The 57,388-nt window shown below is 69.5% G+C and carries 52 protein-coding genes and 1 tRNA gene (2 of these 53 cut by a window edge); 25 read left to right on the top strand and 28 right to left on the bottom strand.

The window, feature by feature from the left end:
* The 7 genes from AB0F52_RS04625 to AB0F52_RS04595 form a co-directional block, all read right to left on the bottom strand.
* Positions 1 to 832: the 5' portion of a HoxN/HupN/NixA family nickel/cobalt transporter gene (locus AB0F52_RS04625; protein ID WP_360164625.1), read on the bottom strand. The gene continues 206 nt to the left of window position 1, outside the view; 832 of the gene's 1,038 nt are visible here — the first part of the coding sequence; it begins with the start codon at positions 830 to 832; its stop codon lies off the left edge, out of view.
* A gap of 106 nt (positions 833 to 938) precedes the next feature.
* Positions 939 to 1,868, bottom strand: a complete 930-nt coding sequence (locus AB0F52_RS04620; RefSeq protein ID WP_360164491.1) for an N-acetylmuramic acid 6-phosphate etherase — start codon at positions 1,866 to 1,868, stop codon at positions 939 to 941.
* A 23-nt stretch (positions 1,869 to 1,891) separates the two neighbouring features.
* On the bottom strand, positions 1,892 to 2,866 hold the full coding sequence (locus tag AB0F52_RS04615; RefSeq protein WP_360164489.1) for a MurR/RpiR family transcriptional regulator: 975 nt from the start codon (positions 2,864 to 2,866) through the stop codon (positions 1,892 to 1,894).
* A 238-nt stretch (positions 2,867 to 3,104) separates the two neighbouring features.
* Positions 3,105 to 4,835, bottom strand: coding sequence for a serine hydrolase domain-containing protein (locus tag AB0F52_RS04610; RefSeq protein ID WP_360164623.1), 1,731 nt, complete (start codon positions 4,833 to 4,835; stop codon positions 3,105 to 3,107).
* Between the two features lie 47 nt (positions 4,836 to 4,882).
* Complete coding sequence (locus AB0F52_RS04605; protein WP_360164487.1) at positions 4,883 to 6,160, bottom strand: DUF1343 domain-containing protein; 1,278 nt, start codon at positions 6,158 to 6,160, stop codon at positions 4,883 to 4,885.
* Positions 6,157 to 7,914 carry a glycoside hydrolase family 3 protein gene (locus AB0F52_RS04600; protein WP_360164621.1) on the bottom strand — a complete coding sequence of 586 codons (1,758 nt, stop codon included), beginning with the start codon at positions 7,912 to 7,914 and terminating at the stop codon, positions 6,157 to 6,159. The genes AB0F52_RS04605 and AB0F52_RS04600 overlap by 4 nt, the downstream gene beginning before the upstream one ends.
* 760 nt (positions 7,915 to 8,674) lie before the next feature.
* Positions 8,675 to 9,505 carry an HAD family hydrolase gene (locus tag AB0F52_RS04595; protein ID WP_360164485.1) on the bottom strand — a complete coding sequence of 277 codons (831 nt, stop codon included), beginning with the start codon at positions 9,503 to 9,505 and terminating at the stop codon, positions 8,675 to 8,677.
* Positions 9,506 to 10,143: 638 nt separating this feature from the next.
* On the opposite strand from AB0F52_RS04595, the gene ssd reads away from it, so the two are divergent.
* From ssd to AB0F52_RS04555, 8 genes are all read left to right on the top strand, one after another.
* Entirely contained in the window at positions 10,144 to 11,211 is a 1,068-nt protein-coding gene (gene ssd / locus AB0F52_RS04590; RefSeq protein WP_360164483.1) for a septum site-determining protein Ssd, read from the top strand.
* A gap of 642 nt (positions 11,212 to 11,853) precedes the next feature.
* Positions 11,854 to 13,005 (top strand): TadA family conjugal transfer-associated ATPase, encoded by a 1,152-nt coding sequence (locus AB0F52_RS04585; protein WP_360164481.1) that lies wholly within the window; start codon positions 11,854 to 11,856, stop codon positions 13,003 to 13,005.
* A gap of 46 nt (positions 13,006 to 13,051) precedes the next feature.
* Positions 13,052 to 13,810 carry a type II secretion system protein gene (locus AB0F52_RS04580; RefSeq protein ID WP_360164479.1) on the top strand — a complete coding sequence of 253 codons (759 nt, stop codon included), beginning with the start codon at positions 13,052 to 13,054 and terminating at the stop codon, positions 13,808 to 13,810.
* A complete protein-coding gene (locus tag AB0F52_RS04575; protein WP_360164477.1) occupies positions 13,807 to 14,523 on the top strand; it encodes a type II secretion system F family protein in 717 nt (238 codons plus the stop codon). Before AB0F52_RS04580 ends, AB0F52_RS04575 begins: the two co-directional genes overlap by 4 nt.
* Positions 14,524 to 14,552: 29 nt before the next feature.
* Complete coding sequence (locus AB0F52_RS04570; protein WP_360164475.1) at positions 14,553 to 14,729, top strand: DUF4244 domain-containing protein; 177 nt, start codon at positions 14,553 to 14,555, stop codon at positions 14,727 to 14,729.
* A gap of 20 nt (positions 14,730 to 14,749) precedes the next feature.
* A complete protein-coding gene (locus AB0F52_RS04565) occupies positions 14,750 to 15,085 on the top strand; it encodes a TadE family type IV pilus minor pilin (protein WP_360164473.1) in 336 nt (111 codons plus the stop codon).
* On the top strand, positions 15,072 to 15,509 hold the full coding sequence (locus AB0F52_RS04560; RefSeq protein WP_360164471.1) for an Rv3654c family TadE-like protein: 438 nt from the start codon (positions 15,072 to 15,074) through the stop codon (positions 15,507 to 15,509). Before AB0F52_RS04565 ends, AB0F52_RS04560 begins: the two co-directional genes overlap by 14 nt.
* Before the next feature lie 681 nt (positions 15,510 to 16,190).
* Positions 16,191 to 16,808 (top strand): bifunctional DNA primase/polymerase, encoded by a 618-nt coding sequence (locus AB0F52_RS04555; RefSeq protein WP_103337797.1) that lies wholly within the window; start codon positions 16,191 to 16,193, stop codon positions 16,806 to 16,808.
* Between the two features lie 93 nt (positions 16,809 to 16,901).
* Here the strand turns inward: AB0F52_RS04555 and AB0F52_RS04550 are convergent, their stop codons facing one another.
* Complete coding sequence (locus AB0F52_RS04550; RefSeq protein WP_360164619.1) at positions 16,902 to 19,403, bottom strand: DEAD/DEAH box helicase; 2,502 nt, start codon at positions 19,401 to 19,403, stop codon at positions 16,902 to 16,904.
* 350 nt (positions 19,404 to 19,753) lie between these two features.
* Here AB0F52_RS04550 and AB0F52_RS04545 point away from each other — a divergent pair, with 350 nt between their 5' ends.
* The 3 genes from AB0F52_RS04545 (at position 19,754) to AB0F52_RS04535 (ending at position 23,497) form a co-directional block, all read left to right on the top strand.
* A complete protein-coding gene (locus AB0F52_RS04545; protein WP_360164469.1) occupies positions 19,754 to 22,048 on the top strand; it encodes a sodium-translocating pyrophosphatase in 2,295 nt (764 codons plus the stop codon).
* Positions 22,049 to 22,204: 156 nt separating this feature from the next.
* Entirely contained in the window at positions 22,205 to 22,795 is a 591-nt protein-coding gene (locus AB0F52_RS04540; RefSeq protein WP_360164467.1) for a hypothetical protein, read from the top strand.
* Between the two features lie 51 nt (positions 22,796 to 22,846).
* Positions 22,847 to 23,497, top strand: a complete 651-nt coding sequence (locus AB0F52_RS04535) for a hypothetical protein (RefSeq protein ID WP_360164465.1) — start codon at positions 22,847 to 22,849, stop codon at positions 23,495 to 23,497.
* Between the two features lie 18 nt (positions 23,498 to 23,515).
* Here the strand turns inward: AB0F52_RS04535 and AB0F52_RS04530 are convergent, their stop codons facing one another.
* Complete coding sequence (locus AB0F52_RS04530; RefSeq protein WP_360164463.1) at positions 23,516 to 24,322, bottom strand: serine protease; 807 nt, start codon at positions 24,320 to 24,322, stop codon at positions 23,516 to 23,518.
* Between the two features lie 296 nt (positions 24,323 to 24,618).
* Between AB0F52_RS04530 and topA the strand changes: the two genes are divergently transcribed.
* From topA to AB0F52_RS04490, 8 genes are all read left to right on the top strand, one after another.
* Positions 24,619 to 27,495: a type I DNA topoisomerase gene (topA, locus tag AB0F52_RS04525; protein ID WP_360164461.1), complete on the top strand. Its 2,877-nt coding sequence runs from the start codon at positions 24,619 to 24,621 to the stop codon at positions 27,493 to 27,495.
* Positions 27,496 to 27,655: 160 nt separating this feature from the next.
* Positions 27,656 to 28,234 (top strand): hypothetical protein, encoded by a 579-nt coding sequence (locus tag AB0F52_RS04520; RefSeq protein ID WP_360164459.1) that lies wholly within the window; start codon positions 27,656 to 27,658, stop codon positions 28,232 to 28,234.
* A gap of 86 nt (positions 28,235 to 28,320) precedes the next feature.
* The gene (locus AB0F52_RS04515; RefSeq protein WP_360164457.1) at positions 28,321 to 29,112 is read left to right on the top strand and encodes an ESX secretion-associated protein EspG; all 792 of its coding nucleotides are present in this window, start codon (positions 28,321 to 28,323) and stop codon (positions 29,110 to 29,112) included.
* Positions 29,105 to 29,293, top strand: coding sequence for a hypothetical protein (locus AB0F52_RS04510; RefSeq protein WP_360164455.1), 189 nt, complete (start codon positions 29,105 to 29,107; stop codon positions 29,291 to 29,293). Before AB0F52_RS04515 ends, AB0F52_RS04510 begins: the two co-directional genes overlap by 8 nt.
* Positions 29,286 to 30,077: a hypothetical protein gene (locus AB0F52_RS04505; RefSeq protein ID WP_360164453.1), complete on the top strand. Its 792-nt coding sequence runs from the start codon at positions 29,286 to 29,288 to the stop codon at positions 30,075 to 30,077. The genes AB0F52_RS04510 and AB0F52_RS04505 overlap by 8 nt, the downstream gene beginning before the upstream one ends.
* 222 nt (positions 30,078 to 30,299) lie before the next feature.
* Positions 30,300 to 31,010 (top strand): hypothetical protein, encoded by a 711-nt coding sequence (locus AB0F52_RS04500; protein ID WP_360164617.1) that lies wholly within the window; start codon positions 30,300 to 30,302, stop codon positions 31,008 to 31,010.
* A gap of 147 nt (positions 31,011 to 31,157) precedes the next feature.
* On the top strand, positions 31,158 to 33,272 hold the full coding sequence (locus AB0F52_RS04495; protein ID WP_360164451.1) for a dTMP kinase: 2,115 nt from the start codon (positions 31,158 to 31,160) through the stop codon (positions 33,270 to 33,272).
* Positions 33,269 to 34,474: a DNA polymerase III subunit delta' gene (locus AB0F52_RS04490; protein ID WP_360164449.1), complete on the top strand. Its 1,206-nt coding sequence runs from the start codon at positions 33,269 to 33,271 to the stop codon at positions 34,472 to 34,474. Before AB0F52_RS04495 ends, AB0F52_RS04490 begins: the two co-directional genes overlap by 4 nt.
* Before the next feature lie 61 nt (positions 34,475 to 34,535).
* Here the strand turns inward: AB0F52_RS04490 and AB0F52_RS04485 are convergent, their stop codons facing one another.
* A complete protein-coding gene (locus tag AB0F52_RS04485; RefSeq protein WP_360164447.1) occupies positions 34,536 to 36,203 on the bottom strand; it encodes a hypothetical protein in 1,668 nt (555 codons plus the stop codon).
* A 134-nt stretch (positions 36,204 to 36,337) separates the two neighbouring features.
* Between AB0F52_RS04485 and AB0F52_RS04480 the strand changes: the two genes are divergently transcribed.
* Positions 36,338 to 36,411: transfer RNA gene (locus AB0F52_RS04480), tRNA-Thr, on the top strand.
* 399 nt (positions 36,412 to 36,810) lie between these two features.
* Here AB0F52_RS04480 and AB0F52_RS04475 read toward each other — a convergent pair.
* The 10 genes from AB0F52_RS04475 to AB0F52_RS04430 form a co-directional block, all read right to left on the bottom strand.
* Entirely contained in the window at positions 36,811 to 40,059 is a 3,249-nt protein-coding gene (locus tag AB0F52_RS04475; RefSeq protein WP_360164615.1) for a tetratricopeptide repeat protein, read from the bottom strand.
* A gap of 16 nt (positions 40,060 to 40,075) precedes the next feature.
* A complete protein-coding gene (locus AB0F52_RS04470; RefSeq protein ID WP_360164445.1) occupies positions 40,076 to 40,402 on the bottom strand; it encodes a trypco2 family protein in 327 nt (108 codons plus the stop codon).
* Between the two features lie 267 nt (positions 40,403 to 40,669).
* Positions 40,670 to 41,875, bottom strand: a complete 1,206-nt coding sequence (locus AB0F52_RS04465; protein ID WP_360164443.1) for a site-specific integrase — start codon at positions 41,873 to 41,875, stop codon at positions 40,670 to 40,672.
* The gene (locus tag AB0F52_RS04460; protein ID WP_360164441.1) at positions 41,859 to 42,089 is read right to left on the bottom strand and encodes a helix-turn-helix domain-containing protein; all 231 of its coding nucleotides are present in this window, start codon (positions 42,087 to 42,089) and stop codon (positions 41,859 to 41,861) included. Before AB0F52_RS04460 ends, AB0F52_RS04465 begins: the two co-directional genes overlap by 17 nt.
* On the bottom strand, positions 42,086 to 43,645 hold the full coding sequence (locus AB0F52_RS04455) for a DUF3631 domain-containing protein (RefSeq protein ID WP_360164439.1): 1,560 nt from the start codon (positions 43,643 to 43,645) through the stop codon (positions 42,086 to 42,088). The genes AB0F52_RS04460 and AB0F52_RS04455 overlap by 4 nt, the downstream gene beginning before the upstream one ends.
* Entirely contained in the window at positions 43,645 to 44,175 is a 531-nt protein-coding gene (locus AB0F52_RS04450) for a hypothetical protein (protein WP_360164437.1), read from the bottom strand. The genes AB0F52_RS04455 and AB0F52_RS04450 overlap by 1 nt, the downstream gene beginning before the upstream one ends.
* Positions 44,176 to 44,201: 26 nt before the next feature.
* A complete protein-coding gene (locus AB0F52_RS04445; RefSeq protein WP_360164435.1) occupies positions 44,202 to 44,453 on the bottom strand; it encodes a hypothetical protein in 252 nt (83 codons plus the stop codon).
* Positions 44,454 to 44,624: 171 nt separating this feature from the next.
* Positions 44,625 to 46,796 (bottom strand): cell division protein FtsK, encoded by a 2,172-nt coding sequence (locus AB0F52_RS04440; protein WP_360164433.1) that lies wholly within the window; start codon positions 46,794 to 46,796, stop codon positions 44,625 to 44,627.
* Positions 46,796 to 47,584 carry an ABC transporter permease gene (locus AB0F52_RS04435; protein ID WP_360164431.1) on the bottom strand — a complete coding sequence of 263 codons (789 nt, stop codon included), beginning with the start codon at positions 47,582 to 47,584 and terminating at the stop codon, positions 46,796 to 46,798. The genes AB0F52_RS04440 and AB0F52_RS04435 overlap by 1 nt, the downstream gene beginning before the upstream one ends.
* Positions 47,585 to 47,675: 91 nt before the next feature.
* A complete protein-coding gene (locus AB0F52_RS04430) occupies positions 47,676 to 47,909 on the bottom strand; it encodes a hypothetical protein (RefSeq protein WP_360164429.1) in 234 nt (77 codons plus the stop codon).
* A gap of 142 nt (positions 47,910 to 48,051) precedes the next feature.
* On the opposite strand from AB0F52_RS04430, the gene AB0F52_RS04425 reads away from it, so the two are divergent.
* Positions 48,052 to 48,405, top strand: a complete 354-nt coding sequence (locus tag AB0F52_RS04425; protein WP_360164427.1) for a winged helix-turn-helix domain-containing protein — start codon at positions 48,052 to 48,054, stop codon at positions 48,403 to 48,405.
* Here the strand turns inward: AB0F52_RS04425 and AB0F52_RS04420 are convergent.
* Complete coding sequence (locus AB0F52_RS04420) at positions 48,402 to 48,602, bottom strand: hypothetical protein (protein WP_360164425.1); 201 nt, start codon at positions 48,600 to 48,602, stop codon at positions 48,402 to 48,404. The two genes, AB0F52_RS04425 and AB0F52_RS04420, sit on opposite strands and share 4 nt — an antisense overlap.
* A gap of 322 nt (positions 48,603 to 48,924) precedes the next feature.
* On the opposite strand from AB0F52_RS04420, the gene AB0F52_RS04415 reads away from it, so the two are divergent.
* A complete protein-coding gene (locus AB0F52_RS04415) occupies positions 48,925 to 50,202 on the top strand; it encodes a hypothetical protein (RefSeq protein WP_360164423.1) in 1,278 nt (425 codons plus the stop codon).
* Here the strand turns inward: AB0F52_RS04415 and AB0F52_RS04410 are convergent.
* The 4 genes from AB0F52_RS04410 to AB0F52_RS04395 all read right to left on the bottom strand — a co-directional run bounded on the left by AB0F52_RS04410 (position 50,161) and on the right by AB0F52_RS04395 (position 52,802).
* Positions 50,161 to 51,057 (bottom strand): aminoglycoside phosphotransferase family protein, encoded by an 897-nt coding sequence (locus AB0F52_RS04410; RefSeq protein WP_360164421.1) that lies wholly within the window; start codon positions 51,055 to 51,057, stop codon positions 50,161 to 50,163. The two genes, AB0F52_RS04415 and AB0F52_RS04410, sit on opposite strands and share 42 nt — an antisense overlap.
* A gap of 126 nt (positions 51,058 to 51,183) precedes the next feature.
* On the bottom strand, positions 51,184 to 51,981 hold the full coding sequence (locus AB0F52_RS04405; protein WP_360164419.1) for a Scr1 family TA system antitoxin-like transcriptional regulator: 798 nt from the start codon (positions 51,979 to 51,981) through the stop codon (positions 51,184 to 51,186).
* Positions 51,978 to 52,244 carry a hypothetical protein gene (locus tag AB0F52_RS04400; protein ID WP_360164417.1) on the bottom strand — a complete coding sequence of 89 codons (267 nt, stop codon included), beginning with the start codon at positions 52,242 to 52,244 and terminating at the stop codon, positions 51,978 to 51,980. Before AB0F52_RS04400 ends, AB0F52_RS04405 begins: the two co-directional genes overlap by 4 nt.
* A 279-nt stretch (positions 52,245 to 52,523) precedes the next feature.
* Complete coding sequence (locus AB0F52_RS04395) at positions 52,524 to 52,802, bottom strand: hypothetical protein (RefSeq protein ID WP_360164415.1); 279 nt, start codon at positions 52,800 to 52,802, stop codon at positions 52,524 to 52,526.
* 67 nt (positions 52,803 to 52,869) lie between these two features.
* On the opposite strand from AB0F52_RS04395, the gene AB0F52_RS04390 reads away from it, so the two are divergent.
* Both AB0F52_RS04390 and AB0F52_RS04385 read left to right on the top strand, forming a co-directional pair.
* Positions 52,870 to 53,358, top strand: coding sequence for an NUDIX hydrolase (locus AB0F52_RS04390; RefSeq protein ID WP_360164413.1), 489 nt, complete (start codon positions 52,870 to 52,872; stop codon positions 53,356 to 53,358).
* A gap of 33 nt (positions 53,359 to 53,391) precedes the next feature.
* Complete coding sequence (locus AB0F52_RS04385) at positions 53,392 to 54,606, top strand: helix-turn-helix domain-containing protein (protein WP_360164411.1); 1,215 nt, start codon at positions 53,392 to 53,394, stop codon at positions 54,604 to 54,606.
* A 51-nt stretch (positions 54,607 to 54,657) separates the two neighbouring features.
* On the opposite strand, the gene AB0F52_RS04380 is transcribed toward AB0F52_RS04385, so the two are convergent.
* The 3 genes from AB0F52_RS04380 to AB0F52_RS04370 all read right to left on the bottom strand — a co-directional run bounded on the left by AB0F52_RS04380 (position 54,658) and on the right by AB0F52_RS04370 (position 56,601).
* Entirely contained in the window at positions 54,658 to 55,134 is a 477-nt protein-coding gene (locus AB0F52_RS04380) for a hypothetical protein (RefSeq protein ID WP_360164409.1), read from the bottom strand.
* A 4-nt stretch (positions 55,135 to 55,138) separates the two neighbouring features.
* The gene (locus AB0F52_RS04375) at positions 55,139 to 55,426 is read right to left on the bottom strand and encodes a hypothetical protein (RefSeq protein WP_360164407.1); all 288 of its coding nucleotides are present in this window, start codon (positions 55,424 to 55,426) and stop codon (positions 55,139 to 55,141) included.
* A gap of 326 nt (positions 55,427 to 55,752) precedes the next feature.
* On the bottom strand, positions 55,753 to 56,601 hold the full coding sequence (locus AB0F52_RS04370; RefSeq protein ID WP_360164405.1) for a hypothetical protein: 849 nt from the start codon (positions 56,599 to 56,601) through the stop codon (positions 55,753 to 55,755).
* A gap of 638 nt (positions 56,602 to 57,239) precedes the next feature.
* On the opposite strand from AB0F52_RS04370, the gene AB0F52_RS04365 reads away from it, so the two are divergent.
* On the top strand, positions 57,240 to 57,388 hold the 5' portion of the coding sequence (locus AB0F52_RS04365) for a hypothetical protein (protein ID WP_360164403.1). Its footprint extends 64 nt past the window's final position; the window shows 149 of its 213 coding nt (coding positions 1–149); its start codon is at positions 57,240 to 57,242; its stop codon lies beyond the right edge, outside the window.

The following is a 57,388-nucleotide window of genomic DNA, read 5'->3' as shown; positions in this document are numbered from 1 at the left end:
CCACCGCGACCGACAGCGCGGTGACCGTGATGTTGTAGAAGATCTTGCGCACCGGCTTCGCGAACGCCCAGCCGTAGGCGAAGTTCATGAAGCAGCCGTCCACGGTGTCGAACAGGGTCATCCCGGCGGCGAACAGGATCGGCAGCACCAGGATCGCGTACCACGGCAGCGCGAACGTCGCGGCGCCCGCGGCCAGCACGAGCAGCCCGATTTCGGTCGCGGTGTCGAACCCCAGCCCGAACAGCAGCCCGACCGGGTAGATGTGCCACGGCTTGCGCACGGCCTTCGTCGCGCCGCGCAGCAGCCGGTTCAACAGGCCGCGGTTGTCCAGCTGGTGTTCCAAAGCGGCCTCGTCGAACTCGCCCCGGCGCATCTGCCGGAAGACCCGCAGGATCCCGACGAGCACCACGAGGTTCAGGATCGCGATCACGTAGAGGAACACTCCGGACACCGACGTCCCGATCACGCCCGTGGCCTGGTGCAACGCCGACGAGCCGTCCTCGACCTGCCCGGCCAGCGCGCGGACGCCGAGGGACAGCAGCAGGCACAGCGCGAAGACGATCGTCGAGTGCCCGAGCGAGAACCAGAACCCGACCGACAGCGGCCGGCGGCCGTCGGCCATCAGCTTGCGCGTGGTGTTGTCGATCGCGGCGATGTGGTCGGCGTCGAACGCGTGCCGCATGCCGAGCGTGAACGCCGTGACACCCAGCCCGATCCCGAACACGCCGGACGCGCCCAGCGCGTAGTGGTGCGGCGCGACGAACGCCGTGAGCACGCCCCAGCCCACGACGTTCAGCAGCAGGATGAACCCCGCCATCCCGCCGATCGACATCCACTCGCGACGCGAAAGCCCGCGCCGCGAGTCCTCCGTCTCGACCGCCATCGCGCACCCGCCTTCCCTCTCATCTGAGAGGTTAGACAGGTGAACAGATGAGAAGCTAGCTCGCTCGCACCCGAAGTGTGTCCAGCGCCTTCCGCACGTGCCCGCCCGACGCGTGCAAAGCCTTCGCGGCGCTCTTGACGTCCTCGCCGGACAGCAAGTGCACCAGCGCCACCTTGAGGTCGCCCCCGGCCTCGGTGAGCGCGTCCGAGCAGTCCGCCATCGTCATCCCGGTGGCTTCCTGCAGGATCCGGATGGTCCGGCCGCGCAGCTTCGCGTTCGTGGCCCGCATGCTGACCATCAGGTTGGAGTAGGTCCGGCCCAGCTTGATCATCGTCGCGGTGGAGAACGACGTGAGGATCATCTTCTGCGCCGTGCCCGCCTTCATCCGGGTCGAACCGGCGATCGCCTCCGGCCCGGTGTCGACGGCGATGAGCACGTCCACCCCGGCCGGCTTCGCGGCCTTGGCGTTGCCCGAGACCAGCCCGGTCCGGGCGCCCTGGCGCGACGCCGCGGCCAGCGCACCCAGCACGTACGGCGTCCTGCCCGACGCCGTCAGCCCCAGCACGAAGTCGCCCGGCTGCACCATCGCGGCCATCTCGGCAGCCCCGGCCGCCGAATCGTCCTCCGCGTTTTCGACGGCCTGGCGCAGCGCGCGCTCGCCGCCGGCGTGGTGCGCGATGAACCAGTCACCCGGCACGTTGAACGTCGGCACCAGCTCAGCCGCGTCCAAGGTGGCCAGCCGCCCGGACGTGCCCGCGCCGACGTAGTGCACCCGGCCCCCGGCCCGCAGGGCGTCCACCGCGTAGTCCACCGCGCGCGCCACCTGGGGCAGCACCGCGGCGACGGCACCGGGGACCGTGCGGTCCTCGGCGTTGATCGCGCCCAGGATCCCCGCGGTGGACATCAGGTCGATGTCCTTGGTGCGGGGATTGCGGGTCTCGGTCGGCGAATCGACGTGCACCGCCTGCACGGGGACGGTCATCATGCGCCTCACATTTTCTCCGGGCATTACTTGCCGGTTTCCCGCGGACGGCGACGACCGTCCGGCCTGACCCCCAAGCGGTGTGATCCGACCGCGTCCCTCGTCGCGTCCAGCGCGTTGACCGAGGCGTCCATGTGCCGCTGCGCGACCCCGATGAACAGGCAGTCGATGACGGTGAGCTGGGCGATCCGGCTCGCCGTCGCTCCGGAACGGAACGTGGTTTCCCGCGCCGCGGTCGTCAAAACGTGGTCGGAGACCTCGGTGATGGGGGAACGCGGGAAGTTCGTCACGGCGATGGTGCTGGCGCCGTGCTCGCGCGCCACGCGCAGCGCCTCGACGGTGTCGGTGGTCGCGCCGGTGTGCGAGACGCCGATCGCGACGTCACCGGGGCTCAGCACCGCGGCCGAGGTGAGCATGATGTGCGTGTCCGACCACGCGAAGCACACGCGGCCGATGCGGTGCAGCTTCTGCTGCAGGTCCGCGGCGACGAACGCGCTGGCGCCCACGCCGTAGACGTCCACGCGGCCGGCGTTCGCGACGACCTCGATCACCTGCTCGAGGGTGGCGACCTCGAGCTGGTCGGCCGTCTCTTCGACCGCTCGCGCGTCGGCGAAGCTGACCTTGCTGATCACGGCGGCCAGGTCGTCCTCCGGCCCGATCTCGCCGCCGAGGTTGCGCGTCGTGCGCGCCTCGGTGCGTGCGGTGTCCGCGGCCAGCGCGATGCGCAGCTGCGGGTATCCACCGACGCCCACCGCCTTGCAGAACCGGGTCACCGTGGTCTCGCTCGTGTTGGCGGCCAGGGCCACCTCGGTGATGCTGCGCCGCGCGACGTGCGCGGGGTCTTCGAGCACCACCTTGGCCACGCGCTGCTCGGCGCGGGCCAGGCCAGGGAGCAGGGACCGGATCCGCACCAGCGGGCTGGAGTCGGCGTCCCGGCCGGCCGTCTGGACCGATACGGGCTCGGACGGTGCCGGGCCGATTACGGATTCGGTATCATTCATCGTCGGAAAGTTACTAACCGTTGGCATCTGTGACAAGGCTACCCACACCCTTCGGTCGGTTCGCAACCCGTCCGTGTCTGCGGATCTGGATTTGCGATTAATCACTGACCAGAAAGTCGCCAACCAGGTCGCCCTTGTTAACGAGGTCAAGCTAACGACTTGGCAACTTAGTGTCGCGGTGCAAGCGGCAAGAAGACGGTAAACTCGGCCTCTCGGTCGACGTTCGGCGATCGGCCGGTCACCGAGAGGTCAACTGCCAACCCTCTGCAACGAATATCGCGGGGTCTTGTTCACCGTCGAGGAGTGATCGGCCGCTCTCGGTGACTTTCACACCGTCCACCGAAACTCCTCGTCCCGTGTAACTCGGGTCGGTGCTGTAACGCCAGCGGAGGCTCACCGACGCGCCCTGCGGCACGGTCCCCACCGCCCGCCACCAGGCGCGGTGCCCGTGCCCGGAGAGCGACGTCACGGTTCCGGAGGGTGCCCCCGGTCCGGAAACCGACAAGGCGATCGGTTGCCAGTTAACGCCGTCGGTGCTGGCCTGCAGCTGAAGTGGATCACCGCTGCCCTCGGTGTCCACGAAAGCAGCGAACGAGACCCGCGCTTGATCACTATGCGTGGTAAATGCCCGGGTGCTGAGCGTAGCGACGGCGGCGTTACCCAGCGTGCTCGTCCAGGCGTCCTTCCCGGCCACCGGCCGCACCGCCATGGCCCGGGCCAGCGACGTCGCCCAGACCTGGCGGGCGGTGTTGATCGAGCCCCAGTTCCGGGTCGGGTGCACCCGGTTCGTCAGCAGGATCGCGACCGACCGGGACTCCGGGTCGATGACCAGCGTCGTTCCGGTGTAACCGGTGTGCCCGGCGGTGACCGGCGACGCCAGCGCGCCCATGTACCAGGGCTGGTCGAGCTCGAAGCCGAGGCCGTGCGCGTCGTCCGGGAACTGCTGGTTGTAGTTCGTCAGCATCTGCCGGACGGTCTCCTCGCGGAGGATCCGGTGCCCGCGGTAGCTGCCGCCGTTGAGGATCGCCTGGGCGAGGGTGGCCAGGTCGCTCGCGGTGCTGAACACGCCCGCGTGCCCGGCGACGCCGCCGAGCGACCACGCGTTCTCGTCGTGCACGCTGCCACGCACCATCCCGCGCGGCGGGTTCGCCTCGAACTCCGTCGCGGCGATCCGGCTCAGCTTCGCCGCGGGCGGGTTGTAACCGGTGTCGGTCATGTCGAGCGGGGCGGTGATCCGGTCGTGGACGACCTTGTCGAGGGACTGCCCGGTCAGCTTCTCGACGATGAAGCCGAGCGTCAGCAGGTTGATGTCCGAGTAGAGGTACGTCGTCCCCGGCTTGTTCTTCAGCGGGCTGTCGAGCACGGCCTGCCGGCGCGAGGGGATGTCGGGGTAGCCGGCCCAGAGCGACGGGATGGGGTCGGCGTCGAAGCCCGAGGTGTGCGTGAGCAGCATCTTGACCGTGATGGCGGCCTTGTCGCCGGTGGCGAACTCCGGGAAGAAGCGGCTCACCGGGGTGTCGATGGTGAACTGCCCGCGCTCGACGAGCTGGAGCACCGCGATCGAGGTGAACAGCTTCGAGATCGAAGCCATGTCGAAGATGGTGTCGTTCTTCATGGGGACCTGCTGGTCCGCGGGCAGCTCGGTGCCCGCGGCGTCGGCGTACCGCAGCGCGCCGCCGACCGCGTACCGGTCGACGACCACGCCATCGTGCGCGAGCAGGCCGACCGCCCCGGAGAAGTGCGGATGCCCGGAAGCGTCCGGCTTCGTCCAGCTCGCCAGGAAGTCCTCGGCCGCCTTGATCGGCGCCGGGTCGAGTCCGACGTCCTGCGGCCGCCCGTCGCGCAGCGTCGTCCACGGCGGGGCGAACCCGTGCTGCGGCCGGTCGAAGCGGCCGGCCGCCGGATCGTGGCTGGTGATGGCGCTGGCTCCCGAGTCCGACACGGTCAACGTGGTCAGGGCAACCAGCACTCCGGTGGCCGCGACGAGGACCTTCCTAGCACGCACGAGTCTCCCCCTCAGCGGTAGAGCAGGTAGTGGCGGCGTCTCCGCTCGAACTCGGCCAGCTCGGCCCGCCAGGCGCCGGCGACCTCGTCGACGCCCGCGCCGGCGTCGACCATGGTCCGGAGCCGGTCGGACCCGGACAGCTTGTCGATGTAGTTGTCGGGGCGCCAGGCGAACACGTCCGGGTGCAGGGCCTTCGCCGTGACGAGCATGGCGACGGCGGTCCGGATCGCGTCGAAGGCCCGCGGGTCGCGCACGCTCAGCTGCACGCCGCCGCACGGCTGGTTGACGAACTTGCTGAACGTGGGGACGAAGTAGGTCTCGCGGAACCGCGCGCCGGGCAGGGCGAGGTCCTCGAGCTTCTCGCGCCAGCGCCAGTCGAGCCCCGGAGCGCCGATGATCTCGAACGGCCGGGTGGTGCCCCGGCCCTCGGAGAACACCGTGCCTTCGAACATCCCGGTACCCGGGTAGACGAGCGCCGTCTCCGGCGTCGGCATGTTGGGGCTCGGCAGCACCCAGTTCAGCCCGGTCTGCGCGAAGAGCGTGTCGCGCTGCCAGCCGCGTACCTGGACGACGTCGAGGTGCTGGAGCTGGACCCCTTCGCCGGGCAGGAACTCTTCGGCGAAGAAGCGCGCGAGCTCCCCGGCGGTCATGCCGTGCTGCTGGACGATCGGCTTCTTGCCGATCCCCGAAGCGAACTTCGGGTCGAGCAGCGGCCCGGCCGCCCGGCCGCCGATGGGGTTCGGCCGGTCGAGCACGACGAAGGCCGCGTTCGTCTTCGCGGCGGCCACCATCGCGGTGTAGAGCGACCAGATGTAGGTGTAGAAACGCGCGCCGACGTCGGCGATGTCGAACACGACGGTGTCGACGCCGGTCTTGGTGAACAGCGAAGCGAGCTTCGTCGCGTCGGCGCCGTACGCGTCGTACACCGGGACGCCCGTGCGGGGGTCGGTGTAGTCGCCTTCGGAACCGCCGGCCTGCGCGCTGCCGCGGAAGCCGTGTTCGGGGCCGAAGGCCGCCACCGGTTTCACACCGGCGGCCACCATCGAGTCGACGATGTGGTCGCCGTTCAGCAGGACGCCGGTCGGGTTCGAGAGCACGCCGAGCCTGCGGCCCATGAGAGGACGCCAGCCCTGCGCGGCCAGCTGCTCCGCGCCGGTGAGGACGCGCCCACGCCCCTGATCGGCCTGTTCGGCTCGTTCGGGTTCGGCTCCCGCGACGGCCGAACCGCCCGCCAGGGCCGGGACCGCCAGCGCGCTCGCGCCCAGGAAGTGGCGCCGGTTGAGCGTCACCAGGTCAGCCCGTGGCCGAACGGGTACTTCACGGTCTGCATGTCGGCCCCCGCGGGGATGTCGACCGGCAGCTTCCCGATCGGCTTCGTCTCGCCGAGGATCACCTTGGCCAGCGCCTCCAGGGTCGGCGTGATGTAGCCGTAGGTGGCCAGCCAGGTCCGGACGGTGCTCGGGTAACCCGCGTCGTACGGGATCTGCGCGGCGACCGCGACCACCGGCTTCCCGGTGGCCTGCAGCGCGTCGAGCAGCTTGGTCTGCAGGGGGTAGGTGGCGATGTTGTTGGTCAGGACGACGACGAGATCGGCGGTCTGGGCCTTGGCGACGGCCTGCGCGATCTGGGCGTCCGTCGGGACCTGGCCGGTTTGGTAGGCCGTCGCGGCCGTGCCGTGGGCGGTCAGCTTCTGCGCGAGGGTCGCCGTCGTGGACGCGCCCCAGCCGGTGACCAGCGTCGTCGCGGGCTTCTGCTTGAGGGGCAGGAGACCGGCGTCGTTCGCGATGGCCGTGATGCCGCGGTCGGCGATGTCCTGCGCGGTCGCGAGGCTCGGCGGGATGCCGACGGTCTTCATCACCCGGCCGGTGTCGACGAACGGCGCGAAGAGGATGCCGCGCAGGAACTTGAGCTTGAGCACGCGCAGCACGCTCTGGTCGATCCGCCGCATCGGGATGTCACCGGACTTGACGGCGGCGATGACCGAGTTGATGGCGAGCTCGAGGTGCACCGGCATGAGCAGCTGGTCGACACCCGCCTTGAGCGCGAGCACCGGGATCTCGGCGTCGCCGTGCAGCTTGCGCACGCCTTCCATCTCGAGGGAGTCGGTGATCACGACGCCGTGGTAGCCGAGTTCGTTGCGCAGCCGGCCGGTGATGATCGGCTGCGACAGCGTCGCGGGTTCGAGCGAGGGGTCGAGGCTGGGGAACTGGATGTGCGCGCTCATGATCGAGTCGACGCCGGCTGCGATCGCGGCCTTGAACGGCGGCACGTCGGTGGCCCGCCACTGCGCCTCGGTGCTGTCGATCCGCGGCAGCCCGGTGTGGCTGTCGGTCGGCGCGGCACCGTGCCCGGGGAAGTGCTTGGCCGTCGCCGCGACGGTCTTCGTCGGGAAGCCGGAGTCCTGGAAGCCCTTGATCTCGGCCCGGACGAAGTCGCCGGCCAGGCCGGGCCGGCCGGAGAACGACCGGACGCCGATGACCGGGTTGACCGGGTTGGAGTTGACGTCCGAATCGGGCGCGAAGTCCTGGTTGATGCCGACGGCCCGCAGTTCGCGGCCGAGGATGGTCGCTGCCTGCGTCGCGCGCTTCGTGTCCCGCCCGGCGGAGATGGCCATGGCGTTCGGGAACTCGGTGGCCGGCGCGCCCATCCGCGTGACCGTGCCGCCCTCCTGGTCGGCGGCGATCTGCAGCGGGATGTGCGCCCCGCTCGTGACGGCGGCCTGCTGGAGGCCGTTGGACAGCTTCGCGACCTGCACGGGGTCGTCGAAGTTGTCGCGCGTGTCGTTGTTGAAGTAGATGACCCCGCCGAGGTGGTACTTCTGGATGACCTGCGCGGGGGTGTCGACGCCGAAGTCGGTCTGGTTCTTCGGGTGGACCTCGTCGGCGGTCTTGCCGTTCACCCAGGTGACGAACAGCTGCCCGACCTTCTGCTCGAGCGTCAGCCCCCGCAACGCCTGGGTCGCCGCGGCCTCGGCCTGCGCGTCCGTGCTCACCCGCGGTGCGCTCGCCGCGGTCGCGACACCCACACCGGTGAAGGCGAGCACCCCCGCGACGGGCAGGGCGAGCGCATGGAACCTCCGATTTCGGGTCGTCACGACCAGCCTCCCAGAAAGTAGCGGGCGCTCGGACGTCAGAAGTCCACTCAGAGGCGCCAGTATCGGGAAGCTACTCACCGAATCCGGCGCTGTCCATCGACCGACCGCACGAACGCGCCAGTCGTACCCGGATCGGTAGGAAAGTCCCCGTCGGCAAGATGCACGCAGGTCCGAACGGGTGCCCCACTCACGCGAGTCGACCCTCCAGTCACGCGCGATGCCCCTCCAGTCACGCGAGATGCCCCTTCAATCACGCGAGATGCCCCTTCAACCACGCGAGATGCCCGGGACGTACCCCCAAATAGACGAGGCGGCGCCCGTGGCCGAAGCCACGGGCGCCGCCTGCAAGCGCGAACTTCTCGGGCGACCAAGCGTGCAACTCTGGTCGTACCTACATGGACTCGGCGTGTGGCGTCCCACTACGCAGTCCCTAGACGACGAGCCTCCCGCGGCGCGCTGCGCGTGGGTACCCGGAGTCCGCGCACGGAGGTTTGCCGGGGTGGAACAGGCTTCTCTTCTACCTGTTCCCTGGCCGACCGAACGTCCGCACCTACTTTCTACGCCGTGAGCCCGGTCACTTCAAGTGCGCGGACGGGTGCACCGGTACAGAGGCTGGATCGGGTGACACCGGCACCCTGCGCGACGGACAATTCGGGGCTGGGCCAAGCAAAGTGACGCTCGTACGGCCGTGTGGGTGGCAGGTGTCCCGTCAGCGGGACCGTCGGCGACGGTTGATCCCGTACCAGGTCGCTCCGGCGGCCACCGCGCCGACGCCGAGCGCCACCATCCCGGCCGATCGTGTCGGGATCCGGGTGCGCAGCGACATGGGCCGGTCGAAGGCCAGGATCGGCCAGCCGCGCTCGAGCGCCTCGCGCCGCAGGAGTTTGTCCGGGTTGACCGCGTGCGGGTGCCCGACGACCTCGAGCAGCGGGATGTCGGTGCTCGAGTCGGTGTAGGCGAAGCACTCGGCGAGGTCGTAGCCGTGGGTCGCGGCGAGCTGCTTCGCGGCGACGGCCTTGTTGGCGCCGTAGCAGTAGAAGTCGACTTCGCCGGAGTAGCGGCCGTCGACGATCTGCATCCGCGTGGCGACGCTCCGGGTCGCGCCGAGCATCTCCGCCACCGGCGCGACGACCTCTTCGCCGGTCGCCGACAGCACGATCACGTCGTGCCCGTCCTCGCGGTGCCGTGCGATCAGCTCCGCCGCCTCGGCGTACACGAGCGGGTCGACGACGTCGTGCAGCGTCTCGCGGACGATCGCCGAAACCTGGGCGACGTCCCAGCCGGCGCACAGCGCGGAAACTTCGGCGCGCAACCGCTCGGTTTTGTTCTCGTCGGCGCCCGCGAGCGAGAACACCAGCTGCGCGTATGCGCTTCGCAACGCGGCGCGACGGTTGATCAGCCCTTCTTTGAGGAGGGGCTTGCTGAACGCCAGCGCGCTCGACGAAGCGATGATCGTCTTGTCCAGGTCGAAGAACGCGGCCACCGCGTGCTCCGGGCCCGGCTTCCGGATGCGCGACGGCGCGCTGCTCGGTTCGGCCACCCGCCCAGGATAGGAGCTTGATCGAGGCGCGTCCCGTTGATCCACCACACGCGCGTCGCGCCGGGCGGAAAATCCATGACAGACAGGCACTTCGGGCGCGCTGTGCCGTTACCGAACTGTGTGCCTCATCCGGCGCGCGATCCGGCGCCGGGCGGAGTTACAGTGAGGGAGTCCGGTGTCCAACCGGGCCGGTTCAGTCCGACCCCCCGGGGCTGAACCCACGGCGGCCCCCGTCCCTCCCCCCTGGCGGGGGCCGCCCTCTTACCTTCCGTTTGCCTTCCCGGTTTCCGTTGCGCCTGCTGGATTCCGGTTTTTGACGGCGACGCTCCCGGCCTTCTTGCCTTCCGTTTACCTTCGTCAATTTCCCGTTGCGTGACGAAACGTGTTCGCGCTTGACGCGGAATCTTCCCGTGCGGAAATTCGTGGCCATTTTCCGCCGCAGCTGCGTCGCGGGCGGCCGTGATCCTGCCACACGCCACCGGCAGAACCGGTCCGCGAGCGGGGTCACGAGCGGCAGTTGTCCACAACACCCCGGTTGTCCACAGCCGCCCGCCCGCCCCGTTGTGCCGCCCCACCCCCGCCCGCGACGGTGGAACACGGGCCACCCACGGCCCGCACCGACGACGGGGGAGGACCGCATGACGGGGGAACGACCGCTGGTGATCGCCGCGGACGAAACCGTGCTCGACGAGATACTGCGCGTGGCCGCGGTCGCGGGCTGCGAACTCGACCGCGCACCGGACCTGACGGCGGCGAGCGGGCACTGGGCCCGTGCGCCGCTGGTGGTCCTCGACGAAGAAGCCGTCCGGCATCCACCGGCACTGCCCCGGCGCGGCGGGATCCTCCTGGTGTGCAAGGGCAGTCCGGGACCGGCGACGTGGGAGCACGCCTTCCGCAGCGGCGTCGAGCGCGTGATCGCGTTGCCCGACGAAGAATCCGCGCTCGCCGGCGCGTTCGCCGACGTCGTCGAGACACCGGCGGAGCAACCCGGGCTGGTGCTCGGCGTGGTCGGCGGCCGGGGTGGCGCGGGAGCATCCGTCTTCGCGGCGACCCTCGCACTGGCGGCCGACAGCGATCCGGGCGGCGCCCTGCTGCTGGACTGCGATCCGCTCAGCGGCGGCCTGGATGTGTTGCTGGGTTTGGAAAAGACGCCCGGAGCACGCTGGCCGGACGTGCACCTGAGCGGCCGGGTATCGGTGTCGTCGCTGGCCGCGAAGCTCCCGCAGCGGAGGCATCGCGGTGGCAGCCTCCCGGTCCTCGCGTCGGGCCCCGAAGGCGACGGCCCGGAGGTCGAGTCGTTGTCGGCGATCCTGTCCGCCGGCCGCCGCGCGGGCCGCACGGTGGTGTGCGACCTCCCGCGCGCCCTCGGTGAGGCGTCCGAGGAGGCGGTGCTGCGGGCCGACCTGGTGCTGCTGATGGTGCCGCTGGAGATCCGGGCGTGCCTGGCGGCGAAGAAGGTGCTGAACCGCCTGTCGAAGCTGACGGCCCGCATCGGCATGGTCACATGTGGACACTCGAAGGACCCGGCCGTCCGCACGGCCGCTCTCATCGGCCCGCCCCTGATGGCCGCGATGCCCCCGGAGCGCGGCCTCTGGCAGGCACTGGAGCGCGCCGAGTTCCCGACGAAACCGAAGGGCCCCTTGGCCAAAACGGCGGCCGAGATCCTGGCAATAGCCCGCCGCGAAGCCCAGGCGGCCACCCGATGAGCCCCACAGCCCACGGCCTCCGCCCCACGAGCGCCCCGACCAGAGTGTCGGAGCTGTTGCTCCCAACGGTCCTGAGCTTGCTGACCCGAGCCCCCGCAAGCGCGGCGAGGTTCTCGACGCTGCTGCGGCCCCAGCCGGAGCCGCACGCATGCCCACTCCCGGACACCCGAGTTACGGAATCGCCCAGCGAGCCACCGGCCATCCCCCAGCCCGCGCTACCGGCAGAGCAGGTGGACTCATGACGACCGCGTCGGCGGCTTCGCTCGCGCCACGGCGCGGGCCGCTGGATCGGCGCTCGTCGCGGGGCACCCGCGTCACGGCTGTTCGCGGCGGCCCGTCGGTGGCTCGTGGCCCCCTCGCGTCACCGCCTCGGTTGCCGGGTTCGCGTCGGCCGGGTGAGCCCCGGGTCGCCGCTGTTCGCGGCGGGCCATTGGCGACGCCTGGCTCCCTCGCGTCGCCGCGTCGGATGCCGTGCTCGTGGCGGAAGCCCCGCATCACCGCCTCGCGCGGCGGCCCATCGGCGACCCACGGCCCTCTCACCCCTCTGTGCGCGCGTCGATCTCGCGGTACCCGCGTCACCGCCCAGCGCGATCACCCGCCGACCACCTCGAGAACCCACTACCGAGCAAGGCGAGCGAACTCATGACCACCGACTTCGTCGACCGCGTCCGCAACCGCCTGGCCGGCGACCGCCGCCAGGCCGACCCAGTCGCCGTCGCGACCGCCGTCCGTGCCGAAGCCGGTGGCGTCCTCGGCCACGACGCGGTGCTCGACGCCGCCCGCCAAGCCCGCGACGAGTTCATCGGCGCCGGCCCGCTGGCCCCGCTCCTCGACGACCCGGCGACCACCGACGTGCTCGTCACCGGCCCGCACGAGGTCTGGACTGACGGCCCGCAAGGCCTGGTCCGCAGCGGCATCCGCTTCAAGGACGAAGAATCCGTCCGCCGCCTGGCCCAGCGCCTCGCCCTCGCCGCCGGTCGCCGCCTCGACGACGCCCAGCCCTACGTCGACGGCTGGCTCCCCGGCGCCGGCCCGCACGGCCGCATCCGCGTGCACGCCGTCCTCCCGCCGATCGCGGCCGGCGGCACCTGCCTGTCCCTGCGCGTCCTGCGCCCGGCGACGCACGACCTCACCACGCTCGGCGAACTCGGCGCGTTCGACGAGGCCGGCGCCAAACTCCTCCGCACCGTCGTCTCGAGGCGGATGGCGTTCCTCGTCACCGGCGGCACGGGCGCGGGCAAGACCACGCTCCTGGCCGCGCTGCTCGGCGCCGTCGACCCGGGCGAACGGATCGTCTGCGTCGAGGACGCTGGCGAGCTGCAGCCCGCCCACCCGCAGTTCGTCGGCCTCGTTGCTCGTCCGCCCAATGTGGAGGGTGCGGGCGCGGTCGGCCTGCCCGAGCTCGTCCGCCAGGCGCTGCGCATGCGTCCCGACCGGCTGGTGGTCGGCGAGGTCCGCGGCGCCGAAGTCGGCGCGCTGCTCACCGCGCTCAACACCGGTCACGACGGCGGCGCCTGCACCGTCCACGCCAACTCCCCGGCCGAGGTGCCCGCCCGCATCGAGGCACTGGCCGCGCTCGGCGGCCTCGGCCGCGACGCCGTCCACAGCCAGCTCGTCGCCGCGATCCGCGTGGTGCTGCACATGCGGCGCGAAGCAGACGGCCGCCGGCGCCTCGCCGAGGTCGGCGTGCTTCGCGCCGAACACGGCCGGGCCCGGGTCGTGCCGGTGTGGCGTGCGGGCCGGTGGACGGTCGACCGGCACCTGTTCGTGACGTCGGGGGCGATCGCGTGCTGAGTCTCCTGCTGCCGAACTCTTTCCCGCACAACCGAAGGAGGCGGCGATGATCACCCCGTGGTTCCCGCTGTGCGTGGGCGCGGCCCTGGCGTGCTGGCCCGCGGCGCCGAACCGGCTCCAGGTCATGATCGAGCCACCGGCGACCGTCCGGGTTCCCCAGGTGTGGCGCGCCGTCCGCTGGCTGCTCCCGGCCGCCCTCGCCGGATTGCTCGCTGGAGCGGGAGGCGCGATCGCCGCCGGCGTGCTGACACTGGCGTGGCGCCAGGAGTGGCGAGCCCACCGCCGAGCCACGGCGGACCTGACGATGGCCGCGCACACCGCGACCGCATTGCGCACGATGGTGGCCGAGCTGCGATCCGGCGCCCACCCGGTCACGGCGGCGGAAGCCGCTGCCGACGTGGTCCCGGCCGTAGCGGGCGACCTCCGAGCCCTCGCGACGGCGGCCCAGCTCGACACCGAGGCGCCCGCATCGGCCTTACCGCAGCTGGCCGCGGCCTGGACGCTGGCGAAACGCCACGGCCTCCCGATGGCCGACGTCCTCGACGCGACCCGCCGCGACGCCGAAGCCGGTCTGGCGTTCGGCCGCCGGATGCACGCCAAGCTGGCTGGCCCGCGGGCGAGCGCGACGGTGCTCACCGGACTGCCGGTGCTCTGCGTGCTGCTCGGGCAGGCCATGGGCGCGGCTCCGCTGTCCGTACTGACCGGCAGCACGCCAGGCCAGGTGCTGCTGGTCGCCGGGTGCGTCCTGCTCTGGGCGGGCACGGCCTGGTGCCGGGCCCTGACCGGACGGGTGCGGATCCGGTGACCGCGATCGCGCTCCTGCTCTTCGCCGGGGCATTGCTGAGCTGGCCGGACGAAGCCATCGTGCGGCGCTTCACTCGCCTGATCGACAGCCCGAAGCCCGTCCACGCGGGGCACCGGGCGCTGCCGCACATCGCGGCGACGGTGGGCGGAGTCTCGACAGCGGTGCTGGTCGGCGGGGTCGCCGGGGTGGTGGCGGGCACGATCGTGACCGCCACCGGGTGGTGGGCGATCCGCCGCACTCGCCGTCCCCGATCACCGGCCGTGGACATCGCCGCCAAGCTGCGGCTGGCGGGCACGCTCGACCTCCTCGCCGCCTGCCTGCGTGCCGGCCTGCCGGTTCCTTCGGCGTTGGAGGCCGTGGCCGGCACCGCGCCCGCGGCAGCGAGTACGGCGCTGAGCTCGACGGCCGGATTGCTCGCCCTCGGCTCCCGGCCGGACGAGGCTTGGGCGCCGGTGCAGGCCGCTCCCGGCCTGGCGGAGCTGGCGGCCGCGGCGATCCGGACGTCCCGTTCCGGGGCGGCGTTCGCCGCGGCGGCCGGCGACCTCGCCGGACGGTTCCGCGACGAGCTGGCGACCGAAGCCGAAGAACGCGCCGAGCGGGCCGGGGTGGCACTCGCGCTGCCGGTCGGTCTGTGTTTCCTGCCGGCCTTCTTCTGCCTGGGCGTGCTGCCGGTCGTCCTCGGCCTCGCCGGGCGGCTCGGCCCGCTCTTCTGACCTCGAACCCCCCTCGAAGGGAGACCCCCATGCGCACGTCCCGCCGCCGGCCCCGCTCGGACGACGGTTCCACGACGGTCGAGTACGCCATCGTCACGGTCGCCGTCGCGGCGTTCGCCGCTGTCCTCTACTCCTTGCTCACCGGAGACTCGGTCGTCTCTTGGCTGACGAACCTGGTCATGAAGGCCTTGTCGGTGCCGTCGTGAGACGCGGAGACGAAGGCTCGGTGACGGTCGAGGCAGCGCTCGGCCTGGCCGGCCTGACGGTGGTGACGGTCCTCCTGATCGCGGGCCTCACGGCGCTGACGAGCCAGCTGCGCTGCACGGACGCGGCCCGCGAGGCGGCGCGGCTGCTGGCCAGGGGCCAGCCAACCGAGGCGGCGGCCGCGGTCCACGAGATAGGGCCGCCGGGCGCGAGCCTGGCGTTCGAGCAAGTCGGCGACACGATCACGGCAAAGGTGACGGCCCACCCGGCGGCCGGCCTCCTCCCGGCGATCCACCTCGACGCAACGGCCTACGCGGTCGCCGAGCCGGGCACGGAGGTGGCAGGTGCCCAGGGCTGACGGGCCCGCCTCGGACAGAGGGGCGGCCACGATCTGGACGGCAATGGCGGTGGCGGCTCTGACGGGCGTGGCAACGCTCGCCTTGTGGCTGGGAGCGACGGTGATAGCCCGCCACCGTGCCGAGTCAGCGGCCGACCTGGGCGCGCTGGCCGCGGCTTCTCACGCGAACGAAGGTCCAATCCAAGCGTGCGAACGCGCGCGATGGGTAGCCGACCGGATGGCAGTGACGCTCGTGACCTGCCGCTGGCAACAGCTCGACGCGCTGGTCGAAGTCGAGGCACGAGGCCCCTCCCTGGCCGGCCTGCCGAGGCCATCCGCCCACGCCCGAGCCGGCCCGGCAGACGAACCACAACGCCCAGCCACGGCAGCCCCGCCGACCGACCTGGGCGGCACGCCGATCCGCCCGCTGGGGGCCGGCAGGTGAACCAAGACGCCCGGCCATGGCCTGCCGCCGTCGCGCACCCGCGACGGTGGCGGGGCCACCCGCCCACGCCTGCGCCAGACCGGTGGGTGAGCCACCGTGCCCAACCGCGGCCGCGCCGATGGCTGACCTGGGTGGTGCACCGATCCGTCCGCTCCGGGCTCGGTGGTTCGCCCTGTCCGCAGAACGCGACACCGTCGCGAGCCCGCGACAGCGCACCTCCGCCCACCGCGGCCACCCTCGGCGAGGGACCGGCGGCGGCCCTCGCCGCCGGGCGGACGCCGACCGGTCGGTATGGGGCGGTGACCGGCTGATCCGTGCACCCCGACGATGAGCGGCCGATTGTCACGGGCAGCGGTCGTTGGTGCACGGCGAGCGGTCGAATCGGCTGCTCACCTGGGCCGAACCAGCGCACCGGCGCCGCCGAGAGGGCGTCCGGAACCCCGCGGAACCTGGGGTTTCCCGCGACGAACGGTCCGCGTGCGGTCACCGTTCACCGTCCAGCCGCGCTGAGGGATTCGGTCGGGCCGTACGGATCACTGGGCGTTCATCGCCTCGTAACCACCGGTTGTCGCGCGGGGGTTCCGGGCAATGTGCAACTTGCCGTTAAGTGAGATGTGCGACACCACGACCGGGTTTGAACGGGTCGCGGAGAACCGAAACTCGAAGGCAGGCAGGAAGACAATGTTGGACGCGAATTGGCCGGACAGCTGGCGGGGCGCCTTCCGCATCGAACTGCGGGCGGAGGCGATCGGTCTCGCCTGGCGCGGCTGGCCGGTGCTCCCGGGCGTCGACCCCGCTCCGCTCACGGAAGGCGACGACCTCACCTGGCGCCGTCCGGTTCCGGCCATTGACGCTTGGCGCGAGCAGCTCGGCACTCATGCCCACGAGGTCGCCACCTGGTTCTCCGACCGCACCCACAGCCTGCTCGTCGCCACCGGCACCGTGCTCGACGCCGTCGAGGTCGACGACGAACTCGGCAAGCGCGCCTGCCGCCTCCTCCGCGCCCTCGGCCACCCCGCGCCCATCATCGCGCTGCCGAACGGCCGCTGGCTCTTCCTCACCACCGTCGCCGACCACGTTCCGGCCGAGCTGGCGACCCGCGCCTCCATCCAGTGGCACGGCAAGGACAGCTACATCCCGCTGCCGCCTTCGCCGTTCCAGCACGGTGTCGTGCACTGGCGCGTCAAGCCCGAGGTCTGCGGCTGGCAGCTGCCGGACGCCGCCGAGGTGCACGACGTCCTCGTGCGGGCCCTGGCCGGCGAGCGCTCGCCGCAGCTGGTTCAGACCAGCGCCGCCTGAGCGACCCGGACCACCCGAACCACCGCCGCCGGCCGGTCCCAGCCCGGGCGAGGCGGAGCAGGACACAACTCCATGAACCACCAAGTGGCCGTTCTAGGTGCCGTGTTGACGCAACGCCCCGAGCACGGTGCCCAGTACAGCCACTGCCCCCGCCTTGTCCAGCGGCTCGTTGCCGTTCCCGCACTTCGGCGACTGGACGCAGGACGGGCATCCCGTCGGGCACTCGCAGGAGACGATCGCCTCCCGCGTTGCGGCCAGCCACGGGACAATCGCGGCATAACCGCGTTCGGCAAATCCCGCACCCCCGGGATGGCCGTCATGCACGAACACCGTCGCCTCCCCGGTGTCTTCGTGCCACGCGGTACTCACCCCGCCGATGTCCCACCGGTCGCACGTAGCGAACAGCGGTAGCAGGCCGATCGCCGCGTGCTCGGCGGCGTGCAGGGCACCGGGGACCCGTGCCGGAACCAATCCGGCACCCCCCGGTGTCCTGCCACCCTCGCGAACGGGCCCCCGACCGTTCGCCTGGGTCTCCTCCCCGGTCCCCGCCGGCCCCGCAGATTCGGTCCCCACCCGATGGCCCCCGGTCCCCACCTCGCCATCGAAGCCGGCCGAGCCGGCCGAGTCGCCGGAGCCACCCGGGTCAGCAGACCCGCCTGGGTCAGCGGAGCCATCCGGGTCAGCGGAATCGGCGGCCGAAGAACCGAGCAGCTCGGCGGACACCGTGTACCAGACCGCGCGCGTCCGCAGGCTCTGCTCCGGCAGGTCGAGCGGCGTGTGGTCGAGGACCTCCCCGGACGGCCGCCGCCGCAAGTACCCCACCACCTGGGACGTCACGGCCACCTCGCCGAGGCAGACGCTCACTCCGCCGAAGTCCTGCTTCTCCTGGGTGCCGAGCACCGAGATGTCCACGACTTCGCGCGGTGTCGTCGTCCAGTCCGGGTTCTCCGCGTGCACCAGCGCCAGCCCGGTTTCCAGATCCAGCTCGTCGACGACGTACGACGACCCCTGGTGCAGGTACACCGCGCCGGGGTGGACGGCGAAGCACGCCGAACCCGGGTCGACCGTGCCGAGCATCCGGCCGGAGTCGGCTTCGACCACCGCGATCTGCTCCCCGCCCGTGCCGCGGATGCCGACCTCGGCGTGCGGCCGGTCCCGCGAAGTCCAGTACCAGCCGCTCGACCGGCGCCGCACCAGCTTCTGTTCCGCCAGCTCGGCCAGCACCTCCTGGGCCGCCGCGCCGCCGAACACCTCCAATTCCGGAAGCGTCAGCGGCAGCTCGGCCACAGCGCACGCGAGCTGCGGCGCCAGCACGTACGGGTTCGCCGGGTCGAGCACCGCCGATTCCACCGGCCGCGAAAGCAACGCCGCCGGGTGGTGCACCAGGTAGGTGTCGAGCGGGTCGTCCCGCGCGACGAACACCACCAGCGCCGAATCGCCGGACCGCCCCGCCCGGCCGGCCTGCTGCCAGAACGACGCGAGCGTGCCCGGGTAGCCGGCCAGCACCACCGCGTCCAGGCCCGCGATGTCGACGCCGAGCTCCAAGGCGTTCGTCGTCGCGACCCCCAGCAACCGGCCGGACAACAGCGCGGCCTCCAGCGCGCGACGCTCCTCCGGCAGATAACCAGACCTGTACGCCGCAACGGTTTCCGCCAACACCGGGTCCACTTCGGACAGAATGCGGCGCGCGCCCAGCGCCGCCAGTTCCGCACCGCGCCGCGACCGGATGAAGGCCAGCGACCGAGCACCCTCCAGGACCAGGTCGGCGAGGATCCGCGACGTCTCCGCCCCGGCCGAACGCCGGACCGGCGCGCCGTTTTCCCCGGTCAGCTCCTCCAGCAGCGGCGGCTCCCACAACGCGACCGTGCGCGCCCCGCGCGGCGAAGCGTCATCCGTCACGGCGACACAAGGCGCCCCCGTCAACCGCGAAGCGAACGAAGCGGGCGACGCCGTCGTCGCCGAAGCGAGCACGAAGACCGGCGAAGCGCCGTAGTGCTCAGCCACCCGCCGAAGCCGGCGAAGCAGCAGCGCGACGTGCGAGCCGAAGACGCCGCGATAGCTGTGGCACTCGTCGACGACCACGCAGCCGAGCCGCCGGAAGAACGTGGCCCACCGGCCGTGCGCCGAGAGGATCCCGCGGTGCAGCATGTCCGGGTTGGTGAACACCCAGTTCGCGTGCGCGCGCACCCAGTCACGCTCGACCATCGGCGTGTCCCCGTCGAACGACGCCGCCCGCACGCCCGGCACGTCCAAAGAGGACACGGCACGCAGCTGGTCCGCTCCCAGCGCCTTCGTCGGCGACAGGTACAGCGCGTTCGCCTTCTCGCCCGCGGCCAGCCGGGACAGCACCGGCAGCTGGTAGGCGAGCGACTTGCCCGAGGCCGTCCCGGTCGAAATCACCACGTGACGGCCCTCGTACGCGTGCGAAGCCGCTTCGGCCTGGTGCGCCCAGGGAGCGGAGACGCCGCAATCACGCAGCGCAGCGACAACCGCCGGATCCACCCAAGCCGGCCACTCTGCGTAGCGCGCGGCGCGACCAGGCAGGTCCGCGACGTGCGTGACCGGGTGCTCGCGCGACGGGATGCCGGCGGTCACCCGCCTCAGCAGCCGCTGCCCACGTGATTCGTCCACTCGCCGAGCTTGGCACAGGGGTACGACAGTTTCGGCATCCCCAGCTGCGCCAACGGATCGGCGATCGAGTGATCGATCAAGTGAGGAGGCTCACAAGGTAACGGAATGTACCGTCCCCGGGACGGCGTGAAGACGCTGGTTGCGGTACCAATACACTCCCGCAATCCACACCTCTCTGTGGTGAGCGTCATGTGAGACGTGCATTGCTGCCCGGCTAGCGTGTCGCTCGGTACAGGGTCCATGCCAGCGCCGGCCGTGTCGAACCCTCGGCTTGCCGTCGACGCTGGCGCTCGGCGACGTCTCCTGGAGGACGAATGTCACGGCAGTTCCTCGCGGAGGGCGGGTCCATCACGCTCTCCGGAGGTGGCTACACGATTGTCGGTGTAGTCGCCGTGGTCGCGCTTGCCGCACTCGTCATCGGCTACGTCTTGCTCAAGGAGGTGCTGGCCGCAGGCCAGGGCACCGCCAAGATGCAGGACATCGCCAAGGCGGTGCAGGAAGGCGCGGCCGCGTACCTCAAGCGGCAGCGGAACACCCTCGCCATTTTCGGCGTGATCGTGTTCCTCTTGCTCTTCGCACTTCCCGCCGACGACTGGAACGAGAAGATCGGCCGTTCGATCTTCTTCCTGGTCGGTGCGGCGTTCTCGTTCGCGATCGGTTACCTCGGCATGTGGCTGGCCACGCAGGCGAACCTGCGCGTGGCCGCCGCGTCGCGCGAGGAAGGCGGCCGCGAGATCGCGATGCGCGTGGCGTTCCGCACCGGTGGTGTGGTCGGCATGATCACCGTCGGTCTCGGCCTCTTCGGGGCCGCGGTCGTCGTGCTGGTCTACACCGGCCAGGCGCCCAAGGTGCTGGAGGGCTTCGGTTTCGGTGCCGCGCTGATCGCGATGTTCATGCGTGTCGGCGGCGGTATCTTCACCAAGGCCGCCGACGTCGGCGCCGACTTGGTCGGCAAGGTCGAGCAGGGCATCCCGGAGGACGACCCGCGCAACGCCGCGACCATCGCGGACAACGTGGGCGACAACGTCGGTGACTGTGCCGGCATGGCCGCCGACCTCTTCGAGTCCTACGCCGTCATGCTCGTCGCCGCCCTGATCCTGGGCAGCACCGCCTTCGGTGTGCACGGCCTGATCTTCCCGCTGATCGTGCCGGCCATCGGTGTCATCACCGCCGTCATCGGTGTCTACATCACGAAGGCGCGCGCGGGCGAAGGCGGCCTCGTCACGATCAACCGCTCGTTCTACATCTCCGCGGTCATCTCCGCCGTCCTGTCGGCGATCGCGGCGTTCGTGTACCTGCCGAGCAGCTTCTCCGACTTCGGCGCGGGCTACGAGAACTCGGGCAACCCGGCGGTCATCGCGACCATCGCGGTGATCATCGGCATTGTGCTCGCCGCGGTCATCCTGAAGCTGACCGGCTACTACACCGGCACCGAGTACAAGCCGGTCAAGGACGTCGCGCAGACGTCGGAGACCGGCGGCGCGACCGTCATCCTCTCCGGCATCTCGGTCGGTTTCGAGTCCGCTGTGTACACCGCGCTGGTGATCGGTGCGGCCGTGTTCGGCGCGTACCTGCTCGGCGGCGGCGTCGCGCTGTTCGCGGTGGCGCTGGCCGGCACCGGTCTGCTGACCACCGTCGGCGTCATCGTCGCGATGGACACCTTCGGCCCGGTTTCGGACAACGCGCAGGGCATCGCCGAGATGTCGGGCGACGTCGACGAGAAGGCCGCGCAGATCCTCACCGAGCTGGACGCGGTCGGCAACACGACCAAGGCCATCACCAAGGGCATCGCGATCGCGACCGCCGTCCTCGCGGCGACCGCGCTCTTCGGCTCCTACTCGGACGCCATCTCGAAGACGCTGGCGGGTATGGGCAACGGCGTGGTCACCGGCCTCGACGCGGCCAAGTCCTTCACCAACACGATCGTCAGCCCGAACACGCTGGTCGGCGTCATCATCGGTGCGGCCGTCGTGTTCATGTTCTCCGGTCTCGCGGTCAACGCGGTGTCCCGGGCCGCCGGCGCGGTCGTCTACGAAGTGCGCCGTCAGTTCCGCGACATCCCGGGGATCATGGAGGGCACCACCCGCCCCGAGTACGGCAAGGTCGTCGACATCGTCACGCGCGACTCGCTGCGTGAGCTGACGACGCCGGGTCTGCTGGCCGTCTTCGCCCCGATCGCGGTCGGTTTCGGCCTGGGCACCGGCGCGCTCGCCGGCTACCTGGCCGGCGCGATCGCCTGCGGCACCCTGATGGCGATCTTCCTCGCCAACTCCGGTGGCGCGTGGGACAACGCGAAGAAGCTGGTCGAGGACGGCAACCACGGCGGCAAGGGCTCGTCCGCGCACGAGGCCACCATCATCGGTGACACCGTGGGTGACCCGTTCAAGGACACCGCCGGCCCGGCGATCAACCCGCTGATCAAGGTGATGAACCTGGTCTCCGTGCTGATCGCGCCCGCCGTCGTGCAGTTCTCGATCGGCCCGGACGAGAACGCCGCGGTCCGCATCATCATCTCGCTGGTCGCGGTCGCGATCATCGTGGCGGCGATCGTGGTTTCGAAGCGCCGGGGAACGGTTCTCTCCGACACCCCGACGGAGATCAAGGCCTGAGTTCCCGGCTCCAGGCGGCCCCGGGCCCGGTACGCGGTGACGCGTGCCGGGCCCGGGGCTTGCCCGGGCATCCCAGAAAGGCCCGGCGACTTGCGAAGCAGCATCGAGTCGGTACCGTCGGGGCTGCGGGGAGGTAGTCGGGCAGGAGGTACGCGGGTGCGGCAGCGGTCCACCGTTTTCGCCGCGCTGACCACGACGATCGCCCTCGGTCTCGCCGGGTGTGGTCAGCCGTCGCCGGTGCAGTCGCCGCCGCGGGAGCAGGAGCTGCCGGCGTCGACCGTGGTGCCCCAGGCCGATCCCGCGGCGACGTGGGCAGGTGGCTACTGCGACGCCGTGACGCACCTGGTCCGCGCGCTCGCTTCGCTGCCCGCCGTCGATCCCAGCACGCCGCAGAAGGCGTCCCGGACGTCCAGTGACCTGCTTTCTTCGGTGGTCGGCGGGCTCGACCAGAGCCTGTCCGGGCTGACTGCGCTCGGTGCGCCGCCGGTGCCGTCGGCCGACGGTGGCCGCAAGGACGTCATCGAGCAGTTCACCCAGATCCGCGCGCAGGCCGAGACCTCGCGCCGGCGCATCGAGGCCGTCCGTGGCGACGCGGCGGCGACGAAGGATGCCCTCGGCCAGGCCAGGGCAACGCTCGACCGCATCGACGCGCTCGACTACCTCAAGGGCCTCAAGGACGTCCCGGCCCTCGCTGCCGCGGAACAGCGCGCGCCGGCCTGCCGCCAGCTGGATCAGCCTGCCGGCTGAAGATCCTCGCGAGACCTGCCGTGAATCGAACTTGTGTTCTAGTATAGCGCGGTGGATCGGACGATCTCGCTCTTTTCCGCCGAGGCCAGCGGGCCGGGCCTGGGCGACCTGGCCGGCCTGCTGTGCTGCCACGGCCAGATCACCGGCTTCGGGCGCACCGCCGCCCGGCTTTCGGTGGTCGTCGAGGAGCCGTGGCGGGCCCACGTCCTGGCCGGCGAGCTCCGCTGCCGCGGCGCGGACGCCCAGGTGTCGAAGGCCGACTGTGGCCGTCCGCAGGTGCGCACGTCGTTCCGGGTCGACCTGCTGCCGCTGGCGCTGCGGTGGCTGCGTGAGGGCTGTGCGGGCCCGGTCGAGGACGATTCGGGCAAGGCGGTGCCGGACGGGTTCCGGCTGAGCGGCGCGATGCTGCGGATGTGGGCGCTGGCCGGCGGCCGTCCCGGGACGCAGGGTTACCTGCTGGGGGTCGACCCGCTCGCGCCCGGCATGCACGAGCGGCTCGTCGAAGCGCTGACGCCGTTGGGCGTCGCGGCGAAGCTGACCGGTCCGAAGGCCGAGGTCCCGGCCGTCAAGGTCACCGGCAAACGCCGGTTGGAGGCGCTGCTGGAGCTGATCGGGGAGCCGCCGCCCGGCGCCGAAGCGGCGTGGCCGGGCGCGGCACCGCAACCGGTCCCGCACCCGGAGGCCGTGACGAGCACGGCCTGACCGGGTGCGAGAGCCGGATCAGGGCCGGGGCAGCGTGCAGCCGGCCTGCGTGAGCGCGATTTCGTTGGCCGCGGTGAGGCAGGCCGGGATGCCGTAGGTTTCTTGGCCGTAGTTCGTCTTGTAGTGCACCGTGACGTTGCCGGCCTGGTCGACCTCGCACGGGTTGTTCTCCGTGCAGCGTTCGCCGTCCTCGTTGCCGGTGTTGTTCACGCCGACGACCTTGCCGCCGGAGATGACCGGCGAACCGGAGGTGCCGCCGATGGTCTGGCAGGCGGAGGTGTAGCGGATCGAGTCCTTCCAGATCCAGCTGCCCTCCTTCAACCGGTAGACGAAACCGTCGATGTTGCAGGAGTAGACGCGCTTCCAGTAGCCGGAGACGACGTCGATCGCCGCGCCGGCCGACGGGTGCGCGTTCGACAGTTCCAGCGGCGAGATCCCATAGCTGGCCTTGATCTGCGCGTAGGTCGTGGTGAGCTGGTAGAGCGACACGTCGGTGTCGGTCATCGTGCCGTAGACGATCTTCTTGGCCCGCAGCGTCGCCTTGTTGCCGCCGCTGGCGGTGAGCAGCGTGAACGTCCGGCTGGAGGCGCGGTTGGTGATCACCTGGCCCGGCGCCGGGAAACCGGTTTCGAGGCAGTGCCCGTTGGACATGACGAGCGCGGGCGCGGTGTCGGGCGTCGCGGCCGGCTTGACCACCGATCCCGAGCAGTTGGACAGGGCCACGGTGCCGGCGAAGTTCGCCGCGGCCGCGTTCGCCGGAGTGACCCCCAGTAATACTGTGGCGGTCGCGGCGGTGAACAGGGCGCCGAGCAGGCGTCGGGTCATGGCGGGTCCTTTCGGCTGGACGGGGAAACCAGTGAAGCGGTGACCTCCCTGCGCCCACCACCGTCGAACGGAGGGTATCCGGCCGGTCACGCGCTAGGCTGCGCGGGACGTGGCCGAAATCACGTGGCAGGTACGTTGGGGAAACATCGTCGAGGTCAGCGGCGATGCGCTGGGCACAGGACCGGCGGCGTGTTGGGCCACCTCCGCGCCGTCCGGACCACAACAGCGTGCACACTGGCAGGTCGAGACACGGGCCCTGGCAGGGACGTGGTGCAGTCCCGCGGCGGCGGGGCGAGATGAGCGGAGAGCAGGACAGCGTGGCAGGAGCACGGACCAAGAAGAACGGAGCCTCGGCGGACAACGGCGCCGGGCACCGGCGGCTGGTCATCGTCGAGTCGCCGACGAAGGCCCGCAAGATCGCGCCCTACCTCGGCGGTGGTTACGTCGTCGAGTCCTCTGTCGGGCACATCCGCGACCTGCCGCGTGGTGCCGCCGACGTGCCCGCCCAGTACAAGGGCGAGGCCTGGGCGCGGCTCGGCGTCGACGTCGACAACGGCTTCAAGGCGCTCTACGTGGTCACCCCGGACAAGAAGTCCAAGGTCACCGAGCTCAAGAGCCTGCTGAAGGACGTCGACGAGCTCTACCTCGCCACGGACCCCGACCGCGAGGGCGAGGCCATCGCGTGGCACCTCCTCGAGACGCTGAAGCCGAAGGTCCCGGTCCGCCGGATGGTCTTCCACGAGGTCACCGAGCAGGCGATCCTCGCGGCCGCCGACTCCACCCGTGAGCTGGACGCCGACCTCGTCGACGCCCAGGAGACCCGCCGCATCCTCGACCGCCTCTACGGCTACGAGGTCTCGCCGGTGCTGTGGAAGAAGGTCATGCCGAAACTTTCGGCGGGCCGCGTGCAGTCGGTGGCGACCCGGATCGTGGTGGAGCGGGAGCGCGAGCGGATGCGCTTCACCTCGGCGTCGTACTGGGACATTTCCGCGACGATGGACGCGGGTGAAGAGGCCTCGCCGCGGAACTTCGCGGCCCGCCTGGTCGCCGTGGACGGCGCGCGCCTGGCCACCGGCCGCGACTTCGGCTCGGACGGGCAGCTCAAGGCGTCGAACAACGAAGTCCGCGTGCTGGCCGAGGCCGACGCGCGGCGTCTTGCCGACGCGCTGAAGCAGCGTGACTTCAAGGTCTCGAGCGTCGAGGAGAAGCCGTACACGAGGAAGCCGTACGCGCCCTTCATGACCTCGACCCTGCAGCAGGAGGCGGGCCGCAAGATGCGGTTCACCTCCGAGCGCACCATGCGGATCGCGCAGAAGCTGTACGAAAACGGCTACATCACTTATATGCGTACCGACTCCACGACGCTGTCGGAGTCGGCGATCTCGGCGGCGCGCAGCCAGGCCACGCAGCTGTACGGCAAGGAGTACGTCTCGCCGACGCCGCGCCAGTACACGCGCAAGGTCAAGAACGCGCAGGAGGCCCACGAGGCGATCCGGCCGTCGGGCGAGGTCTTCCGCACGCCGGGCCAGGTCGCGAGCGAGCTGGACACCGACGAGTACCGCCTTTACGAGATGATCTGGCAGCGCACGATCGCGTCGCAGATGGCGGACGCCAAGGGCACGACGATGTCCGTGCGCATCGTCGGCAACGCGACCTCGGGCGAGGAGTGCACCTTCGCCGCTTCGGGCCGCACGATCACCTTCGCGGGCTTCCTGAAGGCGTACGTCGAGGCCGTCGACACCGAGACCGGTGGCGAAGCCGACGACAAGCAGAGCCGCCTGCCGGTGCTCGAGAAGGACCAGGCGCTCACCGCAACCGAACTGAGCCCGGACGGCCACACCACCTCGCCGCCGGCGCGGTACTCGGAGCCGAGCCTGGTCAGCAAGCTGGAAGAGCTGGGCATCGGCCGGCCGTCGACGTACGCGTCGATCATCAAGACCATCCAGGACCGCGGCTACGTCTGGAAGAAGGGCTCCGCGCTCGTCCCGTCGTGGGTCGCGTTCGCCGTGATCGGCCTGATGGAACGGCACTTCGAGCGGCTGGTCGACTACGACTTCACCGCGGGCATGGAGGACGAGCTCGACCGCATCGCCAACGGCGACGAGCAGCGCGCGCAGTGGCTGTCGAAGTTCTACTTCGGCGGCGACATGGGCGTCGACGGCTCGATCGGCCGCCTGGGCGGGCTGAAGAAGCTGGTCGAGGGCAGCGTCGAGGACATCGACGCGCGGGAGATCAACTCGATCCCGCTGTTCAGCGACGAGAACGGGCACACCGTCGTGGTCCGCGTCGGCCGCTACGGGCCGTACCTGGAGCGCGAAGTCGACGGGACCTCGCAGCGCGCGAACCTCCCGGAGGACCTGCCGCCGGACGAGCTGACGCAGGAGGTCGCGGAGAAGCTGTTCGCAACCCCGCAGGAGGGCCGCACGCTGGGCAACGACCCGGTGAGCGGGCTCGAGATCGTGGCGAAGGAAGGCCGCTTCGGGCCGTACGTGACCGAGGTGCTGCCGGAGGTCGAGATCCCCGAGGACGCGACGGCCGCGCAGAAGAAGGCCGCGAAGGCCAAGGCGCCAAAGCCGCGTACGGGCTCGCTGTTCAAGTCGATGGACATCGAGAACATCACCTTGGAAGACGCGCTGAAGCTGCTCTCGCTGCCGCGCGTGGTCGGCAAGGACCCGGAGTCCGGCGACGAGATCACGGCGCAGAACGGGCGCTACGGGCCGTACCTGAAGAAGGGCACGGACTCGCGCTCGCTCTCGACCGAGGACCAGCTCTTCTCGATCACCCTCGAAGAAGCGCTGAAGATCTACTCGGAGCCGAAGCAGCGGGGCCGGTCCGCGACGGCGAAGCCGCCGCTCAAGGAGCTCGGCGACGACCCGGTGTCGAAGAAGCCGATGGTGGTCAAGGACGGCCGGTTCGGCCCGTACGTCACCGACGGTGAGTACAACGCGACGCTGCGGAAGGGCGACGAAATCGAGTCGCTGACCGCGGAACGGGCGTCCGAACTGCTGGCGGAGAAGCGGGCCAAGGGGCCGGCGCCGAAGCGGAAGGCGCCGGCGCGCAAGCCGGCTTCCACGACGGCGAAGACGGTCAAGGCGGGCACGACCAAGAAGGCGGCGGCCGCGAAGTCGACCGCGGCCAAGCGGTCGAGTTCGACCGCGACGAAGGCCAAGTAGCACCTCCGGAAGTCCGTGAAGGCCACCTTGGGGACGCCAAGGTGGCCTTCACGGCGTCTGGCCACACTTTCGGGTGACACCTCGAACGGATGTTCGGGAAATTGTCGGTGGTGCCGGGTTCCATGAACGCGTGACCAGAACACCACGCACCGTGCACACGGTGACCACCAAGATCCTGAAGCCGGTCCGGGCGGCGGCCGCCGGCAGTGCCACCGCCCTGGACCTGATGGAGTCGCTGCCCGGCTTCCCGGGCAGTGGCGGCGTCTGCGGCGTGGCCGTCGCGATGGCCGGCGAGCCGTGGACCTCGGCGTTCTTCGACGACCGGAGCACGTTCGCGATCTCCGGCGACGGCGTGCGGCTGTCCGGGCCTTCGCCGGGCAGCGTCGCGGAGCTGCTTCGGCTGGCGCTGGCGCGGCTGCCCGCGCTTCCGCCGGCGGCGGGCGAAGGGCTGTACCTCGACGCCGACGAGCGCGGCGTGCTCGAGGCCGAGCAGGAGTGTCTCGTCCTCGACCTGATGGACGATCTGCGGCGGACCCGGCGGGGCACCGTCCAGCTCGACATCGTCCGCGACGGCGAGCCGCCGCGCTGGGAGATGCTCGCGTTCGTCGACGACGACCGTGGCCGGCACCTGGCGGTGCTGAGCAGACCGCGGGGCGGCCACCGCCGGTTCTGGTGGCTGCCCGGCACCGTGGAGCGGCTCGCGGAGTTCGTCGAGGGGCGGGCGCCGGACCATGCCTGAGCCGCTCGCCGACCGTTTGCCGACCGATCTCACCCTCTCGAACACATGTGCGAGAAATTGTCGGTGCCAGGGTGTTCAATCGAGGGGTGAGCAACGCAGTCGCCGTCTTCGACGTCATCGACGAGGTCATCGCCCCGCTGTCGGCCGAGGTGCCGGAGCGGCCCTCGGTGATGGAGTTCTACGACCCCGAGTTCGAGATCCCGCCGGTGCTGGCGGACACCGGCCCCCTGCCGGCCCGCCGCTCCTCGCCCGCGTCGTGCCTCGCGGACGAGGTGGAGCAGTACACCCGGTTCGTCGCCGGGATGGCCGCGATCGGCCTCGCGCCGGGTGGCGAGGTCACCGCGGAAGCCGTCGGGCTGTACCGGGCGCTGCGCGGCGGCTTCATCCGTGGCGTGGTCACCGGCGTCTTCCCGGCCCGGGCCAAGCCGTGGGAGGTGCGGTTCTTCGGCGACGAGGACTACACGACGGTGCTGCACAAGCTGGGCAACCGCGCGCGGCTGCGGTCGGGCTTCCTCAGCGAGCTGCCGGGCTGGGTGTTCGACGGCCTCCCCGACCGGCCGCCGGGGCCGGGGGAGCACCTGCGCATCGAGACCGACGAGCGCGGGCTGATCCCACGCCGGTGCGAGCGGGCGGTCGAGCTGATCCGGGCGTGCGCGGCCCGGCCGCGGCTGGGCACGGTGCTGGTCGACCTCGCGGTGCGCAACGCGATCCTGGCCGAGTACCCGCACGGCGCGTTCGGGCTGGTGGACAACGACCTCGGCCGATACCAGTTCAGCGCCGCGGTGGCCCGGACCGGGCGCTGGACGGTCACCTGGGGTCCGGCGTCGCGGACCACGGCCGAGCAGTGGATCGTCGAGGCGGTGCAGAGCCATGCCTGAGCGGGCGGCGGTGCGGACGACGGCCGGGGAAGGGGTGGATCGGGTGGTCGAGGCGGCCTCGAAGGACCTGACCGTGCGCGAGGCGATCCTCGCGGCTGCGGAGCTCAACAGCGGCGTCCCGGAGCCGCGGCAGGCGGCCGGGGCACCGGGGGTTCCGGAGGAGAGGCGGCGGCATGGCTGAACGCACGGCGGCGCGAGAGCTGCTCGAGCTGGCCGCCGGCCCGGTGCTGGCGGCGATGCCGGATCGTGAGCCGGTCGACCGGCTGTACAACCCGGACGTCAGCGACGACGACATCCTGGTCCACGGCCCGGTGTCGGACGACCCGGCGGACCTGGTGGCCGAGGTCGAGCGGCACGTGGCGTGGGCCGCCTGGATCGACGGCACCCCGTTCGGCGAGAACGGCGAGCTGAACGACGTCGGCTTCGAGGTGGTGTCGCTGATGCTGCGCGGTTCGGTCCGGGCGGCGTTGTGCGGCGTGTTCGACGAAGGGCCGGAAACCGCGGACATCCGCTGCTACGCCGACGGCGAGCGGGCGTTCATGATGGGCTCGCTGCCCGGCCGCACGGCGATCCACCTGGCCGACTTCGAGGAGCTGCCGGAGATGCTGGTGGCGGAGCTGCCGGAGGTCCCGTTCGGCGCTTCGGCGCGGGCGATCTGGGTCTCGGTCGACGACGACGGCCTGGTCCAAGACGGTCAGGACGACGATGTGGGAGCGATGCGAGAGCTCCTGGGCCGCCCGCGGTCCGGAACGGCGGTCCTGGACATGCTGGCCTTCGGCGGCCTGTGCGCGGAGTTCCCGGACCACGGCTTCGTCCTCATCGACACGGATCTGGGCCGCTTCGCCCTGGCGGCCTTGGACCGGGGAGACGGGCGCCGGCAGCTGGTCTTGAGTCCCTTCAGCCGCGGCATGCTCCGCGACTGGTGCCGCAAGATGATCGACCTCGGACAGGAGGAAATGCCCTGAGCAAAAGCCCGGTCCGGCCCGGTGCCGTTCCGTCCGCCGCATCGGTCCGGTCGTCCGCACGTCCGGCTCCGCCCCCGGACTGGCCACCCGCGGGCCGGCCACTGGCCAACCGGCCCGTGCGGCTGCTGTGAGCGGACTCACTACGATCTGTCACCACTGGCGGTCGACCCGGCCACCGGCGGACTGGACACTGCAGGGGGTTCGGGTGCGGGCTTGCGCTCCGTGACGGATCATCCATTGGAGACAGAGCCATTGGGCGGATGCGTTATCCGCCAGTGTCGCTACCCTGGAAAGGCGAGGACATTCAGTAGTGAGGTGGTCACCATGAGCGCGAACGGTGAGGCTCCCTTCTTCAATGCCCCCGAGCTCACTCAGCGCGACGGCACACTGTCCGAATCCCCCGGCGAAATGTTCGCGGATCCGGTCTCCGGGCTGGTCACCGCGGCGCCCGAGCCACGCAGCGCGATTCCGAATGGCCACGAGCCCGCCGCCATCCCGGTGGCCGGGCCGGTGCGGCCCGACGAAGAAGCCGTGCGCCGGATGGTCGAGGAGACGCTCCGCGAGGAGAAGGAGACCGGCGTGAAAGCGCCGGAAGCTCTCCCTCCGGCGGGCACCTTGGGTGCGGGCCAGCCGCTGGGCTTGCTTCCCCGGCAGCGGAACCGTCGGCGTACCTGGCCGACCCGGCCACCGCAGCTGATGCGGCCCGTCCGGCAGGATCCGCTCGCCGAGGACGACCTCGACGACGTGGAGCTCGTACCCGTCAAACGGCGCAGGCTGCCGCGGATGCCGGCGATGTCGATGCCGGCGATCAACCGGCCGTCGTCGAGCGCCGCGGGGGTCATGCTGGCCGTCATCTTGCTGATCGTGTTCGGTTTCGTCGCCATCGAGATGGTGTCGAGCCTGGTCAGCAGCGTGACCGGACTGTTCGACTAGCGTCCCTTCGCCGGTCACCGCCTGCCCCGCACCACGGGGCCGTCCCGCGTGCCAGGGGCCGATCGGGCTACCCTGGCTTCACGGTCGGGTCCTCACGAGGACGTCCGGCACCGCGGTGATGAGTGGGGTGGGCGTATCAGCGAGGGCGTGCGATCGGTACCCGGGGCCGGTCCGGGTTCGTCGTCGGGCGCCGAGGCGTCCACGATGAACCGGGTCCGGCGGGTACTGGCGATCAAACCTTTCCGGCGGCTCTGGGGCGTCACGTACCTGTGCAGCGTGGCCGACTGGCTGAACATCCTGGCTCTCACCGGCCTGGCCACGAAGCTGACGGACAACTACTTCGCGCAGAACTTCGCCTTCGTCGGCGTCGTCCTGACCGGCCTGGCGCCGGGGCTGCTGTTCGCGCCTGTGGGCGGGCTGCTCGCGGACCGGTTCGACCGCCGCAAGGTCATGGTCGTCTCCGACCTGCTGCGCTGCGGTTTCCTGCTGTCCATCGCCTTCGTCAGCGCGCCGTGGTGGTTGCTCGTCGGCAACTTCCTCGTCGGGAGCGCGGCGAGCATGTGGATCCCCTCGAAAGAGGCGGCGGTCCCGAACCTGCTCCGCCGGCCCGACCAGGTCGAGACGGCCAACCAGCTCGGCATGGTGATGACCTACGGTCTCGCCGTCGTCACCGCGGCCGGCGCGAACGCGATCCTCACCGGCATCAACACGAACTTCCTCCACGTTCCCGGCGAAGACACCAGCCTCCGCATCGCGAAGCTGGTCGTCGTCATCACCGCCCTGCTCTACCTGGCCAGCGCGATCCTCATCGCCACCCGGATTCCCGAGCTTTCGCTGCGCAACGTCCACGCGCTGCCGGAGCAAAAGGTCAAGCAGGCCGACGAGGAAAAGCTCGGCATCGGCACGATGATCGCCGACGGCTTCCGGTTCATCCGCACCACACCGCTCGTGCGCGGGCTGCTGGTCGGGGCGTTCGGCGCGTTCGCCGCCGGCGGCGCCGTGATCGGCTCGGCCAAGCCGTACTCCTCCAGCCTCGGGGCCGGTGACTCGGCGTTCAGCCTCCTCGTGCTGGCCGTCTTCGTCGGCCTCGCCTCCGGGATGGCGTTCGCGCCCAAGCTCTCCCGGCGGCTCCCGCACGACCGGCTGTTCGGCGTCTCCATCATCGCGGCCGGGCTCTCGCTCGCATTGGTGGCGCTGTCACCACACCTGTCGATCTCGCTGATCACCGTTGTCCTGGTCGGCTTCTGGGCCGGGACGGCGTTCCTCACCGGTGTCACGATCATCGGCTCGCGGGTCGAGGACGCCATCCGCGGCCGGATCAACGCGATCTACCAGCTGATGATGAAGCTCGTGCTGTTCGGCACCACGGTCACCGTCCCGGTGCTGGTCGGTGTCCTCGGGACGCGCACCTTCAACGTCTGGGGCGGCGAGGTCTCGGTCGACGGCACCCGGCCGATCATGTTCGCCGGTGCCGTGATCGCACTGGTCGCCGGGCTCTTCGCCTACCGGCAGATGGACGACAAGCGCACCGAGCCGATCCTCGCCGACCTGCGCAACGCGCTGCGCCGCACGCCACGGCGCGTCAACGGCTTCCTCATCGCCGTCGAGGGCACGACCGCGATCAACACCGCCATCCAGGCCGTCAACCTCGCCGATTGGATGCGGGGTGGCACCCGGCCGGTCGTCGTCGCCGCGGATCCGGCGCTCGACGACCAGCGGCTCACCGCGCTCGTCTCCGGCGCCTCCCTCACCGGGGCGCGGGCTCAGGCGCTGGCCGCCGCCGCGGTGCGGGCCGACATCGTGGAGCGGCACGTCCAGCCGGCGCTCGACGCCGGTTCGGTGGTCGTGATGGAGCGGTTCGTCGACTCGCCGCTGGCGCACCTGTCCGCCGTCGCCGGGTTGGATAGCGACGAGCTCGAAGGCCTCGCCGACTGGGCGACCGGCCGCCTGCGCCCGGACCTGACGATCCTGCTGGATTCCGCCCCGAACGGCGCACCGCGCGACAAGTCGGCCGCGATGAACGACCAGTGGCGCGTCCAGCACCTGCTCACCGAGATGGCCGCGGCGGACCCGGAGCGGTACATCGTGGTCGACGCCGACGGCACGGACGTCGAGGTCGCCGAGCGCATCCGCACCGCGTTGCGCGCCGTGTTCGTCGGCCGGCTGTCCGCCCTGGCGCCGACGACGGAGAAGCCGGTGACGCTCCCGCTGGAAACGCTGCCCATCGAGACCCCGGAAGAGCCTCGCGTGGAGGCGAAGTGACGACGACCGAACGCATCGGCGTCTGGAACCAGCTGGTCGGCCAGGAACCCGCCGTCGAGACGCTGAGCGCGGCCGCGTCGGCGGCCGCCAAGATCGTCGCGGGCGAGCCCGCGCCGCCCGGCGCGATGACGCACGCCTGGTTGCTCACCGGCCCACCCGGCTCCGGCCGCTCGGTGGCCGCCCGGACGTTCGCCGCGGCTCTGCAGTGCAGCACCGGCACCGGCTGCGACGCCTGCCCCGGCTGCCACACGACGATGGCGGGCACGCACGCCGACGTCCGGCTCGTGGTGCCGGAAGGCCTGTCGATCTCGGTCGCCGAGATGCGCGCGCTGGTGCAGGCCGCCGCGCGGCGCCCGACGACCGGCAACTGGCAGGTCGTCGTCATCGAGGACGCGGACAGGCTCACCGAAGGCGCGTCGAACGCCCTGCTGAAGGCCGTCGAAGAGCCGCCGGACCGCACGGTGTTCCTGCTGTGCGCGCCGTCGGACCACCCCGAGGACGTCTCGGTGACGATCCGGTCGCGCTGCCGCCTGGTGACGCTCCGGACGCCGCCGCCGGAGGCGATCGCCGACGTGCTGGTGCGCCGCGACCACGTCGACCCCGAACGGGCGCAATGGGCCGCTTCCGTGTGCGGCGGCCACGTCGGCCGCGCGCGCCGGCTCGCCACCGACGAGGCCGCGCGGCAGCGCCGGGCCACCGTGCTGCGGATCCCGCTCGGCCTCCGCCGGATGAGCGATGTCTTCACGTGCGCCGATCAGCTGATCAGCGCGGCCGAGGCCGACGCGGGCGAGGCGAGCAAGTCCCGCGACGAGGACGAGCGCAACGAGCTGCGGACCGCGATGGGCGGCGACGGCATCGGCAAGGGCGTCGCCGGCGCGAAGCGAGCCGCCGAAGCCGCGGTCAAGCAGCTCGAGAAGAAGCAGAAGTCCCGGGCGACCCGCACCCAGCGCGACACGCTCGACCTGGCGCTGGTCGACCTCGTCGGGTTCTACCGCGACGTCCTGGTGGTGGGAACCGGCTCCGGCGCGACGCTCAACCACCCGGACCACGCCGACCAGATCCGCGAAGCGGCCTCGGCGTGGACGCCCGAGTCGACGCTTCGCCGCCTCGAAGCGGTGCTCGAATGCCGCGAGGCGATCGACCTGAACGTGAAGCCGCGCATCGCCGTCGAGGCGATGGTCATGACGCTTCGCCAAGGCTGAAGCGCTGAACGCAAAGGAACCCGCCAGGCGGCACCTGGCGGGTTCCTTCACACCCCTCGAGTCACTCGCGCGGACGGGGTGACGGCTTGAACGGCTTTTCCTCGACGGCCACGGCCAGCGGGCGCCGCCGTCCGCCCGGCATCGCGGCCACCATGACCACGCCGAGCAGCAGCATCGCCGTGCCGCTCCAGAACAGCGGCACCGTGTCGTACGCGCCACCGGTGTAGGCCAGGTTCTTCACCGGCCCCTTCGGCGCCTCGCCGCCCGCGGGCGGCGGCGTCGACGTGGTCCCGCAGACCACACCGCCGGTCGGCGCGTACGCGCGGGCGACCTGCTCGCCGAGCGACAGCTGGGCCAGCGACGAGGGCAGGTTCTTCGCCTGGTCGTCCGGCAGCAGGCTCTTGAGCTTGGTCGTCGGCAGCAGTTGCAGGTCGAACATCCGCGCCGACGCGCCCAGCTGGAAGCCCGCGAACGGCGTGGTCATGTTGGCCGACTTCTGGTCGAGCCCGGCGATGCTCAGCCGCAGCACCCCGAGGTCGAGCACGGTGCCGGCGGTGGTCCCGACCTGCTGCACCGGACCGTCGAGCGGCGCCAGGAGGCCGCCGACCACCGGCAGGTCCTTCAGCTTGCCGAACTGGTCGCTCAGCGGCTTCAGCGGCAGCCCGATCGGGACGTCCTTCGTCGGGTGCGCCGCGTCGAGCGTGTACAGCACCTTGCCGCCGGCCTCGATGCTCAGCACCGGCGCGGTGTACTCGACCTTGGACGTCTTCGCGTCGCCGGTGGAGGTCACCTTGAGCGTCGGCTGGCTGACCACCTTGACGCTCAGCGCCAGCGGCGTGCCCTTGAGGATCTCGATGTCCGCGGCCTGCAGCGTCGACGTCGACTGCACGGCCTTGTTCTTCGAGCCGGGGATGTCGACGAGCGTCACCTGCGACCGCGACGACAGCGTGTTCGGCAGGCTCAGCAGCGACCCGTTGCCGTCGGCGGCGGTCTGCCCGCCGCCCTGCAGCAGGCCGCCGAGGCTCTGCAGCCCCTTGGTCAGGTCGAACCCGCTCGCCAGCGAGGTCGGGTCGAGCTTCGGCTTCAGCGCGTCCAGGCCCAGGTTCGGCATCGAAGGGATGACGTTCAACAGCGACAGGCTGGCCACCGACGTGCTGGCGTCGGCGATGGTGTCGACGCACGGACCGAGCGTCTGGCTCCACCGGGCGTGCGCGCTCCCGTTGAGCAGACCCACGTTGAGCAGCGGATTGGACGGCGCGTTGAGCCCCCCGCTGACGGGCTGCGGGTTGTCCGGCAAGGCCGTCTGCACAACGCTGCCCGGCGTCTGCGGCGCGTTCCCGCCGATCGACAGCCCGAACGGCGATGCCTGTGCGATCGCCTTTTCGTAGCTCAGGTAGGCGTCCGAGTTGGCGGACGCGCTCGACAGGCCCATCCCGGCCTCGAGCGCGGACTGCTTCGGCAACGTCTGCCCGAACCCCGGAAGGATCGTGTTCGTCGGCACGGCGTTGGGCAGCAGCCGGATGATCCCGAGCGCGGTCCCGGCATCCCCCACGGCCTGCCCCAGAGGCTGCGGCCCGATCGGCGCGGAGATGGGCGCCTGCCCCGGATTCGCCGGCTGCGGGATCGGCGTAGTCGGATAGGTCGAATCGGCAGTCGCCGGCGCCGCGCTGAGCAGGAGCAACGCAGCAGCCGCCGGCAGGGCCGCCGAGCGGGGCAGTCTTCGCCGCATGTGCCAGAGCCTCCATAGTGGGTCGGCCGGGGAGTGAGACCGGCGTCATAGGGCCCTAACGACGATCCCCCCGAAAAGTAACGACGACAGCTTCCGCTACACTTGTGGTCGTCGCCAGCGCAAGCCGGAGACACGCCGCCTTAGCTCAGTCGGCCAGAGCGATTCACTCGTAATGAATAGGTCAGGGGTTCGATTCCCCTAGGCGGCTCCGCAGGTCAGGCCCCATCCGAAGATCATCGGATGGGGCCCGACTCGTCTGGTGAGTGTCTAACTGAGCGTCTAAGACGCCTGGTCGGTGGGCGGAGAGAGAGCCGCAGGTTCACCCGTCACAGGGAAGGCCAATCCATCGGGCCTACACCCGACTCGACTACCGGTGGCGTCGGTCTGCGAGCCCAGGCGGCTCGGTAACTCGCATGTTCAGAGTTGCTTTACTTATCAAGGCGACTCCGCCGGGGCGGCTGGGCACTGCGTTCACCCGTCGTTTGCCGCCGTCGTAGGACCACTGCATCGCCACTGGTGGGACCGACGGCGGGCCATCTGTCGAGAGAACGTGTTCCAACTTGAACTGCGGACCATCACGGCTTTTCGCGCCGCGCTCTCGACTCGTTTACTCTTCAGTCAGAGATGCGACTAGTTCGGAAGCGTGCTCCGCTCCTAGACCGAATCGGTTGGGATCGGTCTGGGTCAGTTCGCGGTAGAGCTTGACGGCTTCCTGTGCGGCGGCCAGGCCTTCGGGCCGCCGCCCCGCCTCAGCCAGCCGGCGCGCGAGGTTGGTGACCGACAAGGCCAGATCGGGAAGGTAGGCGTCGCGGTCGCCTTCGACGAGTTCGCGGCGTAGGTCGACGGCTTCCTGTGCGGCGGCCAGGCCTTCGGGCCAGCGCCTCGCCTCAGCCAGCCGGACCGCGAGGTTGTTGACCGACATGGCCAGATCGGGGAGGTAGGCGTCGCGGTTGCCTTTGACGAGTTCCCGAGAGAGCTTGACGGCTTCCTGTGCGGCGGCCAGGCCTTCGGGCCAGCGCCTCGCCTCAGCCAGCCGGTTCGCGAGGTTGTTGACCGACATGGCCAAATTGGGAAGGTAGGCGTCGCGGTTGCCTTTGACGAGTTCGCGGCGTAGGTCGACGGCTTCCTGTGCGGCGGCCAGGCTTTCGGGTCGCCGCCTCGCCTCAGCCAGCCGGTTCGCGAGGTTGGTGACCGACGAGGCCAGATCGGGGAGGTAGGCGTCGCGGTTGCCTTCGACGAGTTCGCGGTAGAGCTTGACGGCTTCCTGTGCGGCGGCCAGGCCTTCGGGCCGCCGGCTCGCCTCAGCCAGCTGGACCGCGAGGTTGGTGACCGACATGGCCAGATTGGGGAGGTAGGCGTCGCGGTTGCCTTCGACGAGTTCGCGGTGCAGGTCGACGGCTTCCTGTGCGGCGGCCAGGCCTTCGGGCCAGCGCCTCGCCTCAGCCAGCCGGTTCGCGAGGTTGTTGACCGACGAGGCCAGATTGGGGAGGTAGGCGTCGCGGTTGCCTTTGACGAGTTCGCGGCGTAGGTCGACGGCTTCCTGTGCGGCGGCCAGGCTTTCGGACCGGCGCCCCGCCTCAGCCAGATCGACGGCGAGGTTATTGATCGAAGCGGCCAGATTGGGGAGGTAGGCGTCGCGGTTGCCTTCGACGAGTTCGCGGTAGAGCTTGACGGCTTCCTGTGCGGCGGCCAGGCCTTCGGGCCGCCGCCCCGCCTCAGCCAGCCGGACCGCGAGGTTGGTGAGCGACAAGGCCAGATCGGGCAGTTGGGCGTCGCGGTCGGCGTCGGCGCCGGTGCGCAGTAACCGTACAAGTTGCGCTGCGGCGGCGAGGCTGGTCGGCCCCAGCAACAGGCTGAAGCGAGGCAAGGCGGTCTGCAACTCGTAGAGCTGGGAAAGATCGGCGGCATGGACAAACCGATCCAACGCGGTCAGCAGGGGGTGAGGCTGGGCGAGGCGGGGAGCTACCGGGACCGCTGCTCGGGCACCGGCTGCTCTTGAGGTCAGCACGATGCCGGTGAGGACTGCGGCCAGGCGAGGGTGCTGCGGGTGGGCGCGGCCCAGCACGGTGAGTGCCTGCTCCAGCTGTCCCGCCGACGCGGCGGCCTGTACGGCGGCCACCCAGCTGGGGCTTTGCTCCTCCTCGCTCAGCGTGGCACCGATCAGGTACTCGCCGAGCGTGTCCGGCTGCAGTCCGGACCAGTAGCGCTCGCCGTCGCGATACAGGGTGGCCAGCCAGTCCGCGATATTGGTGACCTGGTCGCCGCTAGCCGGTGCAAGGTAAGCAGCGACGATCTTGCGCGCTTCCTCGCCCGTCGATGCGCCCCAGAGCGTGGCGGCGGCAACCAGGCATCGCCGAGTGGCGGGGGCGAGGCTGATGCCGAATCGGTCGGCGACCCGCGACCAGTAGCGGGCCTCGTGCTCCAGCAGCACCTCTTGCGCGTCCACCGGCGTCCCTGTCAACACCGAAATGGGGTCGTCGGCGTGCAGCAATGCGGCGAGGGCGTGCATCTGCACTGCGAGAATGGTCCGGAAACGGTCATCGTCCAGTGGCGGCAAGACCAGCCGCCTAGCTACGTCCGGCCACGCGATGTGCTGGTACCCATCGAGGGTGGCCAGCCGGTTAGCCAGCGCGTCGATTGCCTCTCGCCACGCGAGTTGCCTGCCGTCGCAGTCGTGCTCGACCGGGCTTAGGTTCACGACGATGCGGTCGTCAGCCAGGACGGATAGATGCGCGGCGGGTGTGACTCGTTCGGTGCGCCACGCGCCTGCGGTGCGGGCCAGCAGCAACAGCCGTACCTTGGCCTCGGCCCGGTTCAGGGCGTCCATGAGCGGGTCAAGCTGGGTGGCGCGGCCCTCGGCGTAGTCGACCACCACCAATGTTGGCGCCACGACATGGGCCAGCACGGCGAGATCCTCGGCGCGAGCGTGTTCGCCGAGCATCACCGCCGCCCACCCTTGGCTGGTGAGCGAGGAGGCAAGATGGCGAGCGAGGCGGGTTTTGCCCTGGCCCCCAGCCCCCGCCACCAGCCGGATTCCCGCCCACGCATCCGTCTCGCACCAGCCCCGCAGCACGTCGAACTCGGGGCGAGGTCGAAACGGGACGGTCGCGGCATCAGCGCGTAACAACTCCGCAGGCGACGCCGGGGCACTCACCGGTTCCGCTAATCCCGCCAACTCGACGGCTTCCACCAGCGGCGGCCGGCCTGTGTGCTCGGCGACGATCTCGGCGAACCTAGCGTCCGAAGCGACCTCGGCAATCGGCATGGTGACCAGACGACGGCTATCGAATCCGCTCGGATCCTGAGTTACGACACCGACTAGAAGGCCGACGCGGTCTCCGCAGCGCAGCGCCGCACCGGACATGCCCGCCCACCCCGATCCGCCCGCACCCGCGGGCGACGGCGGATTGCTCACCTCTATCGCGTACAGGCCCGACTTGACTAGCGCGCCTGGGTTCAGCGCCCCCACGGCGTGATGGCTGTCGCGCATCTGCGGGGTGGCGACAACCTGAGGGAAGCCGATCGCCTCACACTTCTGGCCCGAGTTGCGGGTGACAAATCGCCCCCACCGCACCGGATGACGCCACAGCGGCGGAACCCACGCCGAGTCGGTGATCTCCAACAGCGCCGCGTCGATCGTGCCTTCCCAGCGATGCCATACCACGCGAGCGGCGACCAGCCCGCCAGACTCGGCGCGAATCCGCACACTCGACAATGCCTGACCGGCCGGACACACCACATGTGCCGCCGTTAGCACCAACCGTCCGGCCAGCAGAAACCCCGACCCGCACGTCCACCGTCCCCGCTTCGGGGGATGATCGGGCCAGTCCCCGTAGACCTCAACCTCGCGACGCACCACCGCTGGCCGATCCTCAGTTCGGTGGCGGAGCGTCAGCGTCGTCAGCCACGATGAACGGCGCCCCCTGCGGTGTCTGCGGGACCAGTTCCACGGTCACCTTGTGCGCAGCGCTACTCGTGCGTTCGCTCTTCGCGTCGGCGGTGACCACCCAGAATTTCACCCCACCGGAGCCGCCCGCGACGCGCTTCACCTCGCCGGCGAACTCGATCGACACCTTCCCCACAGCGAATGTCAACGACTGCCCCGCTACTGTCTGCCGGCCGACCGTCTGCGCCGCAACCAACTGCTCACGCACAACCCCGATCGCATCCGACAGCTCAATCCACTGGTCCTCGTCCACCGACGTCCTTCCCCACACGACACTCTCCGAGAAGTCGCCACTGTACGCGCGCTGTTACATGAGCTGATTTGCATAACTCCGTCCACCGTTGAACGGCGGAATTCGCAGCGCAGCCCGCCCTGGCCTATTCGGTGAACGGTGACGTGAGAACGCCGCCATCAAGCCACGTGATGACCCGATGCAGCCACTCGGTCGACCAGGCGGCCGCTAAAGAGCCAGGCCCCACCCGATAGCTCGGGGCCGGGGCCTGGCTCGTCGGGTGGGCGGCTACGACGCCTGATTGGTGGTCGGAGGAAGTCCCGCAGGTTCGTCCGGCGCGGGGAAAAGCCGGTCCATTGCGGTCGCCCCGGACTCGACCACCGGCCTGATCTGCTTCCGGTAGACCAGCTCCGTCACGGCCGTGCTGCTGTGCCCGACCAGCCGCGAAATCTCTTCGATCGGCATCCCGCCGTCCGAGAGGATCGAGACGAAGCTGTGCCGCAGCTCCCGGGGCGTCCACTGCGTCGGCTTGAGCCCGGCCGCCTTGATCACCCGGCGGAAGTCTCGCCGGACGTTGTTGACGTCCCGCTCGGTGCCGACGTTGGTTGCGAACACGAGTCCCTGTTCGTGCCAGTCGTCGCCTGCGACCGTCTTTACCGCCTGCTGGGCCACTCGGTGCGCCTCTAGCGCCTTGACGGCTCGTTCTGGCAGTGCCAGCGTGCGCCGGGACTTCCGCGTTTTCGTCTCGCCGCGGGCGCGGACCGAACGCCACACCTTGACGTTCGGCGGGATCGCCGGCGTCGCGTTCGGCTTGCCCACGAGGTCCACGTGCTCCCAGGCGAGCGGTCGCATCTCCTCGGTCCGCGCGCCAGTTAGCAGCGACACCACGATGTAGGCGCGCATCGGCGACGACTCCGCCGCCGCGAGCACCGCTTCGGCCTGCGCGAGTGTGAGCGCCTTCGATGGCCGCCCGGCTCCCTTGCCGGCTGGCAGCTCGTCGCACAGCAGGACCACGTTGTACCGGACCCGCTTGCGCACCTGAGCGCGGTTGATCGCCCGACGCAGGATCGAGCGGAGGTTGCGCAAAGTCGAGGTCACCAGCACTTCGGCTTTCTCCGCCAACCAGTCTTCGACGTCGTCGACTTCGAGCTTCACCAGCGGCCGGGCGCCGATCGCGGGCACGATGTGGTTGTTGACCAGCGACCGGACGGCCTTGACGGTGTTGGGGTCTCGTTCGCCGCGTTCGTAGCTCGCGAGCCAGTCGTTGACCGCTTGCTCGACCGTGTACCTGGTCGACGCGTTAGCGGCGCCCTCTTCGGCGTTGCGAACCAGCTCCTTGAGCTTGTTCTTGGCTTCGGTCTTGGTCTTGCCGCTGGCTTTGCGGTATATGCGCTTTCCGTTCGGCGTGTAGCCGATCGTCAGCTCGGCGATCCAGCGCTGACGGCTTTCCGACCAGTAGAGCGTGCCGTCTCCGCGACTACGCCGACTCGCCATAGCCGACCTCCGCTTCCCTCATCAGCAACTCGACGTACTCCTGGATGGCGACGGCCGGCACGAGCCGGGCGCGTCCCTGCTTGACCGATCGCAGGCGCCCCGCGCGCAGCTGTTCGTAGATGACCGAGCGGCTCATCGAGAGCAGGCGCATTGCTTCGGTGATCCGGTAGAGGTGCCGTTCGGGCACGGCGACTGGCATGGGTACGGCGTTCATCGATCCCCCTCAGTGTCGTGGTCGGGCTTGGTAGGCGCGACGTCCGCGACCTCCGCGACTGGGCTGGTCAGTACGGGTGCGAGCGGCTGTTGGGTGCCGCGACCGTCCGCGACCCGGGTTGCGGAGGTCGCGGACGAGCCCTGCGCCTCCGCAACCCCGGATGCGGCGTTGACCTGCGGGGTCGCGCTGGTCGCGGAGGTCGCGCCCGTTTCGAGCGGCGGCAGGTAGCGGCTCCAGGCGTCGGCCAGTCCGCCGTCGCCGTCGATGCGGTAGCCCTTGAGCGTCTTGCCGCTGACCTTGAGGTCTTTCGGCCGAACCAGGTACCGGTCGAGTTCCTTGGCCAGGCGGCGGCTGTCGAGCGGCTTGCCCTGCAGGTCGGTCCACGGACCGTCTTCGATAGCGTGCAGTTCGCGGATCAGCTCGGCAGTGACCATACGGTCGGTGTTCTCCGCGGCGAAGATCTGCCGGATGTCCGCCAGAAGCCGCACGCCGATCGAGACGGGTTGTGCGGTCGCTTCGAGCACGAAGTGCCGGCACGCCTTCCGCGCTGTCTCGGGCCAATGGCCGCCGGCCGCGTCGGCGATCGCCAGGAGCGGCCGCCAGATCTCCGCGGCACGGTCGCGGACGCCGTCCGGTCGTTCCGGCCGCGCGCGGCTCACCTCGTCGCCGACGCGCCCGACCCACTCCGCCAGCTCAGCGCGCACCGGCGCCGACTCTCGCTCGACGTCCTCTTCGATGAACTCCTCGACCATCTCGTCGAACCGGCGCTTGCGCATGTGCACGGTGATCGCCCGCGTGGTGATCGTGTCCGGCATGCCGCCGGCGATCCCGGCGAGCGCGACCGGCGCATAGACCGGGAACCGAGTCACGTTCATGCTCTTGGCGTCGCCGACGCACCGCGTCACCGTCGCCGACCGCTTGTACCCCGCGTTCAGCAGCGCGCGCAGATCCTCGTTGTTCCCACCCGTCTTCGGGTTGAACACCGCGTCGATCTCGTCAAACAGCAACGTCATCGGCCCGTCGGCGAGCATCCGGAAGATCGCGGCCGGCGTGATGCTGATCGTCATCTCCGGCTTCGCCACGAGATACTGCGCGACCTCCAGCACGCGCGTCTTGCCGCTCCCCGGCTCCGCCGAGTCGAGGATCAGCCTCGGCGTCACGTACAGCCGCTCGGCCACGTGGGTGTGCGCGTACCAGAGCGCCAGCGTCGGCGCGGCGTGCTCGTTCGCGAACGCCGAGAACCGCGACACGAACGTCACGACCGAGTCGAGAACCTCGTGACCCGGCTTCGCGAAGGCACCGGCCGGTGCCGGGCCGAGCCACGTGAGTGGGTTGACCGGCGCGGCTTCCGGGAGCGACTCGCTCGGCTGGGCGCCGCCGTCCTCGGGCGGCGTGGCCGCGATGTGGCGGCCGCGCCAGACGCGCTGGCAGTTCTCCGAGCAGAAGTAGCCGGACGGCGAGTCACCGCGCGGCCGGCCGCACTGCTGGCAGCAGGGCGCAGGTTCGTCGGAGATCACGAAGTCGATCACGGACAAGGTGTCGTCGAATCCGGACATCAGGCGGCCACCTCCAGGCGAGCGGTTGGTTCGTCGCCGCCGCCGGCCTCGCGGTAGCGCCTCCACAGGTCATCGAGCCGCTCGGTGTCGTCGAGCTGGTGGCGGAGGATGTCCGTCGGTGAGTCGTCCTCGACGGCCTGGACCAGGCGGCCCGCGTGCTCCCGCACGGCGCGGCGGTAGGCGTTCTTGAGCACGACGGCTTTCAGCCAGGCGCCGTAGTACGGCGGCGGCAGAATCGGGCCGTCGGTGTAGGTCTCGACGATCCAGAGGCCGAGGCGGTGCAGGCGGTGGGCGCCGCCGGACCGCCGTTCGGTTGCCGTCCTCTCGCGGGCGTGGTCCATCACGGCCATCGGGGTCGGTGCGTGGCCCGCGCCGGTTAGCTCGATAACCAGTTGGAGGACGTGGGCGGCGATCGGCGAGCCGAAGTCGTCGGCGCGCATGCCGGCGAGTAGTCGGCGGGCTCCGGTCAGCCGGACCTGCATCACGCAGCCCAGGAACTGACGCTCGGGGTCGAGCAATGTGGTCTTCATGGGTGGCCTTTCGGATGAGCTGCGAGTCAGCGGCTGTTGTCGCGGCGGTCGCGGTCGCGGAGATCGCGGTACGTCCGGCGTGCGCGGAGGCAGGAGTTGTAGGCGCGGCGGCCGGCGCGGAGCGTGCGGCCGGTGCCGCCGCATCGGCGGCAGAGCCGGATCGCGCGGAGCAGCGGCGAGCGGAAAGAGCCAAAGCCCTGGCAGGAACGGCACGGCTTGTACGGGTAGACCGCGCACGACCAGGAGTAGCCGAGAGTGACGATTGCGAGAAAGAGCAAGAGAAGTACGGTCGGGTTGCTGAGGGGGTTCAACGGAGCCTCCGGGGCTGTTTTTGGCCGCACTTGACCCGCGCCTCTAGGTGCTAGGGCGCTGATCAGCGATGTTGTAGAGGTCTAGGGAGGGCTCTAGGTCTAGAGGGACGAGGCTCTAGACCTAGAGCCCTGCGGGACCTAGCCGCTCTTGCGGTTCCGATCACGCTCGGTCAGCGCGTCGACGATCCATTCGCGCTTGACGCCCATCCGGTTGGCACCCTTGCCGGTGTCGACGTCGTTGCCCCACACCTGCTTCGTGGCGATCCCGAGCGGCTTCAGCGCGGTCGAGAGCTGCGTTGCTTTCGCCGCGCCGGTCGGCAGTTCGGCCCACGGGCCGTAGACCGCCGGACGCAACTCGGCGAGCCGGTCCACGATGCGTTCCGACCACGCCTTCTCGGCGTCGCCGATCGCGGTCAACACGTCGGCGAGCAAGGTGCTCGTGTCCTCGTCCTCCTCGGGCGCGAGGTCAAGGCCGGCGGCGTAGCCGGTCAGCCGTCCGGCCGCCAGCCGCGCGGTTCGTGCGCGGGCCGCGATCTTCTCGGCGTCCGGTCCGTCGATGTACACACCGCGGGTAATGCGCGGCTCGTCGCCTTCGCCCGCCAGGTACCCGATGCCCTTGTCCCGAAAGGACAGCGTGGTGGCCCGGATGCCGTTCCGGTACGACGAGGTGCCGAGCACCATGTCATTGGCCTGCTGGCCGGTGACCTTGAGGCAGAACCGCATCACCGCGTTGTCGCTAATCGCGGTCGGGATGCTCTTCGCGTCCGGTCGCTGCGTCGCCAGGATGATCACGATGCCCAGTGCCGGGCCGCGCTTCACCAGGTCGGTGCAGACCTCCTCGATCTCCGCGCCGTACTCCGGGTGCTCGAACCACTTCTGACACTCGTCGACACCGATCACGATCGGGTGCAGGCCAAGGGACTTCTTACCGGCCAGCTCCGGCGTGACCTTGTTCTCCGGGCATAGATCCTTCGGCAGCTCCCGGATCACCTTCGCGCGCCGTCGCAGCTCGTCGGCGAGTGTCCGCAGGTCGGCGACGGCGTACGCGATGTCCTCCGGCTCGTCGCCGGCGCGGTACCGGTGCGACACCGGCGCCAGCGGCGAGAGGTCGCCAGTTCCCTTGAGGTCGAACGAGTGCAGCTCGGCCCGCGGGTCCAGGGCGGCGATCAGCAGCAGCTCTCGCAGCGTGAACGTCTTGCCCATCCGCGGGATCGCGCCGATGACCATCGAGATGAACATCAGGGTGATGTCCACCCACCGGCCGCGCTGGTCGGTGCCGAACGGCTGCGGTTTGAACAGGTCGACGGTGCCGGGCTTTCGCAGCGGCCAGGCGGCCTGTCGCGACTTGGACAGGTCCTGATCGCCGACCCACAGGACCATCCGTCCGGGGTGGACCTCGGCGTTGCCTTCCGGCCAGACGCAGCCGAGAGGACGGCCGAGGCCGGACGCGAGCTTCGCCCGCCGCTCGACCACTTCGGACACCGTGACGCCCGGTGGAAGGTCGACGTCGGCGCGCCAGCCGGGGCCGTCGCGGGTGATCGGCGCCGTGAACCCGATCGCGTTCGGGTTCTTGCCGAGGGCCTGGTTGATGCCCGCGATGCCGAGCACCGACAGTGCCTGAACGACGTTGTCACTCGTCAGCTTCTGCACCTGGGTGGACAGAACGGCGCGAGACGACACCACCGGGTTGTCCTGTGTGGACCCGAGCTTTCCCAGTAGCCCTACCGCGACGGCGCCGCAGGCCCAGATCACCCACTCCGGCAGGACGTTCGGCAACGTGAACATCAGGACCAGGCCGACTGTCGACACGAGACCGAGCTGAATCAGGCGAAGGACGACTCGCCGGTCTCGCTGCTGCGACAGCTTCAGGTAGAGGTCGGCCTTGTCGGCCGTGGCCGTCTCCGATCGGGCCGGACGCCCCTCGGCGTCAGTCACGTACCGGCCGGTCGCCGCGAGCAAGAGAAGAAGACCCCGAGGGGAGCGCACCGCGAGCCGAAGCGCGTAGAGCGGTGACCGGGCCGCGTGGTAGCCGGCCTTGTGCGCGTAGTGCTTCCCCACCCACTTCGCGACGTCCTTCGCATCGGCCGTCGACTTGAGGTAGCTGGGGATGATCGCCTGGCGGTTCTGCGAGCGGAGGCGGTCCAGCCACGACGAGCCGTCCGTGACCGGGCGGTCAACCGGGACGGCCGGCGACTGCTCCGCGGTTTCGTCGCCAGGCTCGACGTCGATGACGAACGGGTCGGCCTCGACGGGCGCCGTGCTGGGGAACGCGATCACGCGGCCGCCGTGCGGTTCGTTGGTGGTACTCATCAGTCGTTCACCTCCTGGTCGGTGGTGTCGCGTACGAGGTGTGCAAGGGCAGCGCCGCAGCCGAGGACGACCACCGGCAGGCAGGAGACGAGCGTGGTCACCGGCCAGGGAGCGCGTTCGACGTCCGCGGCGGACATCAGGTGGTAAGCGACCTGGCCGACCATGCCGAGGACGAGCGAGCCCAGGGCCGACCACTTCGCGAAGTTGCGGACTCGGTGGGTCCGGGTTGCCGGGGACAGCCACACCCGCAGGGCAAACGCCGCGTAAGTCTCGACCCCGATCGGGAGCGTGATCGCCGAGTTGATCGTCAGGTGATCCCAGATGCCAGGCAGGAGCTGGATCGGGCCGAACCCGGTCAGCCTGCCGAGCCCGACCCAGCCGCTCCAGACGGCGACGAACGCCGGCAGGGCCAGGAGGAGCACTGGCCACAGCTTGATCCGCCGCACCTTCTCCGGCGTCGCGCCCGGGTCTGCGGTGACGTTGACCTGCGGCTCTGCGTCATCCGAAGCCGGTTCTTCCGGAATCTCGGACTCCTGATCCGGTTCCGCGACCTCGGCGGGTTCCGTCACCGCGTGCAGCTTCCGCACGGGCTTGGTGTCGGCCTCCTCATTCAGTGCGGCGAGGATGGCGCGGGCCTTCGGCGCACCCACCTTGAACTCGGTCATGATCCGGTTTCGGGAGGGGCACTCGCCCAGGTCCGCGGCGAACTCACGGACACGGGGCAGCAGGTCGGTGACCGAAGGCGGGTACGCGCTTCGGGTGTTCGTGGGCGTGTCGAGCCCTACCATGGGTGTTCTCCTGACTGGCTTGGAAGTGGTTGGGAGAAGCCCGGTCCGGCGGGTGGTTCTTGGCGGTTCCGTGCGCCGGGCCGGGGCGGCTTCAAGCGGCCGCGCCGGAGCTGTCCGACCGGCCCCGGAGAGCCGAACTGACGGTCTGGCGGCTGATGCGCCGGACGTGTCGATGCGTCGCGGCCCGGTCCGTGCTCGGCGCCAGGCTGGTGGTCTCCGCTTCCTGGTCGTGAGCCGTCACGAAGTACTCGGCGATCATCGCGTCGATGTCCGTCTCAGTCAGTCCGTCCGGGGCGTAGCTGGGCAAAGGGATGAGGTCATCCATTGGTGTGGACTCCAACGATTCGTAGGTCTCCTACTCGGGGCGGCCGGTGGCGGCCGAGACCCAACGTAAGTCCTGTCTATTAACTCTGTCAACTGACATGGGAGAACTGACTTAGCCAACTGACTTGGCCTACGCTGGTGGTATGGCATCCCTGAACCCGGACGACCCGCGTGCGCCGTTCTTGCAAGTAGCCGGCGGTCTCCGGGCCGCGATCCTGTCGGGGGAGTACGCCCCGGGAGCGCAGTTGCCGACCTACCAGGAACTGGCCGATTCCTGGGGGGTGGCGGTCAACACGGCCAAAAGCGCCGTCGCCCACCTCAGGGAAGAGGGCCTGGTGGTGATCCGGCACGGCAAGGGCTCGTTCGTTCGTACCCAGCTGGCCGAAGGTGACTCCGCGACTCGCCCCGAGGCCTCGGGGGATGAGCGGGTCTGGCAGGCCATTGCCGAGATCAGGAAGCGTCTCGGCGAGATCGAGCGGAAGCTGGGGGAGAACTAGCCGAACAGGGCACGGAGGAACTGCACGACGCCGTCGATCACCGCGCCGACGCCGTGGGCGGCTCCGCTGGCCCAGCTCGCCGAGTCGGCCGGGTACTTGACGATCAGCACGACGAGGGCGAGTCCGATGATCAGGCCGATCGCCTTGCCGACCAGGCCGCCCCCGCTCTTCATAACCGGGAAGTTGTTCTTCGCCATCACGGTCTCCTTTCGTTCTGCGACGGGCCGGGAGCCCGATCCGGATCGGGGTTTCGATCCGGCGTTGTCGCTGATGAATTCAGGAAACCGCGCAGGGGCGGGGGTGCAGCAGTGTGCACGCGGGGGTGCATTTCTGCACGTGGGGGGTGCACGGGGGGTGCTTTAATGACCTTCGGAGGTACCGGTGGTCGACAAGGGGAAGCAGCCGAACGCACTTCTAGCTGCGGTTATGCGACAGGCGGGGGCGACTAACAAGGGCTTCGCCCGCCGTGTGCGCGAACGCAGTCAGAGAGACGGCGGTGAGCTGGTCAGCGCTGACCACGTGTCGGTCAAGCGCTGGCTCGACGGCACGAAGCCGCACCCGCGCACCTGCCAGCTGATCGCCGCCGTCCTCGGCGAATTGCTCGGCCGGCCCGTCGGCCTCGAAGAAATCGGCTTCGCCACAGCGGCCGAGACCACCTCGGATGACGTCGGCCTGGAGTACCCGGAGGAGATCGCTCACAGCCTGGTCGCGCTGGGCGCGATCACCGAACTCGAGCTCCGCACGCCGAAGCGGGTCGGCCCGCTGGCCGTCGTACCGGAGGCCTGGAGCGGCCTGCTCGTCCGGTGGCTGACCGACTCCGACGAGGAAGGATCGCGGCCACCAACCGAGCCGCGCTCGATCACCTTCGTGGACGTCGAGGCGGTTCGCGAGGCAACCGCGATGTTCAGCAGCTTCGACTATAAGTACGGCGGCGGCCGGCCGAAGTCGCTCGTCGCCTCGTTCCTCGACCAGGAGATCTTGCCGAACATCCGGCACGTGTCCCCGCACGACCCGGTCGGACGGGAGTACTTCCGGGAGGTCGCTGCCCTGACGCGGCTCGCCGGCTGGACGGCCTACGACACCGGCGCGCACGGACTCGCGCAGCGGTATCTAACGCAGGCGTTCCGCCTGGCGAAGGCGGCCGGCGACAAGGCGCTGTGCGGCCGAATCCTCGCGGGCATGTCGCATCAGGCGAACTTCCTGGGGCACTTCCAGCGGGCGGTCGACCTGGCGCGAGCCGCCTACAAGGGCGCCAACGGCTACGCCACCCCGACCACGATGGCGCTGTTCCACGCGATGGAAGCCAGGGCGCTTGCCTCGCTCGGCAGGGCAGAGGACGTCACGGCCGCGCTGCTCACGGCTGAGCGGTGGCATTGCCAGGGCATCCGGGAGAACGACCCCGAGTGGATTCACTACTTCGACGAAGCCGAGCTGCACGCCGAGTTCGCGCACTGCTTCCGCGACATCGGGAACGCCGAGTTGGCGAACCACCACGCGGCCGCGTCCATCGCGGCTTCGGAGTCGACCTACGTCCGAAGCCTCTCGTTCTGCCGGACCGTGCTCGCCACGTCCCACCTGCAAGGCGGGAACCTCGAAGAGGCGTTGGACGTGGCCAGGTCGGTCGTCGAGACAGCGGCGAAGCTGAAGTCGTTCCGGGTGATCTCGTATCTCGACGACTTCCGCGGACGACTGGGCGGGCACGCCGGCGACCCGTTGGTGAAGGAGTTCCTCGACTTCGCCAACATCCACCTGCCGTCAGAAAACCTTCCAGTGTCGGGGCGCCTGGTCGTCGCGTAGGTCGCTGATCCGCTTCTCGACCTCGGCTTTGACCTCGGCGGACTCGTCGACGGTCTGCGAGAGCCACATGGTCATGTTCAGCTCTCGGGTTGCCCTGAGCACGGGGAAGCCTGGCCACGTGATCGGATCGAATCCGTAGGCCGCCGTGTACGAGTCGTACTCGGCTTCGGAAGCCCAGCCAAACGCCTGGTGGCGGACGGACAGTACGGCCGCGTCCCACTCGCGCGGTCCGTAGGCGAAGTCCTCGAAGTCGATCAGGTTCAGCGTTCCGTCGGGGGAGCGCATGACGTTCCCGGGGTGTGCGTCGCCGTGCACCGGGCCGGCGGGGAGCGGGAACTCAAGGTCTTGGAACTTCTCGGAGAGTTCCTCGTACCGGTCGCGCAGGAAGTCGAGGTCCCCCTCGGGCAGCTTGCCCTTCAAGGCTTGTAGGCGCGGTTCGACCTTCGGCATTGGGGAGAAGGCCGGCAAACGGAAGTCCGTTGGGTGGGGCAGCGCGTGCAGGTCGTGCAGCAGCTTCCCGAACTCGGCCGGGGTGATCGGCGTGTCGTCCTCTTCCAAGCAGTTCCAGAAGGTGACGGGTAGCCCGTCTTCGACGAACGGCTGTTCGTTGCCGTCGAGCACCGTCGCGGCGGGGAACCGGTGCTCGGCAAGCCACCCGGCGACGAGCACTTCCTTCGTGGCGGCCGGGATGGAGCGGCCCACGCGGACCACGGCCGAGCCGTCGGCGAGGCGGTAGATGGCGTTCTCCCCGAACCGGACTCGCTGCGCGTCGGTCGCGTCCAGCCCGGCGAAGGCGCACGCTGCCTCGAAGACAGCTTGTGTCCGCTCCGTCGTGAAAGCCTTCGTCGATGTCATCAGACTCCTCTATCGGGGTGCCTCGGCCAGGCTAGAGCTTCGGCAGGAACGTGTGCTCGGCGAATCGGGGCGTGGGCCCGGTCGGCGCGCCGCCTGGAGGGAGGTCAGGACGCGCCGACCGGGGGCTTAGGGCCACACCTTCTCTGTGGCGTGGCGCCGTAGCGCTTGGGCGGCCTTCTCGTAGGTCGTCAAGGCGGCTTGGTGGGTGGAGTACACGGCGACGCCGTGGTGGTGGCGTAACGCGACGGCGAGGGCGCCGGCGCGGCGTTCGTAGAGGGTGAACGGCTCGACCAGGCCGGGCGGGCAGCTGGCGGTGGGAACGAGGCGCACGGCGATCCGAGGTCTTCTCGTCCAGGCGCGCAGCTGGTCGAGCTGGTCGCGGAGGACATCGGGGGTGCAGGCGTCGGGGCGTGTGGCGGCCTCGCCGATGAGGAAGGTGTGTAGCGGGCCCGGCTGGTCGGACAGGGCTAGCTGACGTGCGGTGCGGAGAAGACAGCCCACGTCGGCGGCCTCGGGGGCGAGCAAGCCGGTGTCCCGCAATGCGCGGGCGTACTCGGCGGTCTGCAGCGTCTCGGGGATGAGCGTCGGCGACCACTCGGTGGCGCGGGTGGATCGCTGTTCGAAGGCGATGCGCAGGTAGTTCTCGGCGCGTCCGGTGCGGTCGATCAAGTCGCGGTCGTGGGACCGGCGGGCCAGGTCGATGAGGTGTTCGCGCACGCTTTGCGGTGCTCGCAGGACACCGAGGATGTGGGCCACGATCGTGTCCTGTGGCGCGCGTTGGCCGAGTTCGAAGCTCGACAGCACGGCGTGGTGTAGGTCGACCATGGCGGCGAGCCGGCGTAGGCCGATGCCGCGCTGGGTTCGGGCTTCGCGGAGTCCGCCGGCCAGGGCGATGACGGCTGGTCGGAGTGCAGCTTCGGTCACGGTTCAGACCGCCCCGTTCGGTTGTGGTTCTCTGTGTCGGGTGCGTTGAGCAGGGAAAATGGATCGAGTTCGGTGCCGTCGAGTTCGCCGGCGCGATCGGTGAGGGCTACGCCGATGCGGACGAGCTGCCGGCCGAGGGTGCGCAAACCGGCGGCGTAGGCTGCATCGTCCGGCTGGAGGGTCAGCAGCTCGACCGTCACGCTTCCGATCTTGGAGTTGACCTTCGAGAGCGCGGCGAGCAACTCGCGATCACGAGCGTGCACGCGGCACCCCGATTCGCCGGCGCTCGTTCTGGCTCGCACAGACCGGGCACACCCGCCCGGGCCTCGGGATCACCCGGCGGCGGCTGATGCTGGGCCGATCGTGCTCCAGCGGGAACCGGACGCCCGTCAGGCACCAGGGCAACAGCATGAACAGCCGTGGATTGGTCATCTCCGAGTGCAAGTACAGGTGAGCCCATCCGTCGCCCCCGGTGAACTCGTGCCACTCCCAGAAATCTCGGCACGAGTCGACGTCGGTCAACGGCCAGTCGTCCAACGCAGTCATCGAAGCCCCCGCTCGACGTCGAACGCCCGGATCGCGGCGGCGGCCTGCTCCCAGTCGGCATCGGTCATGTCCGCGTGCGTCTTTGGACGCTGGTAGGTGTCGAGATCGATCTCGTTGAGCCGCTGACCACCCGAGTTGAACAGCGACGCACCGCACCAGAACGTCGGCCGGTCATCGCGCCCGGTCGATCCCCCGTCTTGTGCCGTCACCTGATCAACTTTGATCGAAACCGCGCGCGCGAAACACAGCCAGTAACCATGATTTCGGCTGGTCAAGGCCCACGAACTAGGCGTGAAAGGCATAGATCAGCGGAGCTTCGCTCGCCGCCGGTAGCCTCGCCTGGTGGACTTGCTCCCGTTCGACGACTACGTACGCTCGCTCAATCGCAAGCGGATGTCCGCCGGCGTGCTGTTCCGTGATGAGGCCGACCGCGTGCTGTTCGTCGAGCCGTCGTACAAGTCGCATTGGGACATCCCCGGTGGCGCCTGCGAAGAGGGAGAACCGCCTTGGCGTACCGCGGCCCGCGAAACCTCCGAGGAAGTCGGCATCGACCGACCGCTCGGGGGTCTGCTGGTGATCGACTACATCCCCGATGACTCACGGATGCCGGAGGGGATGGCGTTCGTCTTCGATGGCGGCCACGTCACCGAGGCCGAGATCAAGGCGCTGCCCATCACGGACCCCGAGATCCTGTCCGTGGCCCTGCTGCCGCTCGACATCGCAGCGCCGCGGCTCAAGCCGATCCTCGCCCGGCGCATGGCGGCCGCGCTCGACGCCGCGCGCGCCGGTGAGCTGCTGATCTGCGAAGACGGCAGGCACATAGCGCGATAACCTGGCTACCGTGCGCACACAGTCGGAGGACGGATGACCGCTCACAACCCGCTCGCCGAGAACCTGACGCGTATCCGCAAGGCCCGCGACTTCTCGCAGGAAGGGCTCGCTGAGGCCGCCTCGGTCGGTGTCGACACCGTGGCGCGTATCGAGCAGGGCACTCGGACGACCAGCCGCCCCGCCACCCTCCGAAAGCTGGCGGCCGCGCTCGGCGTCCCAGTCGACGCCCTCCTTGGCACGATGCCAGCACCCCACTCCCGCGAAGTCGACGTTGCCCCGCTCCGTCGGGCGATCACCGCAGACGCGTCCATCCCCGGTCTTGAGGACCTGGCCGACACCCGCGAGCTGCTTCCGCTCCCGGAACTCACAGCCAGCGCACACGCGGCATGGCGGGCGTACGTCGACGGGCGACACACCGAGCTGTTGCACGCTCTGCCAGTCGTCCTGGCTGATGCACGCCGAGGCGTTCGCGACACCCGCGACGAAGACCGCGCCGGTGCACACCGCGTCCTGTCGACCGCGTACCGGCTCGGCGCTGGCATCGCGGGCCGGCTCGGCTTCGACGACTTGGCGTACACCTCCGCTGCTCGGGCGATTGAGGCCGCGGCCGCCTCGGACGCTCCCGAGGTCGAGGCTGCGATCTCGCTGCGCTACCTCGCGTGGACGCTGGTCCGCCAGGGCCGAGCGGAAGACGCCGAGCGCGTCGCTACGCAGGCGGCGGCCGCGATCGAACCGCGGATGCTCGACCGCGACCCAGTACGCGCCGGCGTCTTCGGCAACCTGCTGTTTAACGCCGCAACCGCCGCCCTGCGAACAGGCAGCGCCGGTCGCGCCGAGGACCTCCTCGCCGCCGCTCACGCCGCTGCAATCCGTTCCCGAGGAGACACGGCTTCGGAAGCCGCGATCTTCGGTCCGCGGGTTGCTGCACTCCAGAACGTCGAACTTGCCGCGCGGGCTGGCGATCCGGAACAGGCCCTCCGCCTGGCGGCCGCCGTACCCGACACAACTGGCGACGTCCCGGCCTTCTGGGAGGCCGGCCATCGACTGTTCCTCGCGGCCGCAGCAGCGGACTTGCGTCACGACCGAGACGCCTTGGCCTGGCTTGCCGAGGCGCGCGATCTGGCGCCAGACTGGGTCCGATATCAGCCTCTCGGCAAAACGACCATGCAGCGCTTGGTCGACCGAGCAACCCGGCGTCGAGGACCGGGGTTTGCCGCGCTCGCAATCCATTATGGCGTTATTGGCTAGCCCTTCAAGGTGCTCCGCCTTCTGGTTACCTTGAGCCAGGAGACTGCTGTCCTATGCGACGGGGCAGTAGACAGCACGCGCATTCGCAATAATTGCGTGCCGAACTTTCGTGAAATCTTTCTTGACCTGCCCGCTGGCCGCATAACGAAAACCTCTGTGCGGCGTGACTAGTGCATGGGCATGGCCGATTGTTTCCTCCTCGTCCTCCTGGTCTTCCAGTGGGTCCGGTATGACATCCCACTGCTGACTTACGCCTGACACTTCGCGAACTACGCGCGCAAGGAATGAGAAGACGTAACAAGTCCGCTTCTTGCTGGCGGACACCGCAGACTGACCGTTCCGCTCCAGTAGGGCTTCGCGATAGCAAGACAAACCGTCTTCGTTGTCCTGCAGTCGAACGGCATAAGTCTCCATCTTTGGTTGCTTGGTAACAAGGTCGAACGGATTCAGAAAACCCGGAACCTTATTTGGGCATCGTCGTAGGATAACTTCATCGCCTTCGATGAAGTTCGCCTTATCATCCGCCATGTAGCTACCTCACTAGGTCGCGCCACTGCGGATTCTTGACCTTCACGTGAGCCGTCAGCCTGCCGAGGTGTCCTCGGATGGCGCGTAGTGCAGTGGTATCACCATTATCGAGATCCACTGAAAGCATGTTACTGCCAATTTTAACGATCGCGTAAGCATCATCTTCGCGATCGACAAGGATCTCTAGAGAGAACTCGTCGGCATACCAAACTGCCGCCACCCCACCGTCGCCGTCGGGCGAAATATGAGGATAGACGGATGTAGAGTCGCAGATGGCGTAAAGGATCCGCATCAGTCGAGTTAGCACATCTCGATCGACTGAAAAGTCGTCATCAAGCTCGTGAACTCGTGATTTATGGAGAATCTGCGAAACCTTTGACTCGATGTGTTCCCAAATCGAGTGCCTACCAGGGCCCCGAAACTTGGCTCGGAGGGGTTCGTCGGGTCCCGCTTTCGGGTCGATGTGCCGGCTTCCCTCTGGCTGAGCAAGTGAAGTGTATCGATGCTTTCGCATGCGAACTGCTGCGACGGCGGTGCGAAAGTGCTTGTGATCGTCCCAAAAAGCCGCCGTAGCATCCCGTGCGGCGGCAGGCAACACGATTCCGAGACCTTGCACCGTCATCTTTCCCCCCAGGAAGACTTCAAGGAATCATCGAACAGCTGGGTAAAGAGCGTATATAGCTCGTCGTGTGCTTGCTGCAACCGCTCGGCTGGGTCATCGCCTTTCGAGAGATCTGCTCGCCCGCTGATAGTTAGGAGTGTGGCTGGCACTTTTCCATCATTGTTTTTGTCTGCGGTGTCAAGGGCGCTAGCGGCGAAGCTGATTCCCTCGCCTCGCCTTGTCGAATCCACACCAACGAGAAGGGTGATGTTTGAGTTTTTTTCCGTTGGGCAGACGTGTTTTCTGACAGCGGTCGTGCCTTCCGTGACCACATCTTGGTCGGCCTCGGTGATCTTCTCTCCTGCGACAACCCGACGCGAAACGATGTTTGAATCGAATAGGTCGAGGTAATTCTCGTACTCGATAGTTGCGCGCACCAAGGTAGGATCTTCATTTCCTGATTCGCGCAAGGCTTCAGTGAATTCCTCGAACCGTCTCTTGAAGTCTTGGCTTAGCTCGGCAAAACCCGGGTACCGGTTGTTCGGCGTAAAGTACCATGTGAGGCCAAATCGATCGGCTTGGATCAGTATCTGCTTCTCGCGCTCTTTGGATGCAAAAATACATGCCGGCATCGGCCATTTATCGTCGACGAATGTTATTGAATCCGTCGGATTCCAAGGTGCCAGGGGGGCTTTTTCCTCAACTCGCGGCAACTCGTTGGCCCAGGCATTGCGAAGCGTCGACAGATGTAGGGCTGACAGTGTGTAAATCGTCTCAAACCAAAAGGTTAGATTGACTTCCGACACGGGAGGACGCGCGAACTCCTCGTGCTCAGCGCTCATGCTGTCCACATCCGCATCGTCCAACTGCCTTCCCTGTCCATACAGAACGCTTGTCCTATATGATCCAAAATCATCGTACATGTGTCGCCGCTCACATCGCCATATTTAGGGTTGCGCTTGAGTTTCATGGGAATGATAGTTATCAGATTGTTACATGAAGGGCTTCGTTTGTTACATTGATCCATGATCGGCGACATCTTGAGGGGCGAGACGTCGGCGCCACCGTCAGGTGCGGCAAGCGACCGGCCGAAGTCTCGATGCCTCAGCACACGGGCGAAAGGAGCGTTGCGTTCATGATCGTTTTTCCGCACGTCCCTCCGTTCGATAGTCGACGGTAAGCCGAACGCTCATAGCGCCTGGCCCGTTACTGGTATGAACCAGATCGCGTCGACTTCCACTCGAACGTCGCAGTAGTGATCTTTCTGCGGTGCTTTCGCGTCACCCAGTCTGGCTACGGTTGGCGCCTCTGAGGGGTGACTTGCCCGTCCATCAGGCTCCGCGCTCGACTGTCGCCCCGCGCCCGGTATTCGCGTCCTCTGGGAGCTCTCGGACCTGCGGGGAATCGCAGTTGCTCGGCTCTCGGTGTGCCCTGGTTGTGGCGTTGGCTGCGCGGCCGTCCAGTCGCCTCGCCCGCGTTGGAAGCACGGGCGGTTAGTCCGTTTGTGGGGCGGGCGCTGCACCTGGTTGATGGTGAGCTGCCGCTGATGGCAGGGGTCGCGACGCGCAGGGCAGACCCCGCCATCCGCGACGCTCTACTGAGCACCGACCTCGACGGCATCGAACCGCCGATCGGCGACCTCGCGCAACTGCT

This window comes from Amycolatopsis sp. NPDC024027 (assembly GCF_040638975.1).
In the GTDB taxonomy this organism is placed as follows: domain Bacteria; phylum Actinomycetota; class Actinomycetes; order Mycobacteriales; family Pseudonocardiaceae; genus Amycolatopsis.
This window is presented reverse-complemented; position numbering and strand designations above follow the sequence as displayed.

What these genes read in the sequence shown, in the direction of transcription:
- AB0F52_RS04620 (WP_360164491.1), bottom strand. Translation starts at nt 1,868, where the DNA reads ATGATGACCGTCCCCGTGCAGGCGGTGCACGTCGATTCGCCGACCGAG.
- AB0F52_RS04615 (WP_360164489.1), bottom strand. Translation starts at nt 2,866, where the DNA reads ATGAATGATACCGAATCCGTAATCGGCCCGGCACCGTCCGAGCCCGTA.
- ssd (WP_360164483.1), top strand. Translation starts at nt 10,144, where the DNA reads ATGACGGGGGAACGACCGCTGGTGATCGCCGCGGACGAAACCGTGCTC.
- AB0F52_RS04585 (WP_360164481.1), top strand. Translation starts at nt 11,854, where the DNA reads ATGACCACCGACTTCGTCGACCGCGTCCGCAACCGCCTGGCCGGCGAC.
- AB0F52_RS04580 (WP_360164479.1), top strand. Translation starts at nt 13,052, where the DNA reads ATGATCACCCCGTGGTTCCCGCTGTGCGTGGGCGCGGCCCTGGCGTGC.
- AB0F52_RS04570 (WP_360164475.1), top strand. Translation starts at nt 14,553, where the DNA reads ATGCGCACGTCCCGCCGCCGGCCCCGCTCGGACGACGGTTCCACGACG.
- AB0F52_RS04555 (WP_103337797.1), top strand. Translation starts at nt 16,191, where the DNA reads ATGTTGGACGCGAATTGGCCGGACAGCTGGCGGGGCGCCTTCCGCATC.
- AB0F52_RS04545 (WP_360164469.1), top strand. Translation starts at nt 19,754, where the DNA reads ATGTCACGGCAGTTCCTCGCGGAGGGCGGGTCCATCACGCTCTCCGGA.
- AB0F52_RS04530 (WP_360164463.1), bottom strand. Translation starts at nt 24,322, where the DNA reads ATGACCCGACGCCTGCTCGGCGCCCTGTTCACCGCCGCGACCGCCACA.
- topA (WP_360164461.1), top strand. Translation starts at nt 24,619, where the DNA reads ATGAGCGGAGAGCAGGACAGCGTGGCAGGAGCACGGACCAAGAAGAAC.
- AB0F52_RS04510 (WP_360164455.1), top strand. Translation starts at nt 29,105, where the DNA reads ATGCCTGAGCGGGCGGCGGTGCGGACGACGGCCGGGGAAGGGGTGGAT.
- AB0F52_RS04505 (WP_360164453.1), top strand. Translation starts at nt 29,286, where the DNA reads ATGGCTGAACGCACGGCGGCGCGAGAGCTGCTCGAGCTGGCCGCCGGC.
- AB0F52_RS04485 (WP_360164447.1), bottom strand. Translation starts at nt 36,203, where the DNA reads ATGCGGCGAAGACTGCCCCGCTCGGCGGCCCTGCCGGCGGCTGCTGCG.
- AB0F52_RS04465 (WP_360164443.1), bottom strand. Translation starts at nt 41,875, where the DNA reads ATGGCGAGTCGGCGTAGTCGCGGAGACGGCACGCTCTACTGGTCGGAA.
- AB0F52_RS04460 (WP_360164441.1), bottom strand. Translation starts at nt 42,089, where the DNA reads ATGAACGCCGTACCCATGCCAGTCGCCGTGCCCGAACGGCACCTCTAC.
- AB0F52_RS04455 (WP_360164439.1), bottom strand. Translation starts at nt 43,645, where the DNA reads ATGTCCGGATTCGACGACACCTTGTCCGTGATCGACTTCGTGATCTCC.
- AB0F52_RS04450 (WP_360164437.1), bottom strand. Translation starts at nt 44,175, where the DNA reads ATGAAGACCACATTGCTCGACCCCGAGCGTCAGTTCCTGGGCTGCGTG.
- AB0F52_RS04440 (WP_360164433.1), bottom strand. Translation starts at nt 46,796, where the DNA reads ATGAGTACCACCAACGAACCGCACGGCGGCCGCGTGATCGCGTTCCCC.
- AB0F52_RS04435 (WP_360164431.1), bottom strand. Translation starts at nt 47,584, where the DNA reads ATGGTAGGGCTCGACACGCCCACGAACACCCGAAGCGCGTACCCGCCT.
- AB0F52_RS04430 (WP_360164429.1), bottom strand. Translation starts at nt 47,909, where the DNA reads ATGGATGACCTCATCCCTTTGCCCAGCTACGCCCCGGACGGACTGACT.
- AB0F52_RS04425 (WP_360164427.1), top strand. Translation starts at nt 48,052, where the DNA reads ATGGCATCCCTGAACCCGGACGACCCGCGTGCGCCGTTCTTGCAAGTA.
- AB0F52_RS04420 (WP_360164425.1), bottom strand. Translation starts at nt 48,602, where the DNA reads ATGGCGAAGAACAACTTCCCGGTTATGAAGAGCGGGGGCGGCCTGGTC.
- AB0F52_RS04410 (WP_360164421.1), bottom strand. Translation starts at nt 51,057, where the DNA reads ATGACATCGACGAAGGCTTTCACGACGGAGCGGACACAAGCTGTCTTC.
- AB0F52_RS04385 (WP_360164411.1), top strand. Translation starts at nt 53,392, where the DNA reads ATGACCGCTCACAACCCGCTCGCCGAGAACCTGACGCGTATCCGCAAG.
- AB0F52_RS04380 (WP_360164409.1), bottom strand. Translation starts at nt 55,134, where the DNA reads ATGGCGGATGATAAGGCGAACTTCATCGAAGGCGATGAAGTTATCCTA.
- AB0F52_RS04375 (WP_360164407.1), bottom strand. Translation starts at nt 55,426, where the DNA reads ATGCGGATCCTTTACGCCATCTGCGACTCTACATCCGTCTATCCTCAT.